Annotated in this window: 37 protein-coding genes; 17 read left to right on the forward strand and 20 right to left on the reverse strand. The window is 74.4% G+C overall.

From position 1 onward, the window contains the following. Nucleotides 1-88 precede the first annotated feature (88 nt). The 9 genes from ABZW03_RS05965 to ABZW03_RS06005 form a co-directional block, all read right to left on the reverse strand. Complete coding sequence (locus ABZW03_RS05965; RefSeq protein WP_355252864.1) at nucleotides 89-1,336, reverse strand: type III PLP-dependent enzyme; 1,248 nt, start codon at nucleotides 1,334-1,336, stop codon at nucleotides 89-91. Next, complete coding sequence (locus ABZW03_RS05970) at nucleotides 1,333-3,147, reverse strand: IucA/IucC family protein (RefSeq protein ID WP_355252867.1); 1,815 nt, start codon at nucleotides 3,145-3,147, stop codon at nucleotides 1,333-1,335. Before ABZW03_RS05970 ends, ABZW03_RS05965 begins: the two co-directional genes overlap by 4 nt. Continuing rightward, nucleotides 3,144-4,361, reverse strand: coding sequence for an MFS transporter (locus ABZW03_RS05975; RefSeq protein WP_355252956.1), 1,218 nt, complete (start codon nucleotides 4,359-4,361; stop codon nucleotides 3,144-3,146). The genes ABZW03_RS05970 and ABZW03_RS05975 overlap by 4 nt, the downstream gene beginning before the upstream one ends. Nucleotides 4,362-4,363: 2 nt before the next feature. After that, nucleotides 4,364-6,049 carry an IucA/IucC family protein gene (locus tag ABZW03_RS05980; RefSeq protein ID WP_355252959.1) on the reverse strand — a complete coding sequence of 562 codons (1,686 nt, stop codon included), beginning with the start codon at nucleotides 6,047-6,049 and terminating at the stop codon, nucleotides 4,364-4,366. An 80-nt stretch (nucleotides 6,050-6,129) separates the two neighbouring features. After that, nucleotides 6,130-7,356 carry an ATP-grasp domain-containing protein gene (locus ABZW03_RS05985; protein WP_355252870.1) on the reverse strand — a complete coding sequence of 409 codons (1,227 nt, stop codon included), beginning with the start codon at nucleotides 7,354-7,356 and terminating at the stop codon, nucleotides 6,130-6,132. 117 nt (nucleotides 7,357-7,473) lie between these two features. Next, entirely contained in the window at nucleotides 7,474-8,478 is a 1,005-nt protein-coding gene (locus ABZW03_RS05990; protein ID WP_355252873.1) for an iron-siderophore ABC transporter substrate-binding protein, read from the reverse strand. Nucleotides 8,479-8,566: 88 nt separating this feature from the next. Beyond that, the gene (locus ABZW03_RS05995; RefSeq protein ID WP_355252875.1) at nucleotides 8,567-9,469 is read right to left on the reverse strand and encodes an ABC transporter ATP-binding protein; all 903 of its coding nucleotides are present in this window, start codon (nucleotides 9,467-9,469) and stop codon (nucleotides 8,567-8,569) included. Next, complete coding sequence (locus tag ABZW03_RS06000; protein ID WP_355252962.1) at nucleotides 9,469-10,437, reverse strand: iron ABC transporter permease; 969 nt, start codon at nucleotides 10,435-10,437, stop codon at nucleotides 9,469-9,471. Before ABZW03_RS06000 ends, ABZW03_RS05995 begins: the two co-directional genes overlap by 1 nt. A gap of 62 nt (nucleotides 10,438-10,499) precedes the next feature. Continuing rightward, nucleotides 10,500-11,465: an iron ABC transporter permease gene (locus tag ABZW03_RS06005; RefSeq protein ID WP_355252965.1), complete on the reverse strand. Its 966-nt coding sequence runs from the start codon at nucleotides 11,463-11,465 to the stop codon at nucleotides 10,500-10,502. 239 nt (nucleotides 11,466-11,704) lie between these two features. On the opposite strand from ABZW03_RS06005, the gene ABZW03_RS06010 reads away from it, so the two are divergent. From ABZW03_RS06010 to ABZW03_RS06040, 7 genes are all read left to right on the forward strand, one after another. After that, on the forward strand, nucleotides 11,705-12,529 hold the full coding sequence (locus tag ABZW03_RS06010) for a (2Fe-2S)-binding protein (protein ID WP_355252878.1): 825 nt from the start codon (nucleotides 11,705-11,707) through the stop codon (nucleotides 12,527-12,529). A 66-nt stretch (nucleotides 12,530-12,595) separates the two neighbouring features. Beyond that, a complete protein-coding gene (locus ABZW03_RS06015; protein WP_355252881.1) occupies nucleotides 12,596-12,997 on the forward strand; it encodes a VOC family protein in 402 nt (133 codons plus the stop codon). A 189-nt stretch (nucleotides 12,998-13,186) separates the two neighbouring features. Beyond that, a complete protein-coding gene (locus ABZW03_RS06020) occupies nucleotides 13,187-13,945 on the forward strand; it encodes a dienelactone hydrolase family protein (protein ID WP_355252884.1) in 759 nt (252 codons plus the stop codon). Nucleotides 13,946-14,086: 141 nt separating this feature from the next. Further along, entirely contained in the window at nucleotides 14,087-15,028 is a 942-nt protein-coding gene (locus ABZW03_RS06025) for an alpha/beta hydrolase (RefSeq protein ID WP_355252887.1), read from the forward strand. A 114-nt stretch (nucleotides 15,029-15,142) separates the two neighbouring features. Next, nucleotides 15,143-17,194, forward strand: a complete 2,052-nt coding sequence (locus ABZW03_RS06030) for a protein kinase (protein ID WP_355252890.1) — start codon at nucleotides 15,143-15,145, stop codon at nucleotides 17,192-17,194. A 129-nt stretch (nucleotides 17,195-17,323) separates the two neighbouring features. Next, the gene (locus ABZW03_RS06035) at nucleotides 17,324-17,956 is read left to right on the forward strand and encodes a GNAT family protein (protein ID WP_355252968.1); all 633 of its coding nucleotides are present in this window, start codon (nucleotides 17,324-17,326) and stop codon (nucleotides 17,954-17,956) included. 422 nt (nucleotides 17,957-18,378) lie between these two features. Next, the gene (locus ABZW03_RS06040; RefSeq protein ID WP_355252892.1) at nucleotides 18,379-19,290 is read left to right on the forward strand and encodes a CPBP family intramembrane glutamic endopeptidase; all 912 of its coding nucleotides are present in this window, start codon (nucleotides 18,379-18,381) and stop codon (nucleotides 19,288-19,290) included. A 107-nt stretch (nucleotides 19,291-19,397) separates the two neighbouring features. Here the strand turns inward: ABZW03_RS06040 and ABZW03_RS06045 are convergent, their stop codons facing one another. Next, nucleotides 19,398-20,375, reverse strand: coding sequence for an iron-siderophore ABC transporter substrate-binding protein (locus tag ABZW03_RS06045; protein WP_355252895.1), 978 nt, complete (start codon nucleotides 20,373-20,375; stop codon nucleotides 19,398-19,400). Nucleotides 20,376-20,434: 59 nt separating this feature from the next. Next, a complete protein-coding gene (locus ABZW03_RS06050; protein ID WP_355252898.1) occupies nucleotides 20,435-21,211 on the reverse strand; it encodes a MerR family transcriptional regulator in 777 nt (258 codons plus the stop codon). 212 nt (nucleotides 21,212-21,423) lie between these two features. Between ABZW03_RS06050 and ABZW03_RS06055 the strand changes: the two genes are divergently transcribed. From ABZW03_RS06055 to ABZW03_RS06065, 3 genes are read left to right on the forward strand one after another with little or no spacing between them, the layout of a single operon-like run. Then, nucleotides 21,424-22,995: an NAD(P)/FAD-dependent oxidoreductase gene (locus tag ABZW03_RS06055; protein ID WP_355252901.1), complete on the forward strand. Its 1,572-nt coding sequence runs from the start codon at nucleotides 21,424-21,426 to the stop codon at nucleotides 22,993-22,995. Further along, the gene (locus tag ABZW03_RS06060) at nucleotides 22,992-24,011 is read left to right on the forward strand and encodes an alpha/beta hydrolase (RefSeq protein WP_355252904.1); all 1,020 of its coding nucleotides are present in this window, start codon (nucleotides 22,992-22,994) and stop codon (nucleotides 24,009-24,011) included. Before ABZW03_RS06055 ends, ABZW03_RS06060 begins: the two co-directional genes overlap by 4 nt. Continuing rightward, entirely contained in the window at nucleotides 24,008-24,913 is a 906-nt protein-coding gene (locus ABZW03_RS06065; protein WP_355252907.1) for an SDR family oxidoreductase, read from the forward strand. The genes ABZW03_RS06060 and ABZW03_RS06065 overlap by 4 nt, the downstream gene beginning before the upstream one ends. Before the next feature lie 106 nt (nucleotides 24,914-25,019). Here the strand turns inward: ABZW03_RS06065 and ABZW03_RS06070 are convergent, their stop codons facing one another. Further along, entirely contained in the window at nucleotides 25,020-26,372 is a 1,353-nt protein-coding gene (locus ABZW03_RS06070; protein ID WP_355252910.1) for a PLP-dependent aminotransferase family protein, read from the reverse strand. A 114-nt stretch (nucleotides 26,373-26,486) separates the two neighbouring features. On the opposite strand from ABZW03_RS06070, the gene ABZW03_RS06075 reads away from it, so the two are divergent. Continuing rightward, nucleotides 26,487-27,149, forward strand: coding sequence for a LysE family translocator (locus ABZW03_RS06075; RefSeq protein ID WP_355252913.1), 663 nt, complete (start codon nucleotides 26,487-26,489; stop codon nucleotides 27,147-27,149). A gap of 75 nt (nucleotides 27,150-27,224) precedes the next feature. Here the strand turns inward: ABZW03_RS06075 and ABZW03_RS06080 are convergent, their stop codons facing one another. The 4 genes from ABZW03_RS06080 to ABZW03_RS06095 form a co-directional block, all read right to left on the reverse strand. After that, nucleotides 27,225-28,229, reverse strand: a complete 1,005-nt coding sequence (locus tag ABZW03_RS06080; RefSeq protein ID WP_355252915.1) for a serine hydrolase domain-containing protein — start codon at nucleotides 28,227-28,229, stop codon at nucleotides 27,225-27,227. 149 nt (nucleotides 28,230-28,378) lie between these two features. Continuing rightward, a complete protein-coding gene (locus tag ABZW03_RS06085) occupies nucleotides 28,379-29,338 on the reverse strand; it encodes a hypothetical protein (protein WP_355252918.1) in 960 nt (319 codons plus the stop codon). Then, complete coding sequence (locus ABZW03_RS06090) at nucleotides 29,311-30,018, reverse strand: hypothetical protein (RefSeq protein WP_355252921.1); 708 nt, start codon at nucleotides 30,016-30,018, stop codon at nucleotides 29,311-29,313. Before ABZW03_RS06090 ends, ABZW03_RS06085 begins: the two co-directional genes overlap by 28 nt. Nucleotides 30,019-30,083: 65 nt before the next feature. Continuing rightward, complete coding sequence (locus ABZW03_RS06095) at nucleotides 30,084-30,209, reverse strand: hypothetical protein (RefSeq protein ID WP_355252924.1); 126 nt, start codon at nucleotides 30,207-30,209, stop codon at nucleotides 30,084-30,086. Nucleotides 30,210-30,442: 233 nt separating this feature from the next. On the opposite strand from ABZW03_RS06095, the gene ABZW03_RS06100 reads away from it, so the two are divergent. Continuing rightward, the gene (locus tag ABZW03_RS06100) at nucleotides 30,443-31,216 is read left to right on the forward strand and encodes an SDR family oxidoreductase (RefSeq protein WP_355252927.1); all 774 of its coding nucleotides are present in this window, start codon (nucleotides 30,443-30,445) and stop codon (nucleotides 31,214-31,216) included. Between the two features lie 200 nt (nucleotides 31,217-31,416). Next, complete coding sequence (locus ABZW03_RS06105) at nucleotides 31,417-33,255, forward strand: ABC transporter ATP-binding protein (protein ID WP_355252930.1); 1,839 nt, start codon at nucleotides 31,417-31,419, stop codon at nucleotides 33,253-33,255. 49 nt (nucleotides 33,256-33,304) lie between these two features. Here ABZW03_RS06105 and ABZW03_RS06110 read toward each other — a convergent pair whose 3' ends face one another. After that, nucleotides 33,305-33,973, reverse strand: coding sequence for a lysophospholipid acyltransferase family protein (locus tag ABZW03_RS06110; RefSeq protein ID WP_355252933.1), 669 nt, complete (start codon nucleotides 33,971-33,973; stop codon nucleotides 33,305-33,307). Nucleotides 33,974-34,149: 176 nt separating this feature from the next. On the opposite strand from ABZW03_RS06110, the gene ABZW03_RS06115 reads away from it, so the two are divergent. Then, complete coding sequence (locus tag ABZW03_RS06115) at nucleotides 34,150-34,362, forward strand: EF-hand domain-containing protein (protein ID WP_355252936.1); 213 nt, start codon at nucleotides 34,150-34,152, stop codon at nucleotides 34,360-34,362. 130 nt (nucleotides 34,363-34,492) lie between these two features. Here ABZW03_RS06115 and ABZW03_RS06120 read toward each other — a convergent pair whose 3' ends face one another. Next, nucleotides 34,493-36,694 carry a bifunctional glycosyltransferase family 2 protein/CDP-glycerol:glycerophosphate glycerophosphotransferase gene (locus ABZW03_RS06120; protein ID WP_355252939.1) on the reverse strand — a complete coding sequence of 734 codons (2,202 nt, stop codon included), beginning with the start codon at nucleotides 36,692-36,694 and terminating at the stop codon, nucleotides 34,493-34,495. An 895-nt stretch (nucleotides 36,695-37,589) separates the two neighbouring features. Here ABZW03_RS06120 and ABZW03_RS06125 point away from each other — a divergent pair. Together ABZW03_RS06125 and ABZW03_RS06130 are read left to right on the forward strand one after the other, a co-directional pair. Beyond that, nucleotides 37,590-37,856 carry a hypothetical protein gene (locus tag ABZW03_RS06125; RefSeq protein WP_355252942.1) on the forward strand — a complete coding sequence of 89 codons (267 nt, stop codon included), beginning with the start codon at nucleotides 37,590-37,592 and terminating at the stop codon, nucleotides 37,854-37,856. A 245-nt stretch (nucleotides 37,857-38,101) separates the two neighbouring features. Then, a complete protein-coding gene (locus ABZW03_RS06130) occupies nucleotides 38,102-38,563 on the forward strand; it encodes a YjbQ family protein (protein WP_355252944.1) in 462 nt (153 codons plus the stop codon). A gap of 41 nt (nucleotides 38,564-38,604) precedes the next feature. Here the strand turns inward: ABZW03_RS06130 and ABZW03_RS06135 are convergent, their stop codons facing one another. Next, nucleotides 38,605-39,168 (reverse strand): DUF1990 domain-containing protein, encoded by a 564-nt coding sequence (locus ABZW03_RS06135; RefSeq protein ID WP_355252947.1) that lies wholly within the window; start codon nucleotides 39,166-39,168, stop codon nucleotides 38,605-38,607. Between the two features lie 296 nt (nucleotides 39,169-39,464). Here ABZW03_RS06135 and ABZW03_RS06140 point away from each other — a divergent pair, with 296 nt between their 5' ends. Next, the gene (locus ABZW03_RS06140) at nucleotides 39,465-39,683 is read left to right on the forward strand and encodes a hypothetical protein (RefSeq protein ID WP_355252950.1); all 219 of its coding nucleotides are present in this window, start codon (nucleotides 39,465-39,467) and stop codon (nucleotides 39,681-39,683) included. A 34-nt stretch (nucleotides 39,684-39,717) separates the two neighbouring features. Here ABZW03_RS06140 and ABZW03_RS06145 read toward each other — a convergent pair. Further along, on the reverse strand, nucleotides 39,718-40,385 hold a 668-nt coding region (locus ABZW03_RS06145; protein WP_355252953.1), incomplete at its 5' end, for an SbcC/MukB-like Walker B domain-containing protein.

Below are 40,385 nucleotides of genomic sequence, written 5' to 3' on the forward strand. Positions count from 1 at the left end.
GGTAACAGATGACAGCTGACAGATTTCGAAATCTGTCAGCTGTCATCTGTTACCTGTTACTCGTCGGCCTACCGCCCCGCGCCGCCCCTCACGCCTCCGCCGCGCCCGGCCCGTCGCCGTCCAGGTAGTGGAAGCCCGGGCGAGGGTGCATCAGGAACTCGTGGTGCGAGATGTTCCACGCGTACGCGCCCGCCATCGCGAACAGCACGCGGTCGCCCGAGCGCAGCCCGTCCGCGCCCTCGGCCGCGTGGGCGAGGACGTCCTTCGGGGTGCACAGCTGCCCGGCCAGGGTGGCCCGGCCGGTGGTGACGGCGGGGCGCGGCCACGGGTGCGGCCAGGCGTCCACCGGGAGCACCGCGAAGGGCTGGGAGTGCCCCCGGGTCGCGGGCGTGCGCAGGTGGTGGGTGCCGCCGCGGACCACCGCGAAGTCCTCGCCGTGGCTCGCCTTCACGTCCAGCACCTCGGTCGCGTACCAGCCGCAGTAGGCGGTCAGCGCCCGGCCCGGCTCGATCCGCAGGGTCAGCCCCGGGTGGGCGTCGAGCAGCTTCGCCAGGCCCTCGCCGAAGGCCGTCCAGTCGAAGCGGGCGGACGGGTCCGCGTAGTCCACGGCCATCCCGCCGCCGATGTTGACCTCGGTCAGCGGGAAGCCGTGCCGCTCGGCCAGGGCGGCGGACCAGGCGACGATCCGGGCCGCGACCGACAGCTGCTCCGCCGCCGCGAGCCCGCTGGCCAGGTGGGCGTGCACGCCGCGCAGCCGCAGCCGCCGCCCCAGCGGAGCGCCGTCGGCGAGCAGCCGGACGCACTCCTCGGCCCGGTCCGGGTCCAGCCCGAACGGTGTCGGGCGGCCGCCCATGGCGAGCGGCACCGCGTCGAGCGCCTCGGTCTCGACCGCCAGGTTGACCCGCAGCAGCACGTCCACGACCGTGCCCGGCCGGTCCGCCAGGACGGCGGCCAGCCGGTGCAGCTCCTGCTCGCTCTCGACGTGCCAGCGGTGCACCCCGGCGTCCACCGCCGCGGTGATCTCGGCCGGGGTCTTGCCCGGGCCGCCGAAGGCCAGCGGCGCGTCCGGCACGGCGGCCCGGACGTGCGCCAACTCCCCGCCGCTGGAGACCTCGTAGCCGTCCACCGCCGAGCGCAGTGCGGTCAGCAGCGGCGCCTCCGGGTTGGCCTTGGCGGCGTAGTACAGCTCGACCCGCTCGGGCAGTGCGGCCCGGACGGCGGCGGCGTGCGCCCGCAGCGCCGCCAGGTCGTAGACGTAGGCGGGCAGTTCGTCGGGTGCGAGGCCGGCGGTGAAGCCGCGGACGGCTCCGGTCGGCCGGTCGGTCTCGGTCGTCATCGGGCGGTGCTCCCGGCGGGAAGGCGGACGGGCGTGCGGACGGGAATGCGGGCGGCCTCGGCGAGGACGGAGCCGGCCAGCGGGGAGGGCAGCCGGACGTAGCCGGCCTCGCGGTCGGCCTTGCGCTCCCAGCGGGTCAGCAGGTTGGCCTTGGCGGGCAGTGGGACGCCGGCCAGCAGCGCGCGCAGCCGGGGCGGGCAGCCGTGCGCGGCGGCGTACTCCTCCAGGGTGTCCCGGACGGTCTGCCAGAGCGCGCACTCCAGCTCGGGGTGGCGGTCGGCGAGCGCGGCGAGCAGTTCGGCGACGTGGTTGACCAGCAGGCAGTAGACCACCCGGTCCCAGCCGCGCTCCGCGTCGTAGGTCATCGGTCCGGCCACCTCGGGCGGGAGCGCGGCGAGGATGCCGGCGTTCTGCTCGGGGACGAGCTTGGTGCCCTCCAGGTCGCGGAAGAGCACCTGGACGGGGCGCCCGGCCGGGTCCACGCCGATCAGCACGTTCTGCAGGTGCGGTTCGAGCACCACGCCGTGGTCGAAGTAGGCGGCCAGGACCGGCGGGACGAGCAGTCGCAGGTAGTCGCGCCACCAGTCGAGCGCCGCCGTGCCGTCCGAACTCCCTTCCAGCAGCCGGGAGATGTGCGCCGAGCTGGTCGGGTGCTCGTCGGCGACGGCGGCCGCGAGCAGCGGGGTGACGCCGGGCCGCAGCACACCGCCGAAGCCCTCCCGGACGATCAGGCCGAAGCCCTCGTACAGCGCCCGGTCGGGGTGTCCGTCGGCACCGGGCAGGGCGAGGGTGCGGAAGGCCGGTTCGCGCAGCACGGCCGAGTCGGGGAAGCGCCGGGCGAGGTCGGCCAGCGCCGGGGCGAGCAGCCGGGTGAGCGCGACGGCGCCGGTGAGCTCGTAAGCGGCGTTCTTGCGCAGGCAGTTGGTGATGCGGACGTTCAGGCTGAACTTGAGGAAGGCGTCGGCGCCGTGCAGGGTGCGCACCGAGGCGGTCGCGGTGAACGGCTCGCCGCGCGGTCCCAGGTCGAGGATGTCGCCCCGGTCCAGGGCGGCGCGCAACAGCGGGTGGTCGCCGATGAGTCGGTACTGCCACGGGTGGGCGGGCAGCAGCCGGTAGCCGTCCGGCACCTCGCCGAGCCCGTCCAGCAGGGCGGTCACGTTCCGGTCCGCCGACTCCTCGGCCAGCAGGTCGGCGCGGACGGCGAGGTGGCGCAGCGGGAAGGCGGCGCGGGACTCGGGGGCGTAGCCGCGCCAGTCGCCACGGGCCGCGGAACGGGACTTGGGGGCCGGGTGGAAGCGGTGGCCGAACAGCAGGGCCTGCTCGGACTCCAGGTAGCGGTCGGGTCCGGCGGCCGGCCGGCCGTCCAGGCCCTGGCGGACGCCGTGGTGGCTGGAGGCGACCTGGTCGAGGAACTCCTCGTTCACCGTGCCGGTCCGCAGCTCCAGTTCGTGCTGGGCGTACTCGGCCAACTCATGCCAGCCCAACTCGGCCCAGCCGCCGTCCCGTTCGACCTCGACCGGTCCGGTGAAGCGGTGCGCGCCGAGCAGCGAGGTGCGGCGCAGGGCGACCCGCAGCAGGGCGCCGCGGCGCGGCAGGCGCAGCAGCAGCCGGCCCTCGTCGGCGGCGGTCTGGTGCTCGGGCGCGGAGACCTCGCGCAGCAGGCAGTTCAGCAGGGTGTGGGCCACCGCGTCGTCGGCGGTGGGCAGTTCCCCGGTACCGCCGCCGCGTCGGCCGCCGGCGTCGACGGATCGGCCGGTGGTGTCGCGGAGTTCGTCGGTCCTGGGCGAGTGGGTGGACTGCTCGGGGGTCATCGGCGACTCCAGCGCTGGCGGAGGGACGGGAGGGTGAGGGTGGTGGCCGCGGCGGCGGCCAGCAGGGCGGCGGCGGTTCCGGCCACCACGGGGGCGGCGGCGCCGAACCGGCCGTTGGCCAGCGCGGCGACGGCGCCGGCGGCGACGGCGCCACCCTTGGAGACGAGTTCGAGGGTGCCGAACATCCGCCCGGGCTGGCGCCCGTGGGCGGCTCCGGCGGCGAGCACGGAGAGGCAGACCAGCCCCAGCGTGAGCCCGGTCCCGAGCAGCAGCCGGACGGCGACGAACACGGGCAGCGAGTACGCCACCGCGTGCCCGGCCAGGCCGAGCGCGACGAAGCCGAAGCCGAGCGCGATGCCGGTGTGCGGGCGGGAGTGGAACACGGTGTGGGTGCGGGCGGCGAACACCAGGTAGCAGAGGTGCGGCAGGGCGAACAGCACGCCGGTGGTGGTGCCGTCCACGCCGGGCAGGCGCTGCTCGGCGAGGGCGATCAGGTACGGGAAGGAGATGACCGTCGCGAAGACGAAGGCGAACTCGAAGGCGTAGAGCGGCAGCAGCGACACCGGGGCGGTCCGCTCGGCCGGCCGGCCGTCGGCGGTCGCCGCGGCCTCGGGGCGCTCCGGCTCGGGCAGCAGGGCGAGGAACACCGCCGCGGCGAGCGGGAGTACGGCCATCACCAGGTACTGGCGGTGCGGGTCGATCCACGGGGAGAGCGCCCCGACCAGGATCGGCGCCGCCACCAGCGCCGCCCGCGCGCTGCCCTGCATCAGGGTCAGGGCGCGGGAGAGCCGGGGGCCGTCGAGCGCGGCGGCCAGGTAGCCGTTGGTGGCGGCGAAGGTGCCGCCGAGGAAGCCCTGGAGGACCAGCGCGAGGGTGAACGCGGTCAGGCTGTCGGCGGCCCCGGCCAGCAGGAACGAGACGGTGAGCCCGAGTTGGGCGCGCAGTAGCAGCCGCTTGCGGCCGAAACGGTCGGCCAGTCGGCCCCACAGCGGTGCGCCGAGCGCGCTGAACACCGTCGGGACGATGTACAGCACACCGGCCCAGCGGGCCTCCGGGTCGCCGAGGGCGGGCAGGATCGCGGTCAGGTAGGGCGGCAGGCCGAGCGCGGCGAAGGAGGCGACGAAGTAGCAGGCCGCGACGGCGTGCACCTGGCGCCGGCCGAGCCCGCCGGAGCGCTCGGCCGAGGGCGGCGACTGCTGCGGCAGGGTCTCCACGCTCACCGGGCGGTCCCGTCCGTGCGCAGGTAGTTGGGCCCGCTGGTGTAGTGCTTGTTGATGTCGGCGGCGCCCGAGCGCTGCTTGCTGAGCAGCGTCCCGGCGGTGACCATGGCCTTGACCGGGAGCCGCTCGGCGTCCAGCAGCGCGGCGCGCAGCGGTTCGCCCACCGGCCCGAGGCGCTCCACGGCCTCCGCCGTGCGCTTGCGCAACAGGGCCAGGGTGTCCGCGAGTTCGGCCCGGCCCTGGTCGGCGAGCCCGAAGGCGAGGGCGCCGGTGCACAGGTGGCCGGTGATGGTGGCGAACAGGTCGGTGAGCGCCCGGTCGTCCTCGCCGAAGATCCGGGCGTCGTCGAACTCATCCTGGGAGGGGGCGAGTTCACCGAGCGAGGCGGTCATCCGGGCGGTGTGTACGCGCGGTCCGTCGTCGTCCTTGTAGAGCAGCCGCAGGCCGTCCCGGTCGAGTACCAGGGAGGTGTTCTGCTGGTGCGACTCCAGGGCGACGCCGTGGCCGAACAGCGTGGTCTGCCAGTCGAGCAGCAGCTCCAGCAGGGCGTCGTAGCAGGCCAGGACGGAGCCGCCGTGGTAGCGGTCGGCGAGGTGGTCGATGACGAGCCGGCCGCCGGGCGCGGGGGCCAGCAGGGCGGCCAGCGGAACGGTCGCGGACTGCTCCAGCCCGGCCGGGTACCGGCGCAGCAGGACGGCCAGCAGCTCGTGTCCGGCGTGCGCCCAGGACTGCTCGTCGGCGTGCAGGACGCGGCCGGCGAAGCGCGGCTCGCGCGCCAGCACGGCCTCGATCAGCCGCTGGCCGGCCGCGCCGTCGAGCAGCGTGCCGGGCTTGATGGTGCGGCGGTTGAGCCGGCCCAGGGTGGCGGTGGCGAGCGGGAGCTTGAGGTGGCAGGCGGGGTCGTCGGCGACGGCGACGGTGCGCATGGACAGCGTCGGGACGACGGTCAGGTACGGCCGCTCGGCGAGCACCGCGCGGCCGGCCAGGCCGGTGGCGGCCAGCGCCTCGTCCAGCGGTGCGCCGACGGTGAGCGGGTGGACCGGCAGGGTGGCCCAGCCGTCGCCCGGGCACCGGTCGGCGAGGCCGAGCCAGGCCGGGGTGGGCCACCAGCTCGGCAGCGGCCGCTCGCCGTGGACGGTCAGCGCGCCGGCCGGCACGGCCAGCCAGCGCAGTTCGAAGGCGGAGTGGAACTCGGGTGCGTAGGCGCGTAGTTGGGGTTCGGTGAGGCCGGACCGGCCGCGTGCGGTGGGGTAGACCGGGTGGTCGAGGTAGGCGGCCAGGGCGTCGTGGCCGAGGGCGGCGGCGGGGCCGGTCCAGTCGGCCGGGTCCGCGCCGTACAGGTCGGCGAGCCGGTCGTGCACCTCGGGGCGGACCCGCTCGTGCAGGTCCATGGTGGCGAGGGTCTGCCGGCACTCCTCGGCGAAGGCCGCCCAGCCGGGCCGGTCCTCGGCCTCGGCCGACTCGGCGAGCGCGGCCACGACCGGCTCCGGGCCGGTGAGCCGCCGACCGGCCAGCTCCAGCAGCGGCAGCCGGGCCGCGTACTCGCACTGGAAGCCCTCCGGGCGTACCGGCAGGGCGAGTTGCAGCTCGGGGACGGTCAGCCAGGGGCCGTCGGCGCGGTCCTCGACCGTGCCGCGGGTGCGCAGGCCGAGGACGTCCTCGCGCAGCAGGGCGGAGAGCACGCGCAGGGTGAGCTGCTCGGCCGCGGGCGTCGGCTGCGCGGTGTCGGCCGCATCGGTGGCGGCGGTCCGGTCTGCGGCGGTCACGGGGTGATCTCCCAGCGGTTGGCGGCGAGGAAGCGGGCGGCGGCGGCGTCCACCGCGTCCTGGTCGGCGCCGATCGTCCAGACGACGCCCAGGTAGTCGCGGTTGGTGCGGTAGTGCTCGTGGCGCTCGCCGAGCGGGCGCAGCGGGCGGTAGGCGAGCCGGACGCCGTCGCGCTCCTCGTCGTACGGGCCGGGGGCGGCGGTGAGGACGCCGGACCGGTCGGCGCAGACCACCTCGTTGCGGGCCCGGCGGGGGGTCGCGGCGCACCGCTCGGCGAGGTCGGCGGGCAGCTCGCGGCCCAGGTGGACGCCGAGGACGAGCTCGAACAGGGGGATGTCGAGGATCTCGGCCAGCATCAGGTCGCACTGGTCGCCGAGGGCGCGGTAGTTGACCTCGATGATGCGGGCGCGGCCGTCCGCCTGGACCACGAACTCGGTGTGGCAGATGCCCAATCCGACGCCGAGCGCGTCGAGTTGGGCGAGCACCTGGTCGACCACCGGCTGCGGGTGGGCCGGGACGAAGGTGAGCACCTCCTCGATGAAGTCCGGCGGCGGGGAGAGCCGGGTGCGGAAGCCGCCGAGGACGTGCCGCTGCCGGCCGTCGCCGAGGGTCTCCAGGGTGCACAGCTGCCCGGCCAGGAACTCCTCGACCACCAGGGTGGCGCCGGCCCTGCGGTGCTGGATCTCCTTGCAGCGCTGGGCGAGTTCGGCGGCGTCGGCGACCAGGGTGACGTCCTCGCTGGCCACTCCCTCGCGGGGCTTGACCACGCAGGGGAACGGCACGTCCAGCTCGGCCGGGTCCTGGCCGGGGGCCAGTTCGGCGGACCGGACGGTGTCCAGGCCGGTCAGCGCGAGGTGGCGGCGCAGCTGGCCCTTGTCCTTGGCGCGCAGTGCGGCCTTCCAGTCCTTGGCCGGGAGGCCGAAGTACTCGGCGGCCAGCGCGGTCTGGGTCTGGAGGTGGTCGCTGTTGCTGAACACCGCGTCGGGCGCGTGCTCCGGCGAGGCGAGGGCGCGGCGCGAGACGAGGCTGATGACGGCGCGGAAGTCGCGGACGTCGCACTCCAGGACCTCGGGTGCGGGGAACGGCAGCTCGGCGTAGGCCCGTCGGTGGGCGTCGGCGCCGTCGGTCAGGACGGTGACGTCGAGCCCGAGCCGGGCGGCGGCGGGCAGGAAGCCGGAGGTGACGGAGTCGGTCGGATTGAGCGCGAGCAGGTAGAGCCGCATGGAGGGTCCTCGGAGAGTTGCGGAGGAGAGAGGGCGAACAGATGACAGCTGACAACTTTTGAAATCTGTCATCTGACATCCGTCGTCTGTCATCTGTTCGCCCCGGCTGTCGGGCGGTTACTTCGGCGCGTCCACGCCCGCGGCCTTGGCGATGTCGCCGAGCATCGCGTCGGCGGCCTGGACGCCGATGCCGGACATCCAGGTCTCGTCCGGGACGTTGAACACCTTGTTGTTCTTGACGGCGTTCAGGCCCTGCCAGACCGGGGTCTGCTGGACCTCGCTCTCCTTGGTCTTGCTCGGGTCGTCGGCGGTGGTCACGAACACCAGGTCGGCGTCGGCCTGGTTGATCTGCTCGGCGCTGACCTCGACGATGTTCTGGTCCACGTCCTGCGAGGCCGGGCGGGCCAGGCCGACGTCCTTGAGCACCACGCCGCTGTAGGAGGACTTGGCGTACAGGCGGGTCGGGCCGGCCACGAAGCGGACCACCGAGGCCGTCGGCATGGTCCCGTTGTTCTTCGCCTTGATCGCCTCGCCGAGCTTCTTCGCCCGCGCCTCGTAGTCGGCCAGCGCCTTCTTGGCGTCGTCCTCCTTGCCGAGCGCCTGGGCGTACAGCGCGAGGTTCTCCTTCCACGGGAAGCCCGTGGTCTCGGCCAGCACGGTCGGGGCGATCGCGTTCAGCTGGTCGTACACCTTGGCGTGGCGGACCTTGGAGGAGAGGATCAGGTCGGGCTTGAGGGAGGCGATCAGCTCCAGGTTCGGCTCGTTCATCGGGCCGACGTCCTTGGTGTCCTTGATCTTGTCCTTGAGGTAGTTCGGGAACCCGCCCTCGGTCTTCATGTGCGGGGACACCGCGCCGACCGGAGTGATGCCGAGCAGCGTGACGTCGTCCAGCTCGCCGCTGTCCAGGACCACGACGCGCTTGGGCCGGCTCTTGATCTCGGCCGTTCCGGCGGCGTGCTTGACGCTGCGCGGGAACCCGGCGGCGGTGCCGGCCGAGGCGGAGGACGCGGCCGAGGCGGAGTCGCCGCCCGACTTGGCACCGTCCCCGTTGCTGCCGCAGGCGGCGAGCAGGGTGGTCGAGAGGGCGACGGCGAGGACGGCGACAGGGAGTCGGCGGTTCATCGGGATTCCTTGGATCGGGTCGAACACGGGGACGGGGAAGGGGGCACGGGAACGGGGACGGAACGGGGGAGTCCGGCGGAACGGGAGGTCACGGGGCGTCGGACGGGGTGGCACCGCCGCGTCTGCGGGCCCGCGGCACGACCAGCGGCGTGCCGGTCTCCGGGTCGGGCACGACCCGGCACGGCACCTGGAAGACGGTCTCCACCAGCTCCGCCGTCAGCACCTCCGACGGCGGACCGGCGGCCGCGAGCCGTCCGTCCTTGAGCACCACCAGGTGGTCGGCGTACCGGGCGGCCTGCCCGAGGTCGTGCAGCACCATCACGACGGTGCGCCCGGCCTCGGCGTGCAGGTCGGCGACCAGGTCGAGGACGTCCAGCTGGTGGCGCAGGTCCAGGAAGGTGGTCGGCTCGTCCAGCAGCAGCAGGTCGGTCTCCTGGGCGAGCGCGAGCGCGATCCAGACCCGCTGGCGCTGCCCGCCGGAGAGCCGGTCCACCTGGCGGTCGCGCAGCTCGGCGGTGCCGGTGCGCCGCAGCGCCTCCTCGACCGCGGCCTGGTCCGCCTTGGACCACGGGCTGAGCATCCGCTGGTGCGGGTAGCGCCCGAGGCGCACCAGCGCCTCGACGGTGACGGCCTCCGGGGTGACCGGCTGCTGCGGCAGCAGGCCCATCCGCTTGGCGAGCGCCCGGGCGGGCATCCGGTGGATGTCGGCGCCGTCCAGGGTGACCGTCCCGGCGGCCGGGTCGAGCAGCCGGACCAGCCCGCGCAGCAGCGTCGACTTGCCGCAGGCGTTCGGCCCGACGATCGCGGTGACGGCGTTGCCGGGCAGTTCGAGGTCGAGCCCGTCCACGATGGTCCGGTCGCCGTAGCGCAGGTCGAGCCCCCGGGCGGCGAGCCGGTTCGCGGCGGCATCCGCGGCGGTATCCGCGGCGGCACCCGCGGTGGCGCCGGAGGCCGTACCGGAGGCCACGGCGGTCGTCTCGACGGAGGTCATCAGCTGCTCCTCTGGGGAAGCCGGCCCTGGCGGATCATCAGCACCAGGAGCCAGGGCGCGCCGAGGGTGGCGGTGACGGCACCGACCGGCAGGCCGTGGACGGGGATCACGTGCAGCACGAGGAGGTCGGCGGAGAGCAGCAGCACGGCGCCGGTGAGCGCGGTGAGGCCGAGCGTGCCGAGGGTGGGCGGCCCGGCGAGCAGCCGCACCAGGTGCGGGACGGCGAGCGCGACGAAGGCGACCGGCCCGGTGAGCGCGGCGGCCAGCGAGGCCAGGGTGATGGTGAGCAGCAGCAGCCAGAGCCGGTCCCGGGCCGGGTTGAGGCCGAGGCCGCCGGCCGAGTCGTCGCCGAGGTCGAGCACGGCCACCCGCCGCTGGCAGAGCAGCAGGCCGACGGCGGTCAGCGCGATGGCGGTGCCGCCGATCCACACCTCGGTCCAGTTGCGGCCGTAGAGCGAGCCGGTGGTCCACTGCAGCGCGGAGGAGGCCAGCTCGGCCGGGAACCGTACGATCATCAGGTTCACGGCGGCGGCCAGACCCTGCTGGACGGCCAGGCCGACCAGCACCAGCCGGGTGACGGCCATCTTGGAGCGCCAGGCGAAGCCTCCGAGCAGCAGCGCCGCGAGCAGTCCGCCGCCGACCGCGGCCAGCGGGACCAGCTGTTGGGAGGCGCCGGAGGCGAGCATCAGCACCGCGCCGAAGGAGGCGCCGCCGGTGATGCCGATGGTGTCGGGGGCGGCCAGCGGATTGCGGAACAGCCGCTGGAGCATCGAGCCGGCCATCGCCAGCCCGGCGCCCGCGATCAGCGCCGAAACCACCCGGGGCGCGCGGAACTGCTGCACCACCAGGACGTCCCCGGGATCGCCCTGTCCGACCAGCGCGCGCAGCGCGTCCCAGGCGGAGATGCTGAGCTGCCCGGTGCCGAGCGCGATCCCGGTCAGCAGCACCAGCAGCGCGGCGGCCACCAGCGACCAGACGGCGGTACGGGCACGGCGGCGGGCGAGGGCCCGGACGGGCAGGGCGACGGCGGTCACTTGGCCACCTTGCGGGCCAGCACCGCGAGCAGCGGCGCGCCGAGGAACGCGGTCACGATGCCGACCTCGATCTCGGACGGGCGGACCACCAGCCGGCCGAGCACGTCGGCGGTGAGCAGCAGCAGCGGACCGGTGATCAGGCAGCCGGGCAGCAGCCAGCGGTGGTCGTTGCCGAGCAGCGGGCGGACCAGGTGCGGGGCGGCCAGTCCGATGAACGCCACCGGCCCGGCCACGGCGACCGCGCTGCCCGCGAGCAGCACCACGGCCAGCCCGCCGACCACCCGGATCCGGGCCACCGGCACGCCCAGCGCCTGCGCGGTCTCGTCACCGAGCGCCAGGGCGTTGAGCGCGGGCGCGATGACGAGGGCGCCGACCAGGCCGAGGCCGAGGAAGGGCAGCACGGGGGTGAGGGTGTCCAGGTGCCGTCCGGCGATCGAGCCGGCCAGCCAGAACCGGGCCTCGTCCAGGGTGCGGTGACTGGCCAGCATCAGCGCGGAGGTCCAGGAGGTGAGCACCACGGTGAGCACGGTGCCGCCGAGCGCCAGCCGGACCGGATCGAGGTCCCCGCCGCGCCGGGACATCGCGTACGCGGCGACGGCGGCGACGGCCGCCCCGGCGAAGGCGAACCAGATGTACTCGACCGGGCGGGTGAGCTCCAGCGTGTAGATCGCGGCGACCACGAAGAGGCTCGCCCCGGCGTTGATGCCGAGGGTGATCGGGGAGGCCAGCGGGTTGCGGGTGACGCCCTGGGCGACCGCCCCGGCGACGCCGAGCGCGGCCCCGACCGCCAGTCCGATGACCGTGCGCGGCACCCGAAGGCCCGTCACCACATCGGCGTCACCGCCGTGGGCGGCACCGGTGAGGGCGTCGACCACGGTGGAGAGCGGAATGGACCGGGAGCCCAGCGCGAGGCTCAGGGCGGCGCACAGCACGAGCGCACACGCACCGGCGAGCAGCAGCAGGGGCTGCCGGAGCGCCGGAGATCGGGGCGTTGCCGGGGCTGTGGGGGCCGGCGGGTCGGTTCTCAGCACGAAGAGACATCTTAGGTTAGGTTTACCTAAGCTCGTCAAGCTTCCGGTTGGTTCGACCGATTGGACCGATGAGCGGACCGGCGGGCTGGGCGTGGTCGCCGGGTGCCTTGATGCATTGTAAGGTGAGCCTCACCTTAATCGATCATGCAGAATCGATCGCGGGAGTGTCAATGGTTCCCGGAACACCCCTGTCCGTCGCGCCCTCGGCGTGTTCGGCGTCCGTCGCCTCCGCGGCGCTGGTGGCCGACTACCGGCGGCTGCTGGAGCTCTGCCCAGTGCTGGAGCTGCGTCTGCTCGACGCCGCCGAGCCCGACCCGAGCGCCGCCGACGGCTGGTACTCCGGAGCCGGAATCGCCGCCGACGAACGGGCGCTGGCCGCCGTCCTGGCCGGCGCCGAGACCCGCATCGCCGATGAGCACGGCCGTGCCCCGCGGCCGCACGTCACCGCCTCCCGGCTGCTCCACCACTACGCCTGGTCGGCCTGCCTGCTGATCGCCGGCCCCTGGCACCTCGCCCGGCGGGTCCCCGCCGTCGACCCCGCCGACCTCTGGCTGCACGCCCCCACCGGCGCGCTCGCCCTGCGCCCGCGCGGGTACGTCACCCTGCCCGGCGACGACGAGCTGCGCGCCGAACTGCGGGCGGCCGTGGTCGCGCACCACGGGCCGCTGCTCGCCGCCTTCGCCGGGCCCACCCGGCGCCGCGACCGCGCGCTCTGGGGCATGGTGACGGACGACCTGGCCTCCGCCGTCTGGTACCTCGGCCGGATGCTCGGCAAGGAGGACGCCTCCGTCGCCGCCGCCGAGGCCGTCCTGCCCGGCGGCACCCTGCCGCTCCCCGGCGGTGCCGACTTCCGCCGCCTGCACACCCCCGACGGGCGCGCCCACCACACCCGCACCCGGCTCGGCTGCTGCCTCTACTACGCGGTCGGGCCCGCCGCGACCGCCTGCCTCACCTGCCCGCGGACCTCCGACGAGGAGCGGCTGCGGCGGCTCTGACGGACCGTCCACAGCCCTGCGGCGAACCGTTGTTCGATGTCAGTGGCATCGGTTATGGTCGCCGGCATGATCGATTCCACTGTGCCGATCCGGATCGCCCGCCCCTCGCTCGACCTCGCGGCGGCCGAGCGCTTCTACGTCGGCGGCCTCGGCCTCTCCGTACTGTGGCGCAGCACCGCGCGGGTGCCCGGCAAGCACGACCTGCTGATGGTCGGCCCGTCCGGCGGCAGCTGGCACTTCGAGCTGACGTACGACCCGGAGCGGCCGATGGCGCCCACCCCGACGGTGGAGGACCTGTTCGTCGTCTACCTCGGGGCCCCGGTGGACGAGGCCCTGGTCGCCCGGCTGGAGGAGGCCGGCGGCACCCGGGTCGAGTCCCACAACCCGTACTGGGACGAGTACGGCGTGACGGTGGCCGACCCGGACGGCTACCGGCTGGTGCTCTGCTCCCGCAGCTGGGAGGCCTGAGCCGCCGTCATCAGGGGAGCGGGCCCGCTCCCGGAGCGCCCGGTGGGTGCGGGCCGGGGTGCGCGGACGGGCGTCGGCGGGCGCGGGTGAGGGCGCCGTGGGCGCAGGGCGGCGGAAGGGGCGTGGGCGTGGGCGGGCGGCGGGTGCACCGGTTACGCTGCCGGACGAGCCGATAAGGAGCCCCTCACCATGCCCGTGCGCGGAACCCTCGTGGAGATCCCGACGGCGGACGGCACCGCCGACGCCTACCTCGCCCACCCCGACGACGACCGGGCCCACCCGGGCGTCCTCCTCTACACGGACGCCTTCGGGCTCCGGCCGCACGTGAAGAGCTCGGCCGAGCGGCTCGCCGCGGCCGGGTACACCGTGCTCGTCCCCAACCTCTTCTACCGCGCCGGCCGCGCCCCGGTCTTCGACCTGCCGGAGCGCATCGACCTGGAGCAGGCCGACGAGCTCTTCGCCCGGATCGTCCCGCTGCTCGACGAGCTCACCCCCGAGGCGACCGACCGCGACGCGGACGCGTTCCTGGGCTGGCTCGCCGAGTCCCCGCTGGTCCAGGACGGCCCGGTCGGCCTGACCGGCTACTGCCGCGGAGCCCTGCTGGCGCTGCGCACGGCCGCGAGCCACCCGGACCGGATCGCCGCGGCGGCCGGCTTCCACGGCGGCGGCCTCGCCACCGAGAGCCCGGACAGCCCGCACCTGGGCGCCGGCCGGATCACCGCCGAGCTGTACTTCGGCCACGCGGACGACGACCCCGCGCTGCCGCCCGAGCAGATCGACCGGCTCGCCGTGGCCCTGACCGAGGCCGGCGTCCGGTACCGGGCGGAGGTCTACGCCGGCGCCCCGCACGGCTACACCCAAGCCGACACCAGCCGCTACGACGCGGCGGCCGCCGAGCGACACTGGGAGGCGCTGTTCGGCCTGCTGAAGCGGGCGCTGCCGGCCTGAGGCCGGAGCCCGGGCGGCCCGTCGGTCGGTCGGTCGACCGGTCGTTGACCGGACGACCTGCTGACGGGCCGGCCGTCAGCCCGTCAGGTGGAACCGGCCCCCGGGGGAGGGGTCGGACGACGGATCCAGGGGGGATCACTCGTGAACACCAGTCAGAGCGAGCGGCGGACGCCCGCCGGGCCGGGCCTGCGCAGCGTCCAGGCGGCCATCGCGCGGGCGCTCGGCGAGCACCTGCCCGGCGGCCTGCGCACCGGTGAACTGGACCGCGGCGGACGGGCGTTGCGCTGGGTGGAGGCGGGCCGGGGCGATGCCGTACCGGTGGTCCTGATCGCGGGCTGCGGCACCACGGCACTCAGCTGGTCGGCCGTCCTGCCCGAACTCGCCCGGTACGGACGGGTCGTGGCGTACGACCGGGCCGGGCTCGGCGCCAGCGCACCCGAGCGCGGAGCCGCCCCGTCCCTGGACGGCCAGATCGCCGACCTGGCCGCCCTGGTGCGGCACCTGGACGCCGGGCCGGCCCTCCTGGTCGGGCACAGCTGGGGCGGTCAGCTGGCCCAACTCCTGGCCTGGCAGCGGCCGGAGCTGGTGGCCGGACTGGTGCTGGTGGACCCGGGGCACGAGGAGTTCCAGCCGCTCTCCATCCGGGTCGCCGACGCGGTGCTGAACCGGCTGTGGATGCTCCGGACCGCGCCGGCACCCGCAGCGCCGCGGTCGACGTCGTCCGCACCGGCGACGCCGCTCGACCTGGCGGAGGCGGCCGTTGTCGCGCACCGCCACCAGCGGCGGGCCGTCCTCGCCGAGCAGCGGATGGCGGTTCGCGCGGTCCCCGAGATCCGGCGGCGCCGCTGCGCCGCCCGACCGCTCGGGATGCCGATGGCCGTCCTGAGCGCCACCCGGGGGCTGCCCGGGGCGATGCGCGGCCGCTGGACCGCGCTGCAGGCGTGCGTCGCGAGGAACGCCTCCCGGGCGACGCACGGCACCGTCCACGGCGCCGGTCACGTCATCCAGGCCGACCGTCCGCAGGCGGTGATCGCAACTGTCCGAGAAGTCGCCGATCATGCCCGATACTTCCTCAAGGCCTGACAATTGGTGCTCAATTCCTTTTCGGACCTGGGCTGCTGAGCCAGTGACACGCTCTGGCACACTGTGTGCCGACGACCCGGCGGGGCGGGGCGCGACACACGGGGGAGCAGGGGTATGAGCGGGGCGGGCACCGTGCTCGGCGGCCGGTACGAGCTGGTCGAGAAGATCGGCGGCGGCGCGATGGGCTCGGTCTGGAAGGCCGAGGACACCGTGCTGGCGCGGCAGGTCGCGGTCAAGATCCTCCGCTCGGAGCTGCTGGAGGACGACACCTCGGCCCAGCGCTTCCGCCGCGAGGCCCAGCTGGTCGCCGCGGTCGACCACCCCGGCGTGGTGGGCGTCCACGACTACGGGGAGAGCGGCGGCGACGGCGAGGAGCGCTGCGCCTACATCGTCATGGAGCTGATCGACGGGCGCCCGCTGGACCGGGTGCTCAAGGACGGCGGTCCGATGGGCGTCGAGCGCGCCCTCGACCTGGTCGCGGGCGCCCTGGACGCGCTGCACGCCGCGCACCTGCGGGAGATCGTGCACCGGGACGTCAAGCCGTCCAACCTGATGGTGCGCGCCGACGGGCGGGTGGCCATCACCGACTTCGGCATCGCCCGGGCGCTCGCCAGCACCAAGCTGACCGCCCCGTTCGCGATCATCGGCACCGCGCTCTACATGTCCCCGGAGCAGGCCGAGGGCGCGAACCTCGGGCCGGCCACCGACCTCTACTCGATCGGCGTGGTCTGCTACGAGCTGCTGGTCGGCGAGCCGCCGTACTCCGGTGACGGGCCGCTCCAGATCGCGCTCAAGCACGTCAACCAGCCGGTGCCGGAGCTGCCGGACACCTTCCCTGCGCCGGTGCGGGCGCTGGTCGCCCGGGCGCTGGCCAAGAAGCCCGAGGAGCGGTACGCGGACGCCGCCGAGATGGCGGCGGCGGCCCGTGCGGCGCTCGCGGGGGAGGGCGGCTCGGCGGGCGCCCCGGGGGCCGGGAAGGCCGGCGCGGCCGACCGCCGGACCATCCCGCTCCGGCCCGGTGCGGGCGCGGGGGCCGTGGACCCGGCGAAGGGCGGCGCCGTGGAACTGGGCAAGGGCGGTGGCTCGGGCCCGGCGAAGGGCGGTGCCGCGGAGCCCGGCAAGGGTGGTGCCGCGGACGTGGCCAAGGGCGGAGCCGTGGTGGCACCCGCCGCAGGCGGCGCCCCGGCACCGGACGAGGTCGCGAACGTGGAACCGCAGGCGCGGACCGAGCCCGGCCGCCGGCGGCCGCGGCGCACCCTGCTGGTGCCCGTCATCGTCCCCGTCGTCATCTCGATGGGCACGGCGACCGTCCTGCTGATCGACCGGGGCGCGGGCGACGGCTCCGGCGCCGCCCTGCCGCCCGCCGCCCCGCCGACCGTGGTGGTCACCGCCCCGGCCAACCCGGGTGCCACGGCGTCGGCGTCCGAGACCACCGCCGCACTTGCCACCCCGGCGCCGACCGACACCCCGGCGGCCACCCCGGCCCCCGGCCAGCCGACGCCCGGCGCCGCCCAGAACCAGCCGCAGGCGCCGGTCCCTCCGGGCACGGCCGCCGGTCAGGGCGGCGGCGGCGCGAGCGGCGGCTCGGGCGGCAGCCGGACCGGCGGAACGGGCACGGCCGCCGGCGGCTCCTCGGCCGGTCAGGCGCCCCAGCCCGGCGGCGGCAACCCGCCGCCCAACCCGCCCGCCGGCCAGAACCCGCAGCCCCCGGCCCAGACCACCACCAGCGGCACCACCGCTGCCCCGCAGAACCCGACCCGGCCCGCGTCCTGCGGCGGAACCAGCTGGAGCACCATCGTCAGCGTGAAGGACGGCCGCACGATCGGGATGCGCGACGACAACCTGAACGGCGACAACCCGATCGTGGTCGGCGGCCACGCGCAGTACGGCTGGGTGCGCTCGACCAACCCGGGTGCGTGGATCCTCTTCAACGCCTGCAACAACGGCGGCCCGCAGATGGTCCAGACGATGGACGGGAAGGTCGTCCTGAGCGGCGGCTTCAGCTTCCTCACCAACTGGACGCTCCGCACGGGGAGTTCGGCGGGTTCCTACACCTTCGGCGACTACCAGAACCAGGTCTGCATGACCAACAACGGCGCCGGCGGCGCGGTCACCATGGTCGCCTGCACCCCCGGCAACACCGCGCAGGAGTGGCGGCTGCAGTGACCGGCCCGGGCGGGGCGGAGGGTGTCCGAGGGGTGGAAAATCGCGGCGCGGAGGGGCCCGTGGCTGGAAAGCTGCCGGTGCCACCACCGTCGTCGTGAAGGAGGAGCCGTGGGCTCCGGTGCCGTCGCCATGCCGTTGCTCGAAGGACCGCTGCTGGAGGGGGAGTTCCTCCGGCTGGAGCCGCTGGAGCGCGGCCACGCGGCCGGTCTCGCGGCCGCCGCGGAGGAGGACCGCAGCGGCTACACGTACACCTGGGTGCCCTCGGCCGACGGCGTGGACGCCTATATCGACGCCCAGTTCGCGCGCCGGGAGGCCGGTCTGCTCGCCCCGTACGTGCAGGTGGACCGGGCTTCCGGCCGGGTGGTCGGGGCGACGGCGCTCTGGAACCCGCGCCGTCTGCCCGAGGACGGTTCGCTGTTCGCGATCGAGGTCGGGTTCACCTGGCTCGCGGCCTCCGCGCAGGGCACCGGGCTGAACACCGAGGCCAAGTACCTGTTGTTCCGGCACGCCTTCGAGGAACGGGGCGTCGGCCGGGTCGACCTCACGACCGACGCCCGCAACGGCCGTTCGCGGGCGGCGATCGCGAAGGCCGGGGCGACGTTCGAGGGTGTGCTGCGGAACTGGGCGCGGTCCTGGGCGCCGGGGGAGGCCGGGCGGCTGCGGGACTCGGCGGTCTTCTCGATCACGGACGAGGAGTGGCCGGCCTGCCGGGCCGGCCTGGAGCGGCGGCTCGCGGAGCTGCGGTCCCGGCGGCTGGGATGACGTCAGTGAACTAGCAGGCAACCACCCGTCAGACGAGCCGAGTACGGCCTGATCCGGGCGCGGGGCCGATGGAGCCCAGGGCCCGGAGCGGGGTGGGCCGCCCGGGCCTGGCGGGGTGCGGAGGCCCCGAGGGCCGTGGTGTGCCGGCCGGCGGGGAGTACGGCGGGGGCGACGGTGAGCGGACCACCGTCGCCCCCGCTGTGTGAGGCCTGACGATACGTCAATTCTCTTTCCTGTGCAGCTTCCGTGGTGGTTCATGGCGCGGGGAGTGGTGGTCGACGGAGCGCGGGGCGCGCGGTAGCACCTCCAGTCGGCCGCCGTACACCCAGAAAACTCGACCATCGGCGTGGTAGTGGACAACTCCCGGGACCGGTAGTGCACTTGGTTCCGGCGTGGACCTCCGGTTCCGTAGCGTCCCCGGCATGACGCTTCTGACACGAACCCCGCCGAGCGCCGCGCGGCGGCGCGGACTGCTGGTCTACCTGGTGCTCGCCTGTGCCGGGATGTGGGCGGCCATGACGCCGCTGCTCGCCGACGGCTACCGGCGCGCCGACGCCCGGGAGGAGGTCGGCACGCTGGAGCAGCTCTGCATCGGGGCCGCCATGCTGGCCCCGGCACTGGCGGCGCTGCTCGTGGTGCGCTTCGTCGAGCGCGGCGGTGCGGTGCGGGAGGCGCTGGCGCTGCGCCTGCCCCGGCCGTGGGCCCGGGCGGTTCGGGCCTGCCTGCTGCCGCTCGGGGTGCTCGGCGGACTGACGGCCGCGACGCTGGTGCTCGGTGCGCTGGTGGGCGGCTACCCGTTCGCCGGCTTCGGCTCGCTGGACGCGGGGCGGGTCGGATCGTGGGCAGTCCAGGGCCTGATCGGGATGGTGCTCTCGCTCCCGCTGTTCTTCGGTGAGGAGATCGGCTGGCAGGGCTTCCTGTTCCCCCGGCTGCTCCGGCCCGGGGGTGGCACGGCGGCGCTGGTGCGGGCGTACCTGCTCACCGGGACGGCCTTCGCGCTCTGGCACCTGCCGACGCTGCTGATGGGCGGGCAGTATCCGGGACGGCCCTGGTACCTGGCGGTGCCGGCGCTGACGGTGAGCTGTGTGCTCGTCCTGCCGGTCTTCACCTGGCTGAGGCTGCGCTCGGGGTCGGTGGTCCCGGCGGTGCTGGCGCACGCCTTCGCGAGCAGCATGAGCGTGTCGATGGTCCGGGAGTTCGCGGAACCGGACGCCGAGCTGGACCCGCTCACCATGTCGCTGGCGGGCTGGCCCGGCTGGATCGTACTCGGCGGCTTCGTGGCGTTCCTCGCGTGCACCGGTCGGCTGCGGCCGGGGCGGTACGCGCGGGGGTGACGGGCGGGCGGTGCGCGCGGCGGGCGGACGGGTGACGGATTTCAGATGACAGATTTCATCATCTGTCATCTGTTATCTGTCGTCTGAAACCTGTCGCCCGTCATCCGTCACCCACCGGCCGGCACCAGGTCCCTGCGGATCTCGTCCAGGATCAGCCCGGCCCCGGTGTAGCCGATGCCGAGCATCCACAGGTTGTCGTCCACCCGGAACACCCGCCCGCTGCGGACGGCGTCCAGGTTCTTCCAGAGCGCCCCCTCGGTGATCCTCCCCTGGTCGGACTTGGCCGCGTCCCCGTACACCGAGTAGAAGATGACGTCGGCCGCCGCCTGGTCCACCTGCTCGGGGCTGATCTCCATCGAGAACCCGGGCTTGTCCTGGTTGGCGGGCCGCCCGAGCCCGAGGTCCTTGAACAGCGAGCCGACGAAGGTGTCGTTCAGGTACAGCCTGGTCGGCGCGCCCGCCAGGAAGCGGGCCATCTCGACCCGGGTGGCCGCCGCCCTGGCCGGTCCGCCGAGCGCGGTGACCAGGTCCCGCAGCTTCGCCCGGTACGCCGCGTCCGCCGCGTCGGCCTCGGCCTGCCGGCCCAGCGCCTCGGCATGCAGCCGGACGTTCTCCTGCCAGGTCGGCCCGGTGGTCCTGGAGAGCACCGTCGGCGCGATCTTCGACAGCTCGTCGTACCGCTTGTCGTCGCGGACCCGGTTGCTCAGGATGAGGTCCGGCCGCAGTGCCGCGATCGCCTCCAGGCTGGGCTGGCCGATGGCCCCGACGGGCTTCGTCCCGGCCAGCCGCTCCGCTGGCAGATAGGCGGGGAAGGGCGCGCCCGCGGTGACGGTGGTCGCGCCGACCGGGCCGAGGCCGAGGGTGACCACCGAGTCCAGCGCGTCGGTGTCCAGGACCACCACCCGGCTCGCCCGCGCCGGCACGGTGCTCTCGCCGCGCGCGTGCCGGACCGTCCGGCTGCCGCCGGAGCCGGACGGACCGGCGCTCGGCGCCGTGGAGCCGGAGCCGCACGCGGTGAGCGCGAGCCCCGGGGCGAGTCCGGCGGCGAGGCCGAGAGCGGCGCGGCGGCTGAGCGGTCGGGGCATCGGCGGCACCTCCAACGTGCGGGCGGGGCGCCGGAATCCCTGCCCGCCCGGCGGCCCGGCTACGCCTCGGAACCGTTCTCCCGCCGCTGGCGCAGGAGTTCGGCGTACTCGACGTGCACCCGCCGGTCCATCGCGAGGGTGAACTGGGCGTCCGCGACCGTCCGCGCCAGCGGCCGCACCCGCAGGATGCGCTCGGTGAGCCGGGCCGCCTCGCCGGGCGGCAGCGGGGTGTCGGCGGCCAGGGCGCTGAGCAGGTGCTCGCTGACCACCTCGATGAAGATCTCGGCGATGGCGTCCACGTGCTCCTGGGTGCGCCGGCTGGCCTCCAGCACCACCGCCAGCGGAACCCCCTCCGCCACCAGCTCGGTGGTGGCGTCCATCAGCCGGCGGCTGACGTGGGTGACGCCGTCCTCCCCGACGGTGATGTAGCCCTGGGCGATCGACTCGGCGGTGTTCTCCTCGGTGAGCTGGTCGCCGAAGGCGGTCTTCAGCTCCTCCCAGTCCAGGTGCACCGGGGTCTCGTCGGACCACGGCGCGACGATCGCCGCCTCCAGCCCGATCAGTTCGGCGACGTCCCGCCCGCTCTCGCCGGCGCCGATCAGCTCGGCGATGCCGCCCAGGGTGTGGCCGCGTTCGAGGAGCTCGCCGATCATCCGCAGCCGGGCCAGGTGCTCCTCGCCGTACCAGGCGATGCGGCCCTCCTTGCGGGGCGGCTGCAGCAGTTTGCGCTCGCGGTAGAAGCGCAGGGTGCGGGTGGTGATGCCGGCGGCCTCGGCCAGTTCCTCCACCCGGTACTCGCGTTTTCTGTCGCCCGCAGCAGCTCTGACCTTGTCCACGGCGATCAGCATAGGACCGCCGGCTCGGAAGGCTCCCCGAATCGGAGCCGTCGCGCTTCTTCCCTCCGGTGTCGGCAAGGGCTACCCTGCCAACCATGCCAGTGATTACTGGCGCGATTGGCAGGGTCCCGGAGGCGGACCCCCGGGGTCCCGGGGTCGCGGCCCCGGGAGAGCGCGACGATCACCGTCCCACCCTCAGGAGGTTTTGCCGCATGGCACCCAGCAGCAAGCGCCCCCGCTCCGACGCGTCCGCGGCGACCGACGCCACCGCTGCGCAGGAGCCCGTCCCGCACGTCCGGGTGGCGGTGATCGGCTCCGGCTTCGGCGGCCTCGGCGCCGCGGTCCGACTGCGCCGCGCCGGGATCACCGACTTCGTGGTCCTGGAGCGGGCCGACTCGGTCGGCGGCACCTGGCGCGACAACAGCTACCCCGGCTGCGCCTGCGACGTGCCCTCGCACCTCTACTCCTTCTCCTTCGCGCCCAACCCCGACTGGCCGCGCAGCTTCTCCGGCCAGCCGGACATCCGCGCCTACCTGGAGAAGGTCGCCACCGTCTTCGGCCTCCGCCCCCACCTGCGCTTCAACACCGAAGTGCTGGAGGCCCGTTGGGAGGTCGAGCAGACCCGCTGGCGGATCACCACCTCGGCCGGCCAGTGGACCGCCGACGCCATCGTCTCGGCCGCCGGACCGCTCGCCGACCCGCAGATCCCCGACCTGCCCGGACTGGGCGGCTTCCCCGGCAAGGTGTTCCACTCCTCCCGCTGGGACCACGACTTCGACCTGACCGGCAAGCGCGTCGCGATGGTCGGCACCGGCGCCTCCGCCGCCCAGATCGTCCCGTCGATCCAGCCCCGGGTCGGCAAGCTGACGGTCTTCCAGCGCACCCCGGCCTGGGTGCTGCCGCGCCGCGACCGCGAGATCACCGAGCTGGAGAAGTGGCTGCACGGCCGCCTGCCGGTCACCGCGAAGATCCGCCGCGGCGCCCTGTTCGCTCTCCGCGAGCTGCAGGTGGACGCGTTCGTGCGCCGCCCCGGACTGCTGCGCCTGGTCCAGCAGCTCGCCGAGCGCCACCTCGCCCAGGGCGTCGCCGACCCGGCGCTGCGCGCCAAGCTGACCCCGGACTACCGGATCGGCTGCAAGCGCATCCTGCTCAGCAACACCTACTACCCGGCGCTCGCGGCGGCCAACACCGAGGTCGTCTCCTCCGGTCTGCGCGAACTGCGCGGCTCCACGCTGGTCGCGGCCGACGGCAGCGAGCACGAGGTGGACGCCATCGTCTTCGGCACCGGCTTCCACGTCACCGACATGCCCATCGGCGACCGGGTGTTCGGCGTCAACGGCACCAGCCTCGCCGAGGAGTGGAAGGGCGGCATGGAGGCGCTGCGCGGCTCGACCGTGCACGGCTTCCCGAACCTCTTCTTCGTCATCGGGCCCAACACCGGCCTCGGCAACAGCTCGATGATCCTGATGATCGAGTCCCAACTGAACTACATGATCGACGCGTTGACCACGCTCGGTTCGATCGGCGCCGCCGCGATGCAGCCCACCGCGCGGGCCCAGCGGCAGTGGAACCTCGAACTCCAGCACCGGATGGACCGCACCGTGTGGACCACCGGCGGCTGCCTCAGCTGGTACCTCGACCCGAGCGGCAAGAACACCGTGCTCTGGCCCGGGTCCACCACCTCGTTCCGCCGGGCCACCCGCAAGGTCGACCTCGGCGAGTACGAGCTGATCATGCGTGCCGCACCGACGGCCGCCCGCACCGTCCAGGAGGTCTCCGCGTGAGTGGCGTCCGTCTGCCCGAGGAGTACGAACCGCCGGTTCCGGCGGAGGAGTTGAGCGTCCGGTCGGCGGACGGCATCCGGTTGCACGTCGAGGTGCACGGCCGGCCCGGCGCGCCCACCGTGGTGCTCGCGCACGGCTGGACCTGCTCGACCGCCTTCTGGGCCCCGGTGATCCGCCGACTGGCCGACCGCTACCGGGTGGTGGCGTACGACCAGCGCGGCCACGGGCACAGCGAGATCCCGCCGAGCCGGGCCCGGTACTCGACCAGGGCGCTCGCCGAGGACCTGTCCGCCGTGCTCGCGCGGACCGTTCCGGCGGGCGAGCGGGCCGTGCTGGCCGGGCACAGCATGGGCGGGATGACCATCATGGCCGCCGGCGGCCGTCCCGAGGTCGCCGAGCGCACCGCCGCGACCGTCCTGGTCTCCACCGGTCCGGGTGATCTGGTGGCCGCGCTCAACGTCCTGCCGCCGGCCGTACGCGCCCGGGGCCTGCGGCGTTTCCTGCACCGGCTGCTGCTGCGCTCCCGGATGCCGCTCGGGCCGGTCTCCCCGGTCAGCCGGGCGGCGCTCAAGTACGCGACCATGGGCCCCGGTTCGCCCGCCGGCCAGGTCGAGGCGACGGCCCGGATCGTGCACGCCTGCCCGACCGCGGTCCGCGCCAACTGGGCCGCGGTGCTGGACCGGCTGGACGTCCACGCCGGGCTCGCCCGGCTCGCCGCGCCCACCGCGGTGGTGGTCGGCACCGACGACCGGCTGACCCCGCCGGTGCTGGCCCATCGGATCGTCGCCGAACTCCAGGACCCGCAGGGGCTGTTGCTGCTTCCCGGGGTCGGCCACATGGCGCCGCTGGAGCGTCCGGAGGAGGTCGCCGCCGAGATCCACCGGATGGCCTCCGCCTACCTGACGGCCGCGCCTGCCGCCGACCCTGCTGCCGCCGCTGCCGCTGCCGCTGCCGCTGCCGCTGCTCCTGCCGCGCCCGCTTCCGCTTCCGCCGACGAGAGGACCGCCGTCATATGAACGCCATCCCGCCGCTGTCCGCGCAGGTGGTCGTCGTCACCGGGGCCGCGCGCGGCGTCGGCGCCTCGTTGGCCCGCAAGCTCGCCCGGCGCGGAGCCAAGGTGGCGCTGCTGGGGCTGGAGCCGGAGGAGCTGAAGGCGGTCGCCGCGCAGTGCGGCCCGTCCGCGACCAGCTGGGAGGTGGACGTCACCGACCTCGACGCGCTCGAGTCCACCGCCCGGCGGATCCAGGAGCACTACGGGCGGATCGACACCGTGGTCGCCAACGCGGGGATCGCCATCGGCGGGCCGCTGACCGACAGCGACCACCGGGCGTTCAGCCGGGTCATCGAGGTCAACCTGCTCGGCAGCGTGGCCACCGCGCGGGCCTTCCTGCCGGCACTCGTCGAGAGCCGCGGGTACCTGCTCCAGATCGCCTCGCTCGCCGCGCTGACCCCCGCGCCGCTGATGAGCGCGTACTGCGCCAGCAAGTCCGGGGTCGAGGCCTTCGCCCACTCGATCCGCGCCGAAGTGGCCTACCAGGGGGTCAAGGTCGGTGTCGGGTATCTGAGTTGGACCGACACGGACATGGTGCGCGGGGCCGACCAGGACGCCGTGCTGAAGCAGATGCGCTCCCGGCTGCCGTGGCCGGCGAACAAGACGTATCCGCTGGAGCCCGCGGTGGACCGGATCGTCGCCGGGATCGCCCGCCGGTCCGCCCACGTCTACGCGCAGGCCTGGCTGCGCGGGATGCAGCCGGTCCGCTGGCTGCTGCCGACCCTGATCGCCGTGGCCGGCTCCCGCGACGTGGCCCGGCTGGCGCCGCAGCTCGCCGCCACCGCCGCGAGCCGCCTGCGCGCCGTCGGTGCCGGGGGCGCGGCGGACACGGCGGTCCGGGGGAGCCGGACCGGGGCGGGGGACTGACGGCTGACGGGTGACGGGTGACGGGTGACCACAGCGGCGGACAGCGGACAGATTTCAGCGAACAGATGACAGATGACAGATGATGAAATCTGTCATCTGTCGGTTGTCAGCTGTCCGCTGCCCCGCCGCCCGCCGCGATCCCCGCCAGCGTCTCCAGCGCCCGCGCCAGCACCGGCAGCGGCGGTGAAGCGAGCCCGACCCGGACGGCGGAGGGCGAGCGCCGGGGGTCGACGGCGAAGGCCGCCGCGGGCGTGACCGAGATCCCGGCGCGCGCGGCCTCCGCGACGAAGGTCTCCGCTCGCTGGCCCGTCGGCAGCTCCCACCACAGGTAGTACGAGCACGGGTCGGACCGCAGCCGCTGCCCCGTCAGCACCTCGCGCGCCAGCAGCTGCCGGGCCGTCGCGTCGGCCCGCTTCGCCGTCTCCACAGCCGCCAGCGTGCCGTCCCCGATCCAGCGCACCGCCGCCTCCAGCGCGAAGCCGCTCGGCGCCCACCCGCCCGCGCGCAGTGCCCCCGCCACCCGCTCGCGCAGCGCCGCCGGGACGACCGCGAACCCGGTGGTCAGCCCCGGTGCGAGCCGTTTGGAGAGGCTGTCCACGAGCACGGTGCGCTCCGGTGCGAGCGCGGCCAGCGGCGCCAGGTCGGGCCGCAGGAAGGACCAGATGGCGTCCTCGACCACCGGCAGGTCGAGCCGCCGCAGCTCCGCCACCAGCGCCGCCGCCCGCTCCGGCGGCAGGCTCACGCCGAGCGGGTTCTGCAGGCGCGGCTGCACGTACACCGCGCTCAGCGGCCCGGCCCGGTGGGCGGCCGCCACGGCGTCCGGCAGCAGTCCGTGCTCGTCCACCGCCAGCGGAACCAGCGTGATGCCCAGCCGCTCCGCCACCGCCCGGACCACCGGATAGGTCAGCTCCTCCACGCCCAGCCGCTGCCCGGGCGGCACCAGTGCGGACAGCGCCCCGGCGATGGCCTGCCGCCCGTTGCCGGCGAACAGCAGCCGCTCCGGCCCGACCTCCCGGGCACTGACCTCCCGGGCACCGGCCGACACCAGCCCCGCGAAGGCCCGCCGGGCCGCCGCCGTCCCGGCCGCGCCGACCGGCCGCAGGGCGTCGCCCAGCGCGTCCGGCCGCAGCAGCGGCGCCAGCCCGCCCGCCAGCAGCTCGGCCTGCCCGGGGACGGAGGGGTAGTTGAGCTCCAGGTCCACCGGGGCGGCCGCGGGCTCCGCGAGCGCCACCCGGGCGCCGTCCGGTGCCCGCCCGGCCCGGACGAAGGTCCCGCGCCCGACCTCCCCGACGGTCAGCCCGCGCCGGGCCAGCTCCCGGTAGACGCGCCCCGCCGTCGAGTTCGCGATGCCCCGGCCGCGGGCGAACGCGCGCTGGGTGGGCAGCTGCTGGCCGGGCCGCAGCCGCCCGTCCGCGATCTCGGCGGCGATCCGGTCGGCGATCAGGCGGTAGTCGTCCATGGCGGTCGGCCCTCCAGCGGTCCCTCGCAACGGCAGGCACAGCGGCCCGCCCACATTGCACCGAGTGCAAAGTCATCATTGCATCGACCTGATGGCCCGGCCTAGCCTCCTCGCATGGACGCGTTGACATCCGCCGTGGACGGCCGGGCCGTGCTCGGGATCGCCGCCGTGGCGCTGGGCATGGTGCTGTCGCCCGGGCCGAACATGATCTACCTGGTCTCCCGCTCGATCGCGCAGGGCCGCCGCGCCGGGCTGATCTCGCTGACCGGGGTCGCGGCCGGCTTCCTGGTCTACCTGGTCGCGGTGACGGCGGGGGTGGCCGCGGTGTTCTCGGTGGTGCCCGCCCTCTACACCGTGATCAAGCTGGCCGGCGCCGGGTACCTGCTCTGGCTGGCCTGGAAGGCGGTCAAGCCGGGCGGCACGGCGGTCTTCGCCCCGCAGCAGCTGCCGCCGGACCCGCCGCGCCGGCTGTTCGTCATGGGCTTCCTGACCTGCCTGCTCAACCCCAAGATCGCCATCATGTACATCTCGCTGCTGCCCCAGTTCGTGGCCCCGGAGCGCGGTCACGTCGCCGTGCAGAGCCTGCTGCTGGGCCTGGTCCAGATCGCGATCGCGATCACCGTCAACGGCCTGATCGCGGTGAGCGCGGGCGGCATCGCGGCCTTCCTCAACCGCCGCCCCGGCTGGCTGCGGATCCAGCGCTACGCGATGGGCACCGTCCTCGCCGGCCTCGCCGTGCACATCGCCGCTGACCGCGCGAAGGCCGTGGCGGTCTGAGGCCGCCGTGGTCAGAGGTAGCCGTGGTCCGAGGCCGCTCTCCTCAGGGGCCGTCGTCGCTCAGGACGCACCCGGCTACGCCGTACGGCCGGCGGTCCGCAGGAGCTCGTACCCGGCCTGGACGAACCGGCCGTCGAGGGCCGGAGCGGTGTTGGCCACGGCCGCGACGGCCGCCGGACCGTCCGGCGAGAATCCCACGAACGCGGTGAACCCCCGGGTGCCGCCGCTGTGGAAGTAGAGGTCGCGGTCGCCCGAGCGGCGGTGCATCCACACCAGGCCGATCCGGTCGGTCGAGTGCGGCAGCCGCAACCGCAGCCGCTGGACGTCCCGCAGGGCGGCTCCCAGCCCACCGCCCGGGGCCGTCGACCGTGCGGCGCCGGGGCCGGTCGGCGGCCCGCCGTCCAGGTGGGCCCGGAGGTAGCGCAGCAGGTCGGCCCCGTCGGCCCGGACGGCGCCGGCCCCCGGCAGTCCGGGGATCCGCCAGGGCGGGAGCGCCCGTCCGTGCCGGTAGCCGATGGCCCGGCCCGGCGGGTCCGGGGCGCAGGTCGTGGACCGCAGGCCGAGGGGGCGGCAGACCCGTTCGGTGAGCAGCTCCCCGTACGGCAGCCCACCCGTCTCGGCGAGCACCCGACCGAGCAGTCCGACACCGTAGTTGGAGTACGCGTACCGGCTACCGGGCTTTCCCCGTACGGTGGTTCGGGCAAGTCCATCCCTCAACTGCTCGTCGCCGTACGTCTCGTACGGGTTGCTGAACCAGGCCGGTACGGCCCTCGCGAGCAGGCCCGGGGGGAGCCCGGGCAGGCCCGAGGTGTGGGTGGCCAGGTGGAGCAGTCGGATGGGTTCCGCCGACCGGACCTTCGCCGCGCGCCAGCACCGCGGCAGCCGGCGCTCGACCGGGTCGTCCAGGCAGAGTTCACCGCGCGCGACCATCTCCGCGAGCAGCAGCGCGGTGAACGTCTTGCTGACGGAGCCGAGTTCGAAGACGGTGTCGGGGGTGCAGGGCGGCGCGGCCGGGCTGCGTCCGGTCCGCCCGAAGCAGCGCACGTCCGCCCGGTCCCCGTGGATGAGGGCGACCGTCACGGCGGTGGCGTAGGGCCGGGCAGCCCGCACCACCGCCGCGACCGCGGCGTCCAGGGCGCGCGGACCCGGCCCGCTCGCGCCGGGTCCGTACGCGCCTGGCCTGCTCGCACCCGGCCCGCTCGCGCCGGGTCCGCTCGCGTCCGGCCCGCTCAAGGGGCCACCGGTGTGCCGCCGAGCGCCCGGGAGAGCGTGACGGTGGCGGCCACGACCCCGACCACCGCGGTGTGGCAGTGCTGGCGGAAGTCCTCCTCCGGGTCGTCGTTGTCGGGAGCGGAGCCCTCGCACTTGATCATCCCGTCGGGCTGCTGGGCCGCGGTCAGCGCGTCCCAGCCGGCTCGGCCGGTGACCGGCTCGCCGATGCAGGAGTCCACGATGAGCAGCTCGCCGGCGAGGTCCCACTGCTCGATCTCCAGCCAGATGTCGAGCCAGACCGGCAGCCAGTCGCGCAGGTAGTCGCGCATCGGCTCGGGCAGGCACTCGGGCCGGGCGCCCCAGTCGGTGAGGTGGAAGACGGTGTGGGTGACCTGGTAGGCGATCACCCAGGCGATGGTCCACGGCTCGGGGAGGGCGCCGAGCCAGGTGTTCCGGGCCAGCTTGGCGAAGTCCGGCCGGGGTTCGAGGCCCGCGATCCGGCGGGCGTTGGCGAGGGCGAGGTGGCGGCTGCCCTGGATCTCGACGGCGTGCACGGCCCGGAGCCGGCCGATCGAGGTGAGCAGTTCCTCCATGGCGGCGTGGCGGTATCCGGACCGGGCGAAGTGGCCGTACGTCTCCAGCGGGTCGACGAGGGTGACGTGCCGCAGCTGCCGTTCGAGCAGCAGGTCGCCCTCGCCCAGCTGGGCCCAGGCGGCTTCGAGCAGTTCGCGCGCGAGACGGGCGTCGTGCGGGCCGGTGACGCCGTCGCGCAGGACCAGGGAGGAGGCCAGGGCGGCCTCGCAGAGCGGCTTGTAGACGTCTTCGGGGTCGGCCAGGTCGACGATCGTGCTCTCCTCCAGCCGGCTGTAGCCCCGCTGGTAGCCGGAGTGCAGCCAGGCCAGTGACCGGGAGCCGAGCTGTTGGGCGGTGGCGAGCACCTCGGTGTCGGTCATCTCGTCGCCCCGTTCAACAGGCACTGGGCAATGGTGAGTTCGAGGACGGACCGGGAGGTTCCGTCGCCGGCCAGGCGGATCCGGTCCAGGACGGGTTCGATCTCCAGCCGGAGCGGCCGGCCCTCGGCGCCGACCCAGGCGAGCCAGCGGGCGAGCCGGACGGCGGTGGTGGGGTCGCGCCGGAGCATGCAGCGGACGGTGCCGCGGGCCAGGGCCAGGGTGTGGGTGCGGGCGGCGTCGTGCATCGGGCCGTCGAGCGTCGGCAGCGCCAGCGAGGACAGCTGGGCCATCCGCTTCGACCAGGCCTGCCAGCCGACCTCGTCCGGGTCGGACAGCACGGCGGGCGGTCGCACGGCCGCCCCGTACGGCGTGCGGGCGAGGACCTGGGCGGCCGCCCAGTCCTGCCAGGAGATCACCAGCGCGGCCTCCGCGGAGGAGGGGGCGGGTGCGGGGAAGGCCACGCGTGCCTCGGCCAGCAGCGCGGCGGTGGTGCCGTCGGGCTCCGCGCCGGTGAGCAGCTGCGGGGCGAAGACGTCCGCGCCGAGCACCCGTACCGCGGCCAGCAGCGGGCGGGGCACGAGGCTGTCGGGGTCCGCGAGTGCGGCCGTGCCCTCGCCGTCCCGGAGGACGGCGAGGGTCCGGTCCGCCACCCGCTCGACCGCCGCGGCGTACTCGTCACGGAGAGGGGTCTCGGCGGTTGGCATGGCGATCGGGTCCCCCTTCAGGAGGGTTGGTCACGGGCACGAGGCCCGACAGGGGAGAAGCCGGCCTACCGGGTCGGCTTCTCCTTGGGGCCCTTCGGCGAGAGGAGCAGCAGGGCGGCGAGCAGCACCGCGCCGGCGGCCTCGGGCAGGTACGTGGGCGCGTCGGACACGACGGCCTCGTCCTCCACCATCAGGCTCGCGAGTGTTTCGGCCTCGAGCGTCGCACTGCGTGACGTCGAAGCGGTTTCGGTCCGGAACTGAGTAAGCATCAGATGTGCCTCCTCATCTGGATTTCACCGCCCGGTCGGACGGTGCCCCTGTTCGACATTACGAGCCTCCTCAGGGATATGCATCCCCAGTCCGCTGAGCTGGGACGTTGCCCTCGGTGTGGGCCCGGATGCGGGGAGTCGGTACGGTCGGGGGCATGACCACAGCCTTGATCACCGGCGCGACCGCCGGCATCGGAGCCGCCTTCGCCCGCCGGCTCGCCCGCAGCGGCTACCAGCTCGTCCTGGTGGCCCGGGACACCGAGCGCCTCGAGCGCGCCGCCGCCGACCTGCACGGCAGGTACGGCATCGAGACGGAGGTGCTGACCGCCGACCTCGCGACCGAGGAGGGCATCGGCGCGGTGGAGGCCCGGCTCGCCGACTCCGCCCGCCCGGTCGACCTCCTGGTGAACAACGCCGGCTTCGGCAACAAGGGGGCCTTCGGGACCGTCCCGCTCCAGGACGAGCTGGCCATGCTGAAGGTGCACATCGAGGCGGTCCTGCGGCTGACCACGGCCGCCCTGCCCGGCATGCGGGAGCGCGGCCGCGGCGCGATCGTCAACGTCGCCTCGGTGGCCGCCTTCCTGCCGCGCGGCACGTACGGCGCGAGCAAGGCCTGGGTGGTCAGCTTCACCCAGGGCGTGCTGCGCGACCTCGGCGGGACGGGCGTGCGGATGATGGCGCTCTGCCCGGGCTTCACCCGCACCGAGTTCCACGAGCGGGCCGGCATGGGTACGGGCAACATCCCCTCCTGGTCCTGGCTCTCCGCGGAGCGGGTGGTGGACGAGGCGATGCGCGACCTGGCGCGCGGGCGGTCCGTCTCCGTGCCGGGCAAGCGGTACAAGGCCGCGGTGGCCGTCGCCCGGGTGCTGCCCGCCGGCAAGCTCGGCGGGATCTCCTCGGAGGCGGCGCGCACCTACCGGAGCAACTGACGGCGGGGGCGGTCGGGCGCACGGGCGCAGGGGCGCGCGGGCGCACGGGCGCGGACGGTGCGGGCGGTGCGGGTCGAGGGCGGCGCGGGGCGAGGAATAGAGCATCCCTCACTATTAGCTTGTCTAACTATGAGCTATCCTCGCTATGCTGATCCCAGCCCGACCGCCCGACCGACCGCCCCACCCTGGGAGGCCCGTCCTTGAGGCCCACCGCCATCGCCTGGACCCCGCCCGACCGCCCCGAGGGCGAACCCCGCCCACCCGCCGAGTGGCGCCGCATCCTCGCGCTCTTCCGCCCCTACCGGGGCCGCCTGACAGCCGTCGGGCTGCTGGTCGCCGCCTCCGCCGTGGTCTCGGTCGTCTCGCCGTTCCTGCTCAGGGCCGTCCTGGACACCGCCATCCCGCAGGGCCGCACCGGGCTGCTCAGCCTGCTCGCGCTCGGGATGATCCTGACCGCCGTGGTGAACAGCATCTTCAACGTCCTCCAGACGCTGATCTCCACCACCGTCGGCCAGCGCGTGATGCACGACCTGCGCACCGCCGTCTACGGCCACCTCCAGCGGCAGTCGCTGGCCTTCTTCACCCGCACCCGCACCGGCGAGGTGCAGTCCCGGATCGCCAACGACATCGGCGGCATGCAGTCCACCGTGACGTCCACCGCGACCAGCCTGGTCTCCAACCTGACCGCGGTGGTCGCCTCCGTCGTCGCCATGGTGGCCCTCGACTGGCGGCTGACCGTCGTCTCGCTGCTGCTGCTCCCGCTGTTCGTCTGGATCAGCCGCCGGGTCGGCCAGGAGCGCAAGAGGATCACCACCGAGCGGCAGCAGCAGCTGGCCGCGATGAGCTCGGCGGTCCAGGAGTCGCTCTCGGTCAGCGGCATCCTGCTCGGCCGCACGATGGGCCGCTCCGGCTCGCTCGCCCGCGAGTTCACCGAGCAGTCCGACCGGCTCGCCGACCTGGAGGTGCGGGCCAGCATGGCCGGGCGCTGGCGGATGAACACCATCCAGATCGTGATGGCCGCGATGCCCGCGCTGATCTACTGGGCCGCCGGGCTGACCTCCGCCGCCGGCGCGCCGATCGTCTCGGTCGGCACCCTGGTCGCCTTCGTCACCCTCCAGCAGGGCCTGTTCCGCCCGACCGTCAGCCTGCTCTCCACCGGCGTGGACGTGCAGACCTCGCTCGCGCTCTTCCAGCGCATCTTCGAGTACCTCGACCTGCCGGTGGAGATCGACGAGCCGGCCGACCCGGTCACCCTGGCCGACGTCCGCGGCGAGGTCCGCTTCAAGGGCGTGGACTTCCGCTACGACCCCGCTCAGGAGCGCCCGACCCTGGCCGGCGTCGACCTCCACGTCCCGGCCGGGAGCTCACTGGCCGTGGTCGGTGAGACCGGCTCGGGCAAGACCACCCTCAGCTACCTCGTCCCGCGGCTGTACGACGTCACCGGCGGACGGGTCACCCTGGACGGCGTGGACGTGCGCGAGCTGTCCTTCGAGACCCTGGCCCGCGCGGTCGGCGTGGTCTCCCAGGAGACCTACCTCTTTCACGCCTCGGTCGCCGAGAACCTGCGCTTCGCCAAGCCGGGCGCCAGCGACGCCGAACTGGTCGAGGCCGCCCGGGCCGCGCAGATCCACGACACCATCGCCGCCCTCCCGGACGGCTACGACACCCTGGTCGGCGAGCGCGGCTACCGCTTCTCCGGCGGCGAGAAGCAGCGCCTCGCGCTCGCCCGGACGATCCTGCGCAATCCGCCGGTGCTCATCCTCGACGAGGCCACCAGCGCGCTCGACAACCGCACCGAGCACGCCGTCCAGCAGGCCGTCGACACCCTGGCCGCCGGCCGCACCACCATCACCGTCGCGCACCGGCTCTCCACCGTCCGCGGTGCCGACCAGATCGCCGTCCTGGACCGCGGCGAGGTGGTCGAACTCGGCACCCACGAGGAACTGGTGGCGCTGGACGGGCGCTACGCGGCGCTGCTGCGCCGGGAGGTGCCGGAGGCCGTCGGCCGGCCGGAACCGGCCGCGCTCGGGCAGGCGTGACGAACCCGGGCCGTCGTCCGGGCCCGTCACGCCGACCGCGGAGCGGCGGTCAGGCCGCCTTCGGGACCTCGTTGTAGTTCTCCGCGACCTCCTGGCCGGAGAGCCGCTGGATGGCCGCCATCACCTCGTCGGTCACCTGCCGACGGGCCTTCAGCGAGCGGGCCTGCCCGTGCAGCTCGTCGAAGTGCAGCGGCTCGCCGAAACGGACCGTCACCTTCTTCAGCCGGGGCACCCGCTTGCCCACCGGCAGGATCTGCTCCGGACCCTCCAGCGCCACCGGCACCACGGGCACGCCCGCGGTCAGCGCGAGCCAGGCGACGCCCGTCTTGCCCCGGTAGAGCCGGCCGTCCAGCGAGCGGGTGCCCTCGGGGTAGATGCCGAAGGCCTTGCCGTCCTCCAGGATCTCCAGCGCCGACTCCAGCGAGGCCTGGGCGGAACGGTAGGTGCCGCGCTCGACCGGCACCGCGCCGATCGCCTCGAAGAAGCCCTTGGAGAGCCGGCCCTTGAACCCGGTGCCGGTGAAGTACTCGGCCTTGGCGAGGAAGTGCACCCGGCGCGGGGCGGTCAGCGGGATCACCACGCTGTCGATGAAGGACAGGTGGTTGCTGGCGAGGATCACCCCGCCCTTGCGCGGCACGTTCTCGATTCCCTCGATGACCGGCCGCCAGATCCCCCGCGATACCGGTTTCAGCACCAACTTGGTGACGAGGTCGAGCACGATTCCCTCCCTGGACGAACGACCGCCCGGGAGGAGCCCGGGCCTGCAATCAGATCCGCAGACTACGACACCCACCCCCGCGCACGTCCACTCCCGGCGACCGTGGCGCGCGCCACGGCCGGGTAGTGTACGGCCGTCCGAACCGAGCGACACCCCGCAGTACCCAGGAGGGAACGATGGAGACCACCGAGGCGATCAAGGCCTTTTTCGACCGCTTCGACAAGGACGGTGACGGCCGGATCACCGCGGCCGAGTACGCCCTGGCCGCCAACGAGATGGGCGACCACGACGTCACCCTCTCGATGGCCGAGGCGCTGATCCACAGCATGGACACCGACCACGACGGCGTGCTGACCTTCGAGGAGTTCCTGGCCGCCCGCCGGCGCTGAGCCCGCGCCGACGGGGCCGGTCGCCGTACCGGCGGCACCGGCCCCGTCCGGAGGCTCCGCCGGTTCCGGAGGGTCCGCCGGTTCCGTCCCGGGGGCCGTGCCGGTAGCCGCGGATTCCGTGCCGGGGCTGCTACTTCTCCACTGGGAACACCCGGCGCACCACCCGCTCCGCGGCCCCGCCGTCGTCCCAGACGCAGAACTTCGCCCGGAACCGCGCCCGCGCCGCCGGCTCCGGGTCGCCCGCCAGCAGCGCCCGCGCCAGGCCGTCCGCGTCCACCGTGACCGCGCCCGGCGGCTCCGCGAACAGGTCGAAGTAGACGCCGCGCTCCCGCTGGTACTCCTCCCAGTCCGGAGCGAAGATCACCACCGGCCGGTCCAGCACCGCGTAGTCGAACATCATCGACGAGTAGTCCGTCACCAGCGCGTCCGCCGCCAGGTAGAGGTCCTCGACGGTCGGGTGCGCCGAGACGTCCACGATCCGCGCCGACTCCGCGCCGCCCCCCGACAGGTCGCCCGGGCCGTCGGCGTGGAAGTAGTGGGTGCGCACCAGCAGCGTGAAGTCCGGGCCCAGCCGCCGGGCCAGCTCCGCCACGTCCAGCAGCGGCACGTAGCCGCCCTTGCTGCCGCGGTGGGTCGGCGCGTACAGCACCGCCCGGGTGTCCGGCCGCAGCCCGAGCCGCTCGCGCATCGCCCGGACCTCGTCCGAAGTGGCGTTCACCAGCCGGTCGTTGCGCGGGTAGCCGGTGTCCAGCATCTCGTACCGGCCGGGGAAGGCGCGGGCGAAGTGCGTGCTGGTGTGCGGGTTGGGCGAGACCAGGAAGTCCCAGCGGTCGACGGCCTCCTGGAGCAGGTCGAAGTCCATTCCCTCGGCCGCCGCCGGGTGGTCGCGCAGGTCCATGCCCATCGCCTTGAGCGGGGTGCCGTGCTGGGTCTGGACGTGCACCGTGCCCGGCCGCTTCGTCATGGTGCGGGGGAAGTTGACGTTGTTGACGAAATACCTGGCGGTCGCCATCGCCTTGAGGTAGGCGGGGGTGTTGACGATCACGTACGGCACCCCGGGCGGCAGCGTGGCGGCCTGGGCGCGGTTCTCCACCACCCACACGCCCCGGATCCGCGGGGCGAGTTCCTTCGCCTTCTCGTAGATCGCCGCCGGGCTGCACGCGTAACCCCGGTGCCAGTACGCCGCGTAGACCGCGAGGTTGTCGTCCAGCGGCAGCCGGCGGAACGCGTTGTACGCGGTGAACCGGGCGCCGCTGCGCATCCCCTTCTTCACCGCCGGCGCCACCGCCCTTGCCCCGCGCTTGAGTTCGCGCGGCAGCCGGCCGGTGCGGCGCAGCTCCGCGTACGCGATCCGGGCGCCGCGGGCGGCCAGCCGGTACTGCACGCCGCGCACCCCGCCGGGGAAGCGGTAGCCGGCCGGGCGGTGGCGGTCGAAGTGCCGGGCGATCCGCTGGAAGAAGTCCTTGCGCCGGTCGGTCGGGACCAGCCCGGGGGTGTCGTAGACGTTCAGCGCCTGGCGGACGGTCCGGTCGAAGACCAGGGTGCGCAGCGCGTCCGGGACGGGCCGGCCGGGGCGGTCCGGGCGGTCCAGGAAGGCGAAGATCGCGTCGTACTGGGCGAACACGTCGGCGTGCTTGGGGGAGGCGGTGGCGGTGATCGCGCCGTCCCGGCCGCGCCGGTAGAAGTAGCAGGGGCGATCGACGTAGCGCAGCCGTTCGGCGGCCAGCAGCGCCGGGTAGGTGACCGAGATGTCCTCGTAGTAGCCGCGGCCGAAGGAGACCCCGAGGCCGTCCAGGAACGCGCGGCGGAACAGCTTGTTCCACACCGACATCACGGTCTGGAAGAGCGCGGGGTGCTCGGCCAGCGTGCAGCCCTCGACCAGCGGGGAGCCGGTCAGCACGTGGCGCCAGGGGTTCGGCTCCGTCCCGCCGTCCGGGTAGACGTGGGTGAAGTCGGTGATCAGCACGTCGGCGGGGGCCTCCCGGCCGCGTTCCCGCGCCAGCTCGTCCAGCAGGGCGCCGACGGTGCCCTCGGGCACCCAGTCGTCGCTGTCCACGAACCAGAGGTACTCGCCGCGGGCCTGCGGCAGGGCGGCGGTGCGGGCGCCGCCGAGGCCCTGGTTCTCGGTGAGGTGCAGCACCCGCAGCCGGTCGTCGCGGGCGGCGTAGGCGTCCAGGATCGCGCCGGAGCCGTCGGGGGAGAGGTCGTCGACCGCGATCACCTCGAAGCGGGTCTCCTCGGCGGGGGTGTCGCCGAGGAGCGAGTCGAGGCAGCGCGGGAGGTACCGCTCCACGCCGTGGACCGGGAGCACGATGCTGAGGAGGAGGGACACGCTGGCCGAGTGTACCGATCCACCGGGTGCGACCTGCGCGGACGTCCGGGGCGCGGCTTCCGAGGGCCGATGGGGGCCCGGGAAGGGGTGTCTGGGGGCGTCCGGGATGCCCGGGGTGGGACTTGCCCGGGGTGGACCCGGGACCGCCGGTGCCGGGCCCCTTGCGGGGCGGCACCGGCAGTCAGGTGGCGGTCCGGCCGACCCTCTACGGCCGACCGCCGGTCCGGGCACCGCGCGAGCCTGGCCACCGCAGCGTCGAGGCGGCCGGCAGTGGCTCGCGGGAGCCGGAGTTCTTCATCACTCGAACACGCGCTTGAGTGCGGTGCGAGCACTGGCGCGTGCATCAGATATTGCTTGGAGGTTTCGCGGGAGTCAATCCCTCGAATGTGTTCACTTCCTGAAGTCATCCGGTCACGGCGTCGGCCGCGCCTGTTTCGGCTGGGCGGGACGTCGCTCGGCGGGCGCCATGGTGATCGCTTTGTCGATGTGGCGGCTGTCCCCTATATGGCGACGGCGATACGGCTACCTGGCGACGGTGGTACGGCGCGATGGCGCGATGGCGTGACGGCGGGGGCGGCGGTGAGGCGGGGTGCGGCGCGCGTGCGGGCCGCTTGCGGGGCGGGCCGACGCGGGGTGCGGGGCGGGGTGTCGCGGTGCGCCGGGCGCATGCCGCGCACTCGGTCGCCGTATCCGCGCCCGCCCGCCCCGGTGACGGACGGCCGGTCGTGCACCATCATTGATGCCTAGTCGTGACCGGCCCGGGCCGCCCCTGGTGCTTCGTCAGTTGACGTCGCACGATACGGTGGCACAACACCAAGGACGGTTGCGCGAAGGCCGTCTGTCACGGATAGTCTTCGCCTCACGGCCCTGGCGCCTCGTAGGGGTGGGAAAACTGATGGAACACATGCAAGTGCGGACTCGGCCCCGCGTGCCGGCGGTCCAGTGCGGTGTCGGCACGACCGGCCGCCGGATCGACCGACACCTGGCCGTGCTCGGCGCGCCCGCACTCCCGGCGGTGGACACCGCCGAGGCGCTCGGGTTGATAAGGGAACTCACGCCGCGCGGCGCCGGGGCCCCGACGGCCCGCCGTCGCCACACCCGGATCTCGCTGCTGACGCCGCTGCGTCGGCTGCGGCGGAGTCTCTTCGGCGGGCGCGGCTAGGGCCTGACCGGCCGACGCGGCGCGGGTCCCTCCCCGCCGCCCGGTCGGAACCGACCCGGTGGACCGTCCGGTCCGCCGGGTCTTCGGTGTGCCCGGGTGATTGTCTGGACGGTGCCCGGGCGGGTGGCCCGGTTGTTCGGGGCCGTTGTGGTCTGAACCTTTCACCTTATGCGAGTTCGCCGCTCCGGTAGGGCGAGTCGGCGAGGGAGTACGCCCGGTCCGCTGACCTGGGACAGGATGGCGCCATGGCGGACAACAACCATTCCACCCAGACCGGTGCATTCCCGGCCCCCACCTTCCAGAGCAGCACCTTCGAGATCACCACCGGCAGCCGCGAGGTCGCGCTCGACATCACCGACCGCTGCGCCGCGTTCCTCGACGAACGGGCGGCCGGGCGCGACGGCCTGCTCAACGTCTTCGTCCCGCACGCCACCGCGGGGATCGCGGTGCTGGAGACCGGCTCCGGCAGCGACGACGACTTCCTCGCCACCCTGCGCGACCTGCTGCCGGCCGACGACCGCTGGCGCCACCGGCACGGCAGCCCCGGCCACGGCCGGGACCACGTGGTGCCGGGCCTGGTCGCCCCGCACGCCACCCTGCCGGTGCTCGGCGGCCAACTGGCGCTCGGCATCTGGCAGTCGGTGGTGCTGATCGACACCAACGGGGACAACCCGCGCCGGACGGTCCGGCTGTCCTTCCTCGGCTGACGCCCGGGTGTGAGGTTGTTCGGCGGGCGGTTTCGGTGGCCTCAGCCGAGCCGGCGGACGTGCGCGGCCACCGCGGCGAGGTAGCGCTCGATCGCCAGGTGCTGGCAGAGCAGCGCCACCGGCCGGCCCAGCCTGGCGTACCAGGCGGACAACCGGGAGAACGCGGTGACCTCGAACCATACCTCGCCGTCGGCGTCCATCGACACCAGGAACGCCTCCTCGCCGCACTCGGGGTGTCCGGGGAGGGTCCCGTAGCCGAACCCGATCCGGTCTGGCTCGTCCACCGTCCACACCACCCGGCAGGGGATCACCAGCCGCGGCCACCGGGTCCCCGGCAGGTTGAGCCGCAGCAGTACCGTTTCGCCCTCCCGGGCCGGGCCGGCCGGGTGGACCGCGAAGCCGGTGCCCAACTGGCTGCCCCAGCCGAGGACGTACCGTCCGGCCCGCTCCAGGACCTCCGGGCCGTGCCCCAGGTGGACCCGCCGCCGCAGGTGGGCGTAGCCGTCCGGAAGCCGCCCGCCCCCGCCCCGGGTGGCGCCCACCTCGGGGTACGACGGGTTGGTGGCGCGGGCGGCGAGCAGGCGTCGGTGCAGGTCGGTGGGCATGCCGGTCACGGTAGCCGCTGGGCGGGAGGCGGTCGGCGGCGGGGCGGGCGGGGTGCGGTCCGGCGGGCGACGGCGAACAGATTTCAGCCGACGGATTTCAGCGAACGTTTTCTGAAATCTGTTCGCTGAAGTCTGTTCGCTGACATCTGTCGTCCGTCGTCCGTCGTCCGTCCGTCGTCCGTCCGTCGTCCGTCCGCCGGGAACCGCCCGGGGCCGCCTGGGACCGGCCGGGCCGGGCCGGGCGCAGGCCGGGGGGCCTGTTGCAGCGGGGCGGGGGTGCGGAGTAGGAAGGCGGCATGAGCGACACCGGTACGAACCAGGAAGCGGGCGTCTGCGACCTCGCGCCCGACGGCGGAGCGGAGGCGGCGCTGCGGCACGACCCGGAGGCGGCCGGGCCGCGCGCCGACTGCGTGCTGTGCGGCGAGCCGACCGAGCTGCCCGCCGACCAGCCGGGCAGCACCCTCTGCCCGGTCTGCGCGTGGCAGCAGGCCCAGCGGATCGCCTGCTCGGGCTGACCCCCTCGGCTGCCCCGAGCCGATCCGCCCGGCGCTACGCGTCCTCCCGCCCGGCCAGCGCCAGGGTCGAGCCGTGCCGCCCCTTGCGGACCAGCAGCTGGGCGGGGATGCGGCTGCGCAGGTCGGCCACGTGGCTGACGATGCCGACCGCGCGGTCCCGCTCGCGCAGGCCGTCCAGGACGTCCATGACCTCCTCCAGGGCGTGCTCGTCCAGGGTGCCGAAGCCCTCGTCGATGAAGAGGGTGTCCAGCGGCATGCCGCCCGCCTCGTCGGTGACCACGTCGGCCAGGCCGAGGGCGAGGGAGAGCGAGGCGAAGAAGCTCTCGCCGCCGGAGAGGGTCGCGGTGTCCCGCTCGGTGCCCGTCCAGGCGTCGACCACCCGCAGGGCCAGGCCCGAGCGCTTGGTGCCGGTGCCCCGGTCGTCGCTGTGCACCAGGGTGTAGCGCCCGCCGGACATCCGGACTAGCCGGTCGCTGGCCGCCGCCGCGACCTGCTCCAGCCGGGCCGCCAGGACGTACGACTCCAGGCGCATCCGCAGCCGGTTCTCGGCCGAGGTGCCGGCCGCGAGCGCGGCGAGCCGGTTGATCCGCCCGTACCGGTCCAGCGCCGGGGCCAGTTCCCCGGCCAGCCCGGTCAGCTGCTGCCCGATCGCGGCCAGTGCCGCGCAGCGCTCGCGGGCCGCCGCGTGGGCGGCGTGCGCCC

The organism is Kitasatospora sp. NPDC004799, assembly GCF_040609095.1.
Taxonomy (GTDB): Bacteria; Actinomycetota; Actinomycetes; order Streptomycetales; family Streptomycetaceae; genus Kitasatospora.

What these genes read in the sequence shown, in the direction of transcription:
- ABZW03_RS05965 (WP_355252864.1), bottom strand. Translation starts at nt 1,336, where the DNA reads ATGACGACCGAGACCGACCGGCCGACCGGAGCCGTCCGCGGCTTCACC.
- ABZW03_RS06140 (WP_355252950.1), top strand. Translation starts at nt 39,465, where the DNA reads ATGAGCGACACCGGTACGAACCAGGAAGCGGGCGTCTGCGACCTCGCG.
- ABZW03_RS06055 (WP_355252901.1), top strand. Translation starts at nt 21,424, where the DNA reads ATGGCACCCAGCAGCAAGCGCCCCCGCTCCGACGCGTCCGCGGCGACC.
- ABZW03_RS06075 (WP_355252913.1), top strand. Translation starts at nt 26,487, where the DNA reads ATGGACGCGTTGACATCCGCCGTGGACGGCCGGGCCGTGCTCGGGATC.
- ABZW03_RS06100 (WP_355252927.1), top strand. Translation starts at nt 30,443, where the DNA reads ATGACCACAGCCTTGATCACCGGCGCGACCGCCGGCATCGGAGCCGCC.
- ABZW03_RS06135 (WP_355252947.1), bottom strand. Translation starts at nt 39,168, where the DNA reads ATGCCCACCGACCTGCACCGACGCCTGCTCGCCGCCCGCGCCACCAAC.
- ABZW03_RS06090 (WP_355252921.1), bottom strand. Translation starts at nt 30,018, where the DNA reads ATGCCAACCGCCGAGACCCCTCTCCGTGACGAGTACGCCGCGGCGGTC.
- ABZW03_RS06040 (WP_355252892.1), top strand. Translation starts at nt 18,379, where the DNA reads ATGACGCTTCTGACACGAACCCCGCCGAGCGCCGCGCGGCGGCGCGGA.
- ABZW03_RS06095 (WP_355252924.1), bottom strand. Translation starts at nt 30,209, where the DNA reads ATGGTGGAGGACGAGGCCGTCGTGTCCGACGCGCCCACGTACCTGCCC.
- ABZW03_RS06045 (WP_355252895.1), bottom strand. Translation starts at nt 20,375, where the DNA reads ATGCCCCGACCGCTCAGCCGCCGCGCCGCTCTCGGCCTCGCCGCCGGA.
- ABZW03_RS05990 (WP_355252873.1), bottom strand. Translation starts at nt 8,478, where the DNA reads ATGAACCGCCGACTCCCTGTCGCCGTCCTCGCCGTCGCCCTCTCGACC.
- ABZW03_RS06020 (WP_355252884.1), top strand. Translation starts at nt 13,187, where the DNA reads ATGCCCGTGCGCGGAACCCTCGTGGAGATCCCGACGGCGGACGGCACC.
- ABZW03_RS06010 (WP_355252878.1), top strand. Translation starts at nt 11,705, where the DNA reads ATGGTTCCCGGAACACCCCTGTCCGTCGCGCCCTCGGCGTGTTCGGCG.
- ABZW03_RS06125 (WP_355252942.1), top strand. Translation starts at nt 37,590, where the DNA reads ATGGAACACATGCAAGTGCGGACTCGGCCCCGCGTGCCGGCGGTCCAG.
- ABZW03_RS05970 (WP_355252867.1), bottom strand. Translation starts at nt 3,147, where the DNA reads ATGACCCCCGAGCAGTCCACCCACTCGCCCAGGACCGACGAACTCCGC.
- ABZW03_RS06115 (WP_355252936.1), top strand. Translation starts at nt 34,150, where the DNA reads ATGGAGACCACCGAGGCGATCAAGGCCTTTTTCGACCGCTTCGACAAG.
- ABZW03_RS06035 (WP_355252968.1), top strand. Translation starts at nt 17,324, where the DNA reads ATGCCGTTGCTCGAAGGACCGCTGCTGGAGGGGGAGTTCCTCCGGCTG.
- ABZW03_RS06015 (WP_355252881.1), top strand. Translation starts at nt 12,596, where the DNA reads ATGATCGATTCCACTGTGCCGATCCGGATCGCCCGCCCCTCGCTCGAC.
- ABZW03_RS05985 (WP_355252870.1), bottom strand. Translation starts at nt 7,356, where the DNA reads ATGCGGCTCTACCTGCTCGCGCTCAATCCGACCGACTCCGTCACCTCC.
- ABZW03_RS05995 (WP_355252875.1), bottom strand. Translation starts at nt 9,469, where the DNA reads ATGACCTCCGTCGAGACGACCGCCGTGGCCTCCGGTACGGCCTCCGGC.
- ABZW03_RS06065 (WP_355252907.1), top strand. Translation starts at nt 24,008, where the DNA reads ATGAACGCCATCCCGCCGCTGTCCGCGCAGGTGGTCGTCGTCACCGGG.
- ABZW03_RS06070 (WP_355252910.1), bottom strand. Translation starts at nt 26,372, where the DNA reads ATGGACGACTACCGCCTGATCGCCGACCGGATCGCCGCCGAGATCGCG.
- ABZW03_RS06030 (WP_355252890.1), top strand. Translation starts at nt 15,143, where the DNA reads ATGAGCGGGGCGGGCACCGTGCTCGGCGGCCGGTACGAGCTGGTCGAG.
- ABZW03_RS06130 (WP_355252944.1), top strand. Translation starts at nt 38,102, where the DNA reads ATGGCGGACAACAACCATTCCACCCAGACCGGTGCATTCCCGGCCCCC.